General features: G+C 42.2%; 43 protein-coding genes. 28 read left to right on the forward strand and 15 right to left on the reverse strand.

The features are described 5' to 3' along the window. Positions 1-206 precede the first annotated feature (206 nt). Positions 207-1,208, forward strand: a complete 1,002-nt coding sequence (locus tag BVI01S_RS14240; RefSeq protein WP_061810700.1) for a C40 family peptidase — start codon at positions 207-209, stop codon at positions 1,206-1,208. A 145-nt stretch (positions 1,209-1,353) separates the two neighbouring features. Beyond that, positions 1,354-3,282: an S-layer homology domain-containing protein gene (locus BVI01S_RS14245; protein ID WP_167562122.1), complete on the forward strand. Its 1,929-nt coding sequence runs from the start codon at positions 1,354-1,356 to the stop codon at positions 3,280-3,282. Between the two features lie 45 nt (positions 3,283-3,327). Here the strand turns inward: BVI01S_RS14245 and murJ are convergent, their stop codons facing one another. The 3 genes from murJ to csaB all read right to left on the reverse strand — a co-directional run bounded on the left by murJ (position 3,328) and on the right by csaB (position 7,247). After that, positions 3,328-4,842 carry a murein biosynthesis integral membrane protein MurJ gene (gene murJ / locus BVI01S_RS14250; RefSeq protein WP_061810702.1) on the reverse strand — a complete coding sequence of 505 codons (1,515 nt, stop codon included), beginning with the start codon at positions 4,840-4,842 and terminating at the stop codon, positions 3,328-3,330. Positions 4,843-4,946: 104 nt separating this feature from the next. After that, positions 4,947-6,116, reverse strand: coding sequence for a glycosyltransferase family 4 protein (locus BVI01S_RS14255; protein ID WP_061810703.1), 1,170 nt, complete (start codon positions 6,114-6,116; stop codon positions 4,947-4,949). A gap of 21 nt (positions 6,117-6,137) precedes the next feature. After that, on the reverse strand, positions 6,138-7,247 hold the full coding sequence (gene csaB, locus BVI01S_RS14260) for a polysaccharide pyruvyl transferase CsaB (RefSeq protein ID WP_061810704.1): 1,110 nt from the start codon (positions 7,245-7,247) through the stop codon (positions 6,138-6,140). A 253-nt stretch (positions 7,248-7,500) separates the two neighbouring features. Between csaB and BVI01S_RS14265 the strand changes: the two genes are divergently transcribed. The 6 genes from BVI01S_RS14265 (at position 7,501) to BVI01S_RS14290 (ending at position 18,171) form a co-directional block, all read left to right on the forward strand. After that, the gene (locus tag BVI01S_RS14265; protein WP_061810705.1) at positions 7,501-8,775 is read left to right on the forward strand and encodes a nucleotide sugar dehydrogenase; all 1,275 of its coding nucleotides are present in this window, start codon (positions 7,501-7,503) and stop codon (positions 8,773-8,775) included. A 10-nt stretch (positions 8,776-8,785) separates the two neighbouring features. Next, positions 8,786-9,505 carry a WecB/TagA/CpsF family glycosyltransferase gene (locus BVI01S_RS14270; protein WP_061810706.1) on the forward strand — a complete coding sequence of 240 codons (720 nt, stop codon included), beginning with the start codon at positions 8,786-8,788 and terminating at the stop codon, positions 9,503-9,505. A gap of 14 nt (positions 9,506-9,519) precedes the next feature. Beyond that, positions 9,520-10,995, forward strand: a complete 1,476-nt coding sequence (locus BVI01S_RS14275) for an O-antigen ligase family protein (RefSeq protein ID WP_061810707.1) — start codon at positions 9,520-9,522, stop codon at positions 10,993-10,995. Continuing rightward, a complete protein-coding gene (locus BVI01S_RS14280; RefSeq protein WP_061810708.1) occupies positions 10,973-12,085 on the forward strand; it encodes a glycosyltransferase in 1,113 nt (370 codons plus the stop codon). Before BVI01S_RS14275 ends, BVI01S_RS14280 begins: the two co-directional genes overlap by 23 nt. Before the next feature lie 397 nt (positions 12,086-12,482). Beyond that, positions 12,483-15,194, forward strand: coding sequence for an S-layer homology domain-containing protein (locus tag BVI01S_RS14285; RefSeq protein WP_061810709.1), 2,712 nt, complete (start codon positions 12,483-12,485; stop codon positions 15,192-15,194). Positions 15,195-15,429: 235 nt separating this feature from the next. Further along, positions 15,430-18,171, forward strand: a complete 2,742-nt coding sequence (locus BVI01S_RS14290) for a phosphodiester glycosidase family protein (protein WP_061810710.1) — start codon at positions 15,430-15,432, stop codon at positions 18,169-18,171. Between the two features lie 50 nt (positions 18,172-18,221). Here BVI01S_RS14290 and BVI01S_RS14295 read toward each other — a convergent pair whose 3' ends face one another. The 3 genes from BVI01S_RS14295 to secA2 all read right to left on the reverse strand — a co-directional run bounded on the left by BVI01S_RS14295 (position 18,222) and on the right by secA2 (position 23,845). Then, positions 18,222-20,360, reverse strand: coding sequence for a 5'-nucleotidase C-terminal domain-containing protein (locus BVI01S_RS14295; RefSeq protein ID WP_061810711.1), 2,139 nt, complete (start codon positions 20,358-20,360; stop codon positions 18,222-18,224). A 216-nt stretch (positions 20,361-20,576) separates the two neighbouring features. Next, the gene (locus tag BVI01S_RS14300) at positions 20,577-21,476 is read right to left on the reverse strand and encodes an accessory Sec system S-layer assembly protein (RefSeq protein ID WP_061810712.1); all 900 of its coding nucleotides are present in this window, start codon (positions 21,474-21,476) and stop codon (positions 20,577-20,579) included. A 5-nt stretch (positions 21,477-21,481) separates the two neighbouring features. Further along, on the reverse strand, positions 21,482-23,845 hold the full coding sequence (gene secA2, locus BVI01S_RS14305; RefSeq protein WP_061810713.1) for an accessory Sec system translocase SecA2: 2,364 nt from the start codon (positions 23,843-23,845) through the stop codon (positions 21,482-21,484). A gap of 357 nt (positions 23,846-24,202) precedes the next feature. On the opposite strand from secA2, the gene BVI01S_RS14310 reads away from it, so the two are divergent. Then, positions 24,203-25,252, forward strand: a complete 1,050-nt coding sequence (locus BVI01S_RS14310; RefSeq protein ID WP_061810714.1) for a glycosyltransferase family 4 protein — start codon at positions 24,203-24,205, stop codon at positions 25,250-25,252. Between the two features lie 99 nt (positions 25,253-25,351). Here the strand turns inward: BVI01S_RS14310 and BVI01S_RS14315 are convergent, their stop codons facing one another. Together BVI01S_RS14315 and BVI01S_RS14320 are read right to left on the reverse strand one after the other, a co-directional pair. Beyond that, a complete protein-coding gene (locus BVI01S_RS14315) occupies positions 25,352-26,383 on the reverse strand; it encodes an LCP family protein (protein WP_061810715.1) in 1,032 nt (343 codons plus the stop codon). A 236-nt stretch (positions 26,384-26,619) separates the two neighbouring features. Then, positions 26,620-27,255 carry a YigZ family protein gene (locus BVI01S_RS14320; RefSeq protein ID WP_061810716.1) on the reverse strand — a complete coding sequence of 212 codons (636 nt, stop codon included), beginning with the start codon at positions 27,253-27,255 and terminating at the stop codon, positions 26,620-26,622. Between the two features lie 508 nt (positions 27,256-27,763). On the opposite strand from BVI01S_RS14320, the gene BVI01S_RS14325 reads away from it, so the two are divergent. Both BVI01S_RS14325 and BVI01S_RS14330 read left to right on the forward strand, forming a co-directional pair. Next, positions 27,764-28,906 (forward strand): sensor histidine kinase, encoded by a 1,143-nt coding sequence (locus BVI01S_RS14325; protein WP_061810717.1) that lies wholly within the window; start codon positions 27,764-27,766, stop codon positions 28,904-28,906. A gap of 29 nt (positions 28,907-28,935) precedes the next feature. After that, positions 28,936-29,613 carry a response regulator gene (locus BVI01S_RS14330; RefSeq protein WP_061810718.1) on the forward strand — a complete coding sequence of 226 codons (678 nt, stop codon included), beginning with the start codon at positions 28,936-28,938 and terminating at the stop codon, positions 29,611-29,613. Positions 29,614-29,834: 221 nt separating this feature from the next. On the opposite strand, the gene treR is transcribed toward BVI01S_RS14330, so the two are convergent. Continuing rightward, positions 29,835-30,557, reverse strand: coding sequence for a trehalose operon repressor (gene treR / locus BVI01S_RS14335; protein WP_061810719.1), 723 nt, complete (start codon positions 30,555-30,557; stop codon positions 29,835-29,837). A gap of 119 nt (positions 30,558-30,676) precedes the next feature. Here treR and BVI01S_RS14340 point away from each other — a divergent pair, with 119 nt between their 5' ends. Continuing rightward, the gene (locus tag BVI01S_RS14340) at positions 30,677-31,285 is read left to right on the forward strand and encodes a Cif family virulence factor (RefSeq protein ID WP_061810720.1); all 609 of its coding nucleotides are present in this window, start codon (positions 30,677-30,679) and stop codon (positions 31,283-31,285) included. Positions 31,286-31,318: 33 nt separating this feature from the next. Here the strand turns inward: BVI01S_RS14340 and BVI01S_RS22210 are convergent, their stop codons facing one another. From BVI01S_RS22210 to treP, 5 genes are all read right to left on the reverse strand, one after another. Further along, positions 31,319-31,450 (reverse strand): aspartyl-phosphate phosphatase Spo0E family protein, encoded by a 132-nt coding sequence (locus BVI01S_RS22210; protein ID WP_244886944.1) that lies wholly within the window; start codon positions 31,448-31,450, stop codon positions 31,319-31,321. A 102-nt stretch (positions 31,451-31,552) separates the two neighbouring features. Continuing rightward, positions 31,553-32,026 (reverse strand): hypothetical protein, encoded by a 474-nt coding sequence (locus tag BVI01S_RS14345; RefSeq protein WP_061810721.1) that lies wholly within the window; start codon positions 32,024-32,026, stop codon positions 31,553-31,555. After that, positions 32,023-32,250 carry a hypothetical protein gene (locus tag BVI01S_RS22580; protein WP_156477338.1) on the reverse strand — a complete coding sequence of 76 codons (228 nt, stop codon included), beginning with the start codon at positions 32,248-32,250 and terminating at the stop codon, positions 32,023-32,025. Before BVI01S_RS22580 ends, BVI01S_RS14345 begins: the two co-directional genes overlap by 4 nt. A 104-nt stretch (positions 32,251-32,354) precedes the next feature. Then, a complete protein-coding gene (gene treC / locus BVI01S_RS14350; protein WP_061810722.1) occupies positions 32,355-34,040 on the reverse strand; it encodes an alpha,alpha-phosphotrehalase in 1,686 nt (561 codons plus the stop codon). A 334-nt stretch (positions 34,041-34,374) separates the two neighbouring features. Then, the gene (gene treP, locus BVI01S_RS14355) at positions 34,375-35,790 is read right to left on the reverse strand and encodes a PTS system trehalose-specific EIIBC component (RefSeq protein WP_061810723.1); all 1,416 of its coding nucleotides are present in this window, start codon (positions 35,788-35,790) and stop codon (positions 34,375-34,377) included. A 706-nt stretch (positions 35,791-36,496) separates the two neighbouring features. Between treP and BVI01S_RS14360 the strand changes: the two genes are divergently transcribed. After that, positions 36,497-37,405, forward strand: a complete 909-nt coding sequence (locus BVI01S_RS14360; protein ID WP_061810724.1) for a C40 family peptidase — start codon at positions 36,497-36,499, stop codon at positions 37,403-37,405. A 95-nt stretch (positions 37,406-37,500) separates the two neighbouring features. On the opposite strand, the gene BVI01S_RS14365 is transcribed toward BVI01S_RS14360, so the two are convergent. Then, positions 37,501-38,667 (reverse strand): MFS transporter, encoded by a 1,167-nt coding sequence (locus tag BVI01S_RS14365; RefSeq protein WP_061810725.1) that lies wholly within the window; start codon positions 38,665-38,667, stop codon positions 37,501-37,503. Between the two features lie 188 nt (positions 38,668-38,855). Between BVI01S_RS14365 and BVI01S_RS14370 the strand changes: the two genes are divergently transcribed. From BVI01S_RS14370 to BVI01S_RS23180, 15 genes are all read left to right on the forward strand, one after another. Next, positions 38,856-39,380 carry a DUF6241 domain-containing protein gene (locus BVI01S_RS14370; RefSeq protein ID WP_061810726.1) on the forward strand — a complete coding sequence of 175 codons (525 nt, stop codon included), beginning with the start codon at positions 38,856-38,858 and terminating at the stop codon, positions 39,378-39,380. Positions 39,381-39,455: 75 nt separating this feature from the next. Then, positions 39,456-39,581: a hypothetical protein gene (locus BVI01S_RS23175; protein ID WP_256503928.1), complete on the forward strand. Its 126-nt coding sequence runs from the start codon at positions 39,456-39,458 to the stop codon at positions 39,579-39,581. A 179-nt stretch (positions 39,582-39,760) separates the two neighbouring features. Continuing rightward, entirely contained in the window at positions 39,761-40,663 is a 903-nt protein-coding gene (locus BVI01S_RS14375; protein ID WP_082804749.1) for a DMT family transporter, read from the forward strand. A 157-nt stretch (positions 40,664-40,820) separates the two neighbouring features. Next, complete coding sequence (locus BVI01S_RS14380) at positions 40,821-41,672, forward strand: DegV family protein (RefSeq protein ID WP_061810727.1); 852 nt, start codon at positions 40,821-40,823, stop codon at positions 41,670-41,672. A 190-nt stretch (positions 41,673-41,862) separates the two neighbouring features. Further along, positions 41,863-43,353 (forward strand): ATP-dependent helicase ComFA, encoded by a 1,491-nt coding sequence (locus BVI01S_RS14385; RefSeq protein WP_174523038.1) that lies wholly within the window; start codon positions 41,863-41,865, stop codon positions 43,351-43,353. Then, positions 43,343-44,044, forward strand: a complete 702-nt coding sequence (locus tag BVI01S_RS14390) for a ComFC family protein (protein WP_061810729.1) — start codon at positions 43,343-43,345, stop codon at positions 44,042-44,044. Before BVI01S_RS14385 ends, BVI01S_RS14390 begins: the two co-directional genes overlap by 11 nt. Positions 44,045-44,104: 60 nt before the next feature. Further along, entirely contained in the window at positions 44,105-44,521 is a 417-nt protein-coding gene (locus tag BVI01S_RS14395) for a TIGR03826 family flagellar region protein (protein ID WP_061810730.1), read from the forward strand. 110 nt (positions 44,522-44,631) lie between these two features. Then, entirely contained in the window at positions 44,632-44,901 is a 270-nt protein-coding gene (flgM, locus tag BVI01S_RS14400) for a flagellar biosynthesis anti-sigma factor FlgM (RefSeq protein ID WP_369690890.1), read from the forward strand. Between the two features lie 16 nt (positions 44,902-44,917). Then, positions 44,918-45,412: a flagellar protein FlgN gene (locus BVI01S_RS14405; protein WP_061810732.1), complete on the forward strand. Its 495-nt coding sequence runs from the start codon at positions 44,918-44,920 to the stop codon at positions 45,410-45,412. A gap of 29 nt (positions 45,413-45,441) precedes the next feature. Next, a complete protein-coding gene (gene flgK / locus BVI01S_RS14410) occupies positions 45,442-47,019 on the forward strand; it encodes a flagellar hook-associated protein FlgK (protein ID WP_061810733.1) in 1,578 nt (525 codons plus the stop codon). 14 nt (positions 47,020-47,033) lie between these two features. Continuing rightward, positions 47,034-47,939 carry a flagellar hook-associated protein FlgL gene (flgL, locus tag BVI01S_RS14415; RefSeq protein ID WP_061810734.1) on the forward strand — a complete coding sequence of 302 codons (906 nt, stop codon included), beginning with the start codon at positions 47,034-47,036 and terminating at the stop codon, positions 47,937-47,939. A gap of 75 nt (positions 47,940-48,014) precedes the next feature. After that, positions 48,015-48,605: a DUF6470 family protein gene (locus BVI01S_RS14420; protein WP_061810735.1), complete on the forward strand. Its 591-nt coding sequence runs from the start codon at positions 48,015-48,017 to the stop codon at positions 48,603-48,605. An 18-nt stretch (positions 48,606-48,623) separates the two neighbouring features. Continuing rightward, the gene (fliW, locus tag BVI01S_RS14425; protein ID WP_061810736.1) at positions 48,624-49,067 is read left to right on the forward strand and encodes a flagellar assembly protein FliW; all 444 of its coding nucleotides are present in this window, start codon (positions 48,624-48,626) and stop codon (positions 49,065-49,067) included. A gap of 4 nt (positions 49,068-49,071) precedes the next feature. After that, positions 49,072-49,293, forward strand: a complete 222-nt coding sequence (gene csrA / locus BVI01S_RS14430) for a carbon storage regulator CsrA (protein WP_061810737.1) — start codon at positions 49,072-49,074, stop codon at positions 49,291-49,293. Positions 49,294-49,449: 156 nt separating this feature from the next. Then, the gene (locus BVI01S_RS23180) at positions 49,450-50,964 is read left to right on the forward strand and encodes a flagellin N-terminal helical domain-containing protein (RefSeq protein WP_082804750.1); all 1,515 of its coding nucleotides are present in this window, start codon (positions 49,450-49,452) and stop codon (positions 50,962-50,964) included. Positions 50,965-51,343 lie beyond the last annotated feature (379 nt).

Genomic DNA, 51,343 nt, shown 5'->3' on the forward strand with positions numbered 1-51,343 from the left:
TTGTTCTATAATACCCAAATAAGGCTTCAACATCTATGACAAATTTTGCACTCACATTCCAATTGTTTACCCCTTTCAACAAAAAATATTCTAATGTTACAACATTGTAATGAAACCGTAACGAAAATTGGCAGAAAAATCTGCTAAACTACAAATTAGTTAGAATTTACCTACAAAATTCCTACAAAAAAGATTTCGGGGTGTATATGTTGAAACAACTTAGGTTAATTAGTCGCATATTAATAGTATTTGTTCTTTCCCTGACCCTCGCGCCACATTGGAATGCATCAGCTGCTTCAAAAGGTGAAGAAATTGTCGCTCTTGCCAAGAAGTATACCGGAGTCCCTTACGTATTTGGCGGAACATCTCCAAGCGGTTTTGATTGCTCGGGATTCTTATATTACATATACGGGAAGTTTGGAATCGATTTACCAAGAACATCCGCAGAACAGTATAAAGTAGGAAATGCTGTTTCAAAATCAGATTTATTACCAGGCGATATCGTTCTATTTGAAAATACATATAAACCAGGAATATCTCATTCCGGTATATACATAGGAAATAATTCATTCATCAGTGCCGAAAACAGTGGCATTAAAGTATCCTCACTTAGCAGTTCTTACTGGGGACCAAAGTTTGTAAAAGGTAAAAGGATTGTAGAACAGCCGATTGAGGGCAGTCTGTTTAAAGATTTACCTGATAATCATCCTGCATTCGAAGCAATCAAATTATTAAATCAGCAGGACGTAATAAAGGGATACAATGACCAATCATACCGCCCGGATGATCAAGTCACGCGTGGACAGGCTGCTGCCATAATCAATCGCGTACTTAACTATAATTCTACCGGATCCAACTCTTTTAATGATGTAGGGAATAGCAATGCTTTTTCCGAAGATATTTCAGCTATTGAACACGCTGGAATCATCAAAGGATATACAGATGGAACATTTAGACCGTATGAACCTATGACTCGTGCACAGATGGCAGTCATTCTGGATAGAGCCTTTGATTTAAGCAGCAAGACTCAAGTATCTACGGCAAGCATCAAGGTATATAATGATGTTCCCGTTTCTTATTGGGCTAGTGAAGCCATCAATTCTCTTTATCATTTAGATAAAACAACGTTATATCAAACTTCTAAATTTAGAGCGATTGATGAATCAACTAGAGCAGAATTTGCGGCAGCGATCTATAATGTGAAATAGTGATATGTATGAAAAGACCCCCAATCAGTTGATTGGGGGTCTTTTGGTATATATTTCTTATAAAAGAAGTATTTAGTTTTATAGTATAAGTTTGGTAGAATAAGAGGAGGGATGTCGAATTTAGGAAGAAATGGAGGAAAAAAGAATGAAAAGGAAGATTGCTATAATCGTAACTTTGTTTACGCTTGCTTTCTCATACTCAATCCCGGTATTTGCAAATGATGATATTACCGGTATTACATTAGAGAAAGAAATGCGGGCTATGGTGGATAAGGGCGTCATAAAAGGTTATGGTGAGGGGGTTTATGAACCTGGTGACAATGTGACCCGAGGTGAGTTTGCGACTTTTATTTCAAGAGCTTTAGAGCTTCCGGTTGTAACGGGAAATACATTTAAAGACGTAGTACCCTCTTCCGCGCTTGCGGATGGAATTAATAGTGCAAGTGGAGTGGGGATTGTTTCAGGTTATCTGGATGGGAAATTTAAGCCAGAGGAAAATGTGACTCGTGAACAGATGGCTGCAATGATTTATAGAGCATTGCTTTATAAGGGATATGAAGATTTATCCATGGATTTAACCTTTGAAGACAATGACAGAATCAATCAAAGCTTTAAACAGGCTGTGTCAATGAACGTATACTACAAAGTGATAAACGGATATGTCACGGATGGTAAAAGTTACTTTAGACCAAAAGAAAAGGCCAAGAGAGATCAAGCAGCGGCATTTATTTATCGAATGCTCGAATTGAATCCACCGGAAAAACCTGAAGAACCAAGTGATCCAGATACGAATACATACTTTAAGGTAGCTTCAATCAGTAATGGAGAAATCATTCCTATCAACAGAAATTACGATACATTTGAAAAAGCGGAGAGTTCTATCACCAATCCGAATAATCAAGTAGTATTACTTGGGGACAAAGTAGTGAAAATGTCAAGCGGTGTAGTAGTAGGCAGTTATCCTGCTTCCAGTTACACGGTCGTATACAATGAATCCATGAACAAACAGTTAACGTATGTATCAAATGCTTTCCAGTCAGAAATGAAATACCTTGGGTCGGACTCGGAAAAAATTAAAGTGCAGGTAGCAGATACCGTCGGCTATGTGAAACATGAAAATGTCACTTTAATTCCAGAAGCTTTAACAACAGGGAGGAGTTATTACTACGTGGAGGATGGAAATTTAATTCATACAATCTATTATCCTACCACTAAAATATATAAATCTCCCTATGCAGTAGGAAAAGCTCCAGCCTTTATGAGCACTGGACAGAAGTATTATTCTTGGAATGGTCATACGTATACCAATGAAAGTGGAAAAGTGGTAGGTGAATCGTATCCCTATTTCAACAGGATTTCAGTGAGAACCAAAACATCTTATACAGCTGAAGAGCTAAACCAATATATCCTTAAAAAAGCACCTAATGGCGTATTAGTCGGACTCGGGAAGGCTTTCAAGGATGCTGAGGAACAATATGGTGTTAATGCTCTTTTAATGCTCTCTCATGCTATGCTCGAAACGGGCAAGGGGGATTCAAGGATTGCCAGGGAAAAGAAAAACTTGTTTGGGATTAATGCAACGGATACGAATACTTTTGAGAATGCCATGACTTTTGATAGTTTTGAGGATTCGATTAATTACTACGCTAAAGAAGTTATTCTGAAGAAATATGTTGACCCATTCGGGCCATATGGAAATGGCGGAGTATTCGGAAATAAATCGGCTGGGATGAACATCAACTATGCCTCGGATATTAACTGGGGTCAAAAAGTAGGTGGCGGCTTCTACACCATGGATAAAGAACTTGGTGGTAAAGATATGTTGAATAAAGCGTATCGCATCGGGGAAACCATCAATCCTGAAATTGAAAGAGTAGGATTGAATGTTCGTTCACAACCCTCCATAACATCAGACGTTCAGTTCGAAATCTTTAAGGTCGGGTACCCACTTACAATCATAGGTGAGGTACAGAAATCGGATGGACTATGGTATAAAGTCATCTCTGATTCATTAGATCATAAAGAGGCGTATATACATGGAGCATATGTAAAGTTACTAAATGTTGCAAAGTAATTGAAACTGAGCCCCTCGTCTTAAATAGATGAGGGGCTCATTTCTTTATTTTCTTCTTTTCAGCATTTGCAAGAGACGGTTAAAGCCTTCTCTATAAAATACGCGTAAACTTACCGCGTATATGATCATTCCCAGCGGCACTAATATTAGCAATTTCCACAACGAGTATAAATCCTCGAACCAACCAATCTTTTGTATAAAATAAAGCGGCACGCTCATGATCAGCGTAGGTGGGATGGAGCGAACGATCAGTCTGGTTAATTTCGTTACTTCACTTTTCTCGAAATCTTTATACACAACCATTGAAGAAACGACTAAGTAATAGACAGCCACAATCGAACTTGATAAGGCCAAGCCGGCGTAGCCCATCCTGTCGACGAGTAAATAGTTCAGTATCACGTTCACAAGGATGGTAGTCACACTGATTCGAAAGATGATAGCGGTCTTTCCACGTGCATACATGGATTTGGAAACGATAAATTGTAAACCTTGAGTGACAATCAAAGGTAAATAAAATAATAGAGCAAGATACGTATTTTGTGTATCCTCATTTGTAAAAGCTCCACGTTCATAAATAAAGGATAGTGCAGAGTCACCTACCACGAATAATCCGGCTGCAATCGGGAGTAAGGTTAACAAGGAAATCTCAAGCCCCATAAAGAACGTGTTTTGGAACTTAGAGGGGTTATCGACCTGTTCCGATAGTAAAGTAAAGATGATTGCCGCGATCGTGGTGGCATAGATTGCATTTGGAATACTTACGAGAAGGGATGCGTTATTTAAATAAGTGACGGCACCTTCAATGGTTCCTGATGCAAAGGTTTTGTCGATGAACATATTCACTTGACCGACGATCGAATTTAATAAAGACGGTATAATCAGGGCAATAAATGCTTTTCTAAAATCGTGATTAACATGTAATGTCGGTTGCCATTGAAATCCTTTTTTCAACAAGAAAGAAAATTGGATGATCGCACCCAAAACGGTCCCGAAAATAAACCCATAGGCCAAGCTGTGAATTCCCCAAATGTTTGAAAATAGCAGGGCGAATATGGCCCCCATCAATGTTGCAAGAAGTTTGGAGATTTGAGAAGGGACGAAAACCCTTCTTGCTTGTAAATAGGATTCTAAAATGCCGTTTAACGCGATTGCACTCATGAACAAAAAGAAAAACTGGGTGATTTCTACAGCAATCTCTTCTGTTGTAGGGTGCATATGGCCAAAGATGAGGGGCACGAAGTAAGGGACCAGGAAGTATCCGATTGCTGTAACCCCAAGGAAGATGAGTACAGTACTATTTAATATCCCATTCGCATTTCTTTCGGTCTCAGCTGGATTCTCTTTTCTTTCCTTCACATACATAGGTAAGAATACGTTATTAAAACCACTGGCGATCATGGCAACAATCAGGGTAATAAACGTAAATGCTAACAAGTAACCATCGGTGTACTCATTCGCACCAAATTCATTTGCAATGATACTTTCCCGTAGAAATCCGGATAATTTAAGCACTAACGCCAATAGAGTAATCCATATGGCGGTTTTTTTTAATGTGGACACCTTTGTCACCTGCTTTAGAATTCCATAATTATCTAAAAAAGATGCTGACCAATGGGATCCAGTGTCTTCATGGTCAGCAGTATTTTTTCATTGGTTAAAATAAATTAAGCTAGCGCGCTTTTATATATGGCTTCATACTTTTTAGCAGCAGCGATATGAGAGTATTGTTCTTCTATTTTCGTTCGTGCTTTAGCTGCCATTCTTTGTCCTTCTTCAGGGTGATCCAAGAAGTAGATAATCGCATCAGAAAGCTCTTCTACATTTTGTTCTTCTACAAGTAAGCCGTCCACTTCAGGATCAACGATTTCTTTTAGTCCTCCGACTGCACAAGCGACTAGAGGTGATCCAGAACCCATAGCTTCGAGTGCAGAGATTGAAGTGGCTTCTTCCACACCGGCAGAATGGACGCTCGGTACCAGCACGACATCACTCAATGCATAGTACTCTTTGATTTGATCGTGAGGGATGGCTCCAAGAAGAGTGACGTTATTTTGTAAAGAGTGCTTCTCAACGATTTTCTTGATTTCTGAAAGGGCTTCTCCGCTTCCAGCATAGATCAATTTTGTATTAGGGTGTTTCTCAAGAACTTTAGGTAATGACAATGCCGGATAAATGACACCGTTTTTCTTCGTTAATCTTCTAGGAACGAATAATACATGGTCATCCTTTGATATCCCGTATTTATCCCGGAATTGATTCCTAAATTCTTGATCCGGTTTAAAGCTGTGGATATCAATGAAGTTCCGGATGGCATGTCCGTCCACACCTGAGATTTCCTTCACATACTCTTTTAAGCGTTGGTCGACCGTGATGATTTTTCTTGTTCCTTTATACGCCTTGATTTCAACTTCTTTCATATAAGCAGCTTCTTCGCTTCCTTCATCCATGGACCCTTTACTGATGGATTCAAAGGTCATGTAACCATGGACAGTTGAAACAGTAGGGATTCCGGTTTCAAGGGCAGCAAGGGTGGTAAATGGATCCTGAGCATTAATCAGGTCATATTGCTTGTCCTTGTTCTTTTCGATTAAGGCTTGAATTAAATTTTTCCTGGCATTATGAGACCAAACAATGCCTTTGCCCTTTTTGACTTTGTTAAGGATGAAGCTTGGTCCTTTGGCATAAACGTTTTGCTTTGATGCAGGGACATCAGAGAAGGATAATACATCCACCTCATGTCCCAGGGTTTCAAGACCGGATTTTAAAGTCGTGACATGGGTCGATAATCCTCCGGCATGGGGGTAATCATAAACGGTTGCGATTAATATTTTCATTTGTATGCCCTCCTATAATATTTAGGCAAAGAATTTATCTTTCATTAAATGTAGATTTCTCTTCGCTTCATTTCTCATTCCTTCAGCATTCTGTTTAACTGTGAGAGATTCTGCTTCCCGGTTATGAAGAATGGTTTTTGCGTTTTCTGTCACTTGGTTTACATCAATATTATCAAGGTCGGCAGAATACTTCCACATTCCACTTCGCTTTAATAAACTTTCAACCTTTTTATCATAACTGAATCCGATATGAGGAATTCCCTTTAGTGTAGAGAAAATCAGAGCGTGCAGGCGCATTCCAATTGTCATCTCACATTCACCTATGAAATTCAAGTATTGGTTAGGTGTAAAGTCTTTGCCTAACATGATGGTTTTCTCAGGCTGTGTCATATAGCTCATGACCTTTTCACTTGCGTCCACATCATGATGACCTTCCATTGGTACGAAGACGGGAGTGACTCCTTCTTCTTGAATCAGTCTGTCCAGAACCTGGGCCATTTGTTCGAATTGTTGAATTCGGTCAAACCAAGGTCTAACTGAGACGGCCACCATCTTCTCGTCTCCCTTTAATGGAAGGGACTTGATACAGATATCATCATCTTTTGCTTTGAATGCAAAGACAATGTCAGATGTAACGACTGTTTCAGGCTTCTTAACTCCAAGCTTGTGTAGAAGCTCTTTAGAGTATTGATCTCTCACTGTAATGAAGTCAGCGAAGTTGGCAAGCTTCATTAAGAACTTCCCCCAACCAGAGGTGACAGGTCCAATTCCCTGTGAGAAAAACATGACTTTTGTATTGCAGAGCTTTGCCAATAGGACGATTAACAGATAATAAGGAAGGGGACCAAATAAAAATTTTGTCGGATAAGCATCTTGTAGCAGGCCACCGCCTCCACTGATCAGAAGATCTGCTTCTTTCAAAGCCTTCACTTTTTCTTTATTCTCTCTTCTCCATGCACGATAGACGCTTTTTACATTATGCTCTTCTGCTGTCTTCTGAGGTGATAGTGAAAAAACGGTGATATCCGGATTTTCAAATTCCTCACGTAAATTGTCAATAATTGCTTCCAGGATTGCTTCGTCTCCTGTGTTTCCTAAACCATAAAATCCAGAAATTACAAACTTCTTCAAAGAAGTTTTCCTCCTTTTTATGTCGTGTAAATCATATAAGAATGCTTCAGGGAAGCCACTTACACTTCATTTTTTATAAAAATAAAATAATTCACAGTGTATGATACTCACACTTGAAAATCAAACTATATTCTATCACTCCGATCTATTACTAGCAATTACTATCAATGTAAATGATGCAAGCTTCGACTTCATTTGATATACTAACTAGGAAATTGTCGAACTTAATTATTCGAAAAGAGGTTTCTTAACGATGGAAAAAATTTGTGTTATAGGATTAGGATATATAGGTTTACCTACATCAGCCATCTTCGCTAAGTCAGGAATTGAGGTCGTCGGTGTAGATGTAAGTGAGAGAGTTGTGGAAAAACTCAATAATGGAGAAGTTCATATTGAAGAAGTCGGCCTTCCTGAACTGGTCAAAGAAGTGGTGGCAAGTGGAAAACTTCGTGGCTCTGTTACACCAGAAGAAGCAGATGCCTTTATTATTGCCGTTCCCACACCAATTCATGAGGACCAAACTGCAAATGTTGATTATGTCGTCAGTGCAACGAAAGCGATTCTGCCATATTTGAAAAAAGGGAACGTCATCATTGTGGAATCGACGATCCCTCCAAGAACCATTAACGACGTTGTTGCTCCTATTATAGAAGAAAGTGGATTGAATCCACTTGAAGATGTCTATTTGGCTCACTGTCCGGAACGGGTCCTTCCTGGGCGAATTCTGATCGAATTGATTGAGAATACCCGTATAGTCGGAGGAATTACGCCGGAAGCTTCCAAACAAGCCGGAGACGTGTATCGTCAAGTTGTAACAGGTGATGTGATTGAAACGGAAGCTGTTACAGCAGAAATGTCTAAGTTGATGGAAAACACATTCCGTGATGTGAATATTGCTTTAGCGAATGAACTTGTGAAAATTTCGGCAAAGTTAAATGTAAATGCTCACGATGTGATTGAACTTGCCAACAAACATCCACGGGTGAACCTGCACCAGCCTGGACCAGGGGTTGGGGGACACTGCTTAGCTGTAGATCCATACTTTATCGTTGAAAAGGCTTTGGATGAATCCCCGCTTATTCAGACTGCAAGAGGGATTAATAACTCCATGCCTGAGTTTGTTGTCTCACAGGTGGAAAGACTGACAGCAGAAATTGAGAATCCTGTCATCGCAGTGTTTGGTCTGACCTACAAAGGAAATATCGATGATGTTCGTGAAAGTCCGGCACTTGATATTACGAAAATGCTTGTCAACCATCCTAAATTCGATGTAAGAGCACATGATCCTCATGTTCGTGATGAGCAGGTTTCATTCCCGTTATATTCGTTTGAAGAATCCATCAAGGATGCTCACCTGGTACTTGTTCTTGCAGATCATAACGAGTTTAAAGTAATGGACGAGCAGGTTCTGGTAAAAGGCTTAAAAGCACCTGTCGTATTCGATACTAAAAATTGTGTGCCTGAATTTAAGGATCTAGTTGTTTATCGAATCGGTGATTTGACCAATTTACGTTCAATTCAGGAATAAGGTGGATAACATGAAGAAAGAGTCTTACTTTGGAATTAATGTATCGCCATACACGTATGAAGAAATTATTGGGGATATTAAAAAGCGTATCAGTTCGAATCAAACCTCCACGATCATTGCTGTCAACCCTGAGAAAGTAATGAAGGGTGAAAAGAATACGGAATTGAGAGAACTGATCAACTCTGCCACTTACCAAATACCTGATGGTGTCGGAATTCTGTTGGCCTCCAAATTAAAAGGAGGCCAGATCCGTTCCCGGGTAACAGGTGTGGATATGATGGAGAGGCTTCTTCGATTTGCTCAGGAAGAAAACCATGGTGTGTTTCTATATGGGGCAAAAGAGGAGGTTGTATCCAAGGCTGGAGAAAACATAGAAAAGAAATATCCCGGAATCACCATCTCAGGCTACCAAAATGGTTATATTAAGGACAATGAAGCCTTAGTCCAGCAGATAAATGCATCCGGGGCAAAGTTACTGTTCGTTGCGATGGGCAGCCCTCGCCAGGAGCTTTGGATAAGAGAAAATATGCCGAGATTGAATACGTTGGTTTATCAAGGTGTCGGCGGGAGCTTTGACGTATTTGCCGGGCACGTGAAGCGTGCGCCAAAGCTATATCGTAAGTTCGGAATTGAGTGGCTGTATCGACTAATGAAGGAACCGAAACGCCTGAAGCGGCAAATGGCGCTTCCGCAATTCTTAGCAAAGGTTCTATTCAGTAAAAACAAATAGAGAGGGTTTCTATCATGAAAGAGTTGAAGGAGAGGTACCTGTACATCCTTGCAGCCGCAGTTCTTTACATTGCTGCGTTGGTTATTCCTAACTCGAAAATCGGGTTGGGTGTATCCCTGGTATTGGCTGTACTTGCTTTTATTAAGCCAAAAGACGGCTTACTGTCATTATTAATATATTTTCCTATGAGATCATTCTTAACAGAAATCAACCCGGGCCTTAAGCTTGCCGGTGATATCATCATCATTGCCGTATTCTTACGAGTCCTTTGGAATCATAAGAAGAATATAAAATCATTATTTCACTTTACACATTTTGAGTGGGGCTTCTTTGCCTTTATGCTGATTGGTACGGTAGCGGCGTTTCTAACGGGTGTACAGGTTGCAGCTATCGTGTTCCAAATCCGTGCATTCTTTATCACTTATCTGGTTTACTACTCCGTCAAACGCTTAGGCATTACAAAGGAAGATGTAGCAAGATTCCTTTGGGTGACGTTCACGGTTGCCATGATTTTGACCGTACAAGGTTTAGTAGAGAAATTATCTATTCGTAGTATGTTTATGCCTGAAACATGGGTAAACCGTCAGTTATCACCTAATAATGCAACACGTATTTATGGATTGATTAATAACCCGAATGTTTTGGCGGTGTATTTATCGATTGCATTGATGACTTCACTATACCTTTACCAAAACGTTAGTAAACGTGGAACAAAAATCTTTTTGATGATCTCCATGGTCCTAATGACTGGAGTATGGACTCTTACCTACTCACGAGGAACATGGATTGGATTTGCCATTGGACTGGTGATTTATATCCTTCTGACACGTAATTGGAAGAGCATGAGCAGGATTGCTCTCATACTGATTGCGAGCGTGATCTTAATCAATATCCCGGTTGCGAAAGCTTCAAATTGGATAAAGAACACCGACTTTGGACAAATTGAACGTAATGGTCCTCCTGAGGAAGATCCGAATAGCGGCGGTGGCTCTACTGAAGGCAAACGATTAAAAGATACTTTTGAAAAGAGCACCTTAGAATTGAGTAAACAAACCGGCCGATTATTTATTGTTTTCAAGGGTTTTGAAATATTCAAGGACCACCCAGTTATCGGTACAGGATTTGCAACCTATGGTGATTCAGCCACTAAAAGTTATTCATCCCCTATTTATTCTGACTACGGGATAGATTATGACATTTATTCAGATAATCAATACATTCAGGTTATTGTCCAAACAGGAGCGTTAGGTGTTATTGCTTTTGCCGTATTCCTACTAGGTATGTTATTTACTTTATGGAAGATGAGAAAAAGCTCATTATTCGCTATCCCTTTGATTGGACTTTTAATCGGGATCTATTGGTGCGGATTCATTTATAACATTTGGGAAGATAAAACATTCACTCTATATTTCTTTATGATGCTCGGATTCATTTTAAATGAAAAAGAATATAAGGAGAGAAATCGCAATGAAAGTATTACATCTCATTAGCGGTGGGGAAACAGGTGGTTCAAAAAACCACCTGATTTCTTTATTGCAGCAATTTAATAAAGAAGAAGTCATTCTTGGTGTCTTTCAAGAAGGGAAATTATCGCGGGAAGCAAGGGAGTTTGGATTACCGGTAGTGCTATTTGGTCAAACCTCGCGCTATGACTTCTCCGTTCTAAAAAAAATCAAAACCCTCATTAAAGAACAACAGGTTAACATCGTTCATACCCACGGGCCCCGCGCTAACTTATTTACATATTTTCTAAAAAAACAAGTCGATTTCAAATGGATCACCACTGTACATAGTGATCCCTCTAAGGATTTCATTAAAGGCGGAGTGAAAGGGAAGGTATTCACCTGGCTGAATATGAAGGTTCTAAAAGAAATTGACTATTTTTTTGCCGTTTCAAACCGATTCAAGGAAATGCTCGTTCAATTCGGATTAGATTCAAACAAAATCTTTGTCATTTACAATAGCATTCCTTTCGATGGGGAATACATACAAAAGGTAACAAGAGATGAGATTGGATTAAATGAAACAGATTTCGTGATTATCATGGTCGCCAGGCTACATCCTATTAAAGGACATGAACTTGCGTTTGAATCCATAAAGGAACTATCCCACCAAGGATACGATCAAGTGAAGTTATTACTGATTGGGGACGGACCTATCGAAACCGAATTAATGCAGAAGGTTGAACAGCTTCAATTATCTGAAGAAATTACATTTTTAGGGTATCAAAAAGATGTACATTCCTACTTGGCACTATCCGATGTGAAACTGTTAGCGTCCTACAGTGAGAGTTTTCCGTTAGTCATTCTTGAATCTGCCAGGGCAGACACCCCTGTCATCTCTACGGATGTTGGAGGTGTGAAGGATCTGATCAGTGATGAACGTTTAGGCTGGGTTGTTCCCATTGGAGAGGCGAATGGAATGACAATGGCGATTAAGGAAGCAATGGAAGATAAGAAAAACGGTGAACTTAAGGAGAAAGCCTTTCAATTAAAGCAAAAGAGTATAGAGGAGTATTCATTACAGAGACTTTACGATGATACATATGGCACCTATTTAAAAATAAAAGATGAAATTTGAAGTATATATTTTCAATTAATATGGAATATAAGGTAAATTTAGGTATATAATAAATATTGTTGATTATCCTAAAGACCTACTTCCTCGTAAATTCAACCTTTTAATACATATTTATCCTCATAAACCATTCCTAGCGAATAGGGAAAAAATATGTAAATAAAGGTTGAATTTTTCCATGTTTCTGCTAGAATAAGGATATGAGTTTGCTAATCTATTAGTTTTTCGACGTTTTCTTTTCAAATAATACAATATTATTAAAAAGTATGTCGAAACATCTCTAGTAGTTTAGTAGTAGCTATCTGGTGTTTTAAAACTTCTAGTCTAATGGACTGGTGTTTTTACCTAGATTACCCAATTACCCAAAAACAACTACATACCCATAGGAGGAATATTTTAAATGGCTTACAAATCAAAGTCTTATCGTAAGTTTTTAGCAACTGGAACTACAGCAGCTTTAGTTGCTTCAGCAATCGCACCTGCAGCATCTGCAGCAGATCACCCATTCACGGACGTTAACACTAATTATGATGAGGCAGTTAGCTACCTATACAGCAACAATATCACTAAAGGTTACACTGAAACTACTTTCGGTACTTACATGAGCCTGACTCGTGGAAATGCTGCAGTAATCATTGCTAACGCTTTAGAACTTGACACTACTTCTGCTACTGACGCTGGTTTCGAAGACGTAAACAGCCGTGTTGCAGGTGCAGTAAACGCTCTTGTTGAAGCAGGAATCATGGACGGTTTCTCTGATACAGAATTCCGCCCTGATGTTGAACTTTCCCGTGGAGCGATGGCTAAAATCCTAGTTAACGCTTACGACTTACAAGATCAATCAATGGATACTCCATTCACTGACTTGACTTCAACTTTCGGTTCTTACATCGAAGCTCTTTACGGCGCTGGAATCACAACTGGTAAAACTGAAACTACTTTCGGTACAAACCAAGAGATCCTTCGTGGTGAGTTCGCAGTACTTCTTTACAAATCAATCAACTTTGAAGATGTGACTCCGGACGTTTCAACTGTAAAGTCTTCAAGCAGCACTGAGTTCACTGTGAACTTCGAAGAAGCAGTTGAAGAAGGCGTTAAAGTTGAAGACTTAAAACTAGACGTAACAGTTGTACTAGATAACGGTACAGAAGTTACTCCAGAAGTAACTGGTGCTGAACTTTCTGAAGATCGCAAGTCAGTAACGATCATGCACAAAAACAATGACCTTAACGGACTTAAAGGTCAAATCATTGTTAATGGAGTTGACGCTGAGTTTGATTACAGCCAACCTAAAGTTGCTTCTGTAATGGCTGTTAGCGGTAAAGAATTAGTTGTTAAGTTCAATCAAGCTGTTGATAAGACAGATGCTGAAGATTTGACTAATTACTCATTAACGGGTGTGGATTTCACCGGTACTACCCCAGTTGTTTCTAAAGACGGTAAAACTGTAACGCTTACAGCTGAAAATGTAATTGATGTTACAAACGCTACTTTACAAATCGACTCTATCAAAACTAAAGCAGATACAAAAGTTTTAACTGAGAAATATGTAACTTTATTCAGTTATAAAGATACTGCAGCCCCAACTGTTGCGACTGTAGAAGCTAAAGGTACTCAAGCAGTTGTTACTTTCTCTGAAGCATTAGTAACTGCTGGAACTGTTAGTTTAGATGGATCCGTATTATCTGAAGGTACCGACTATGTTGTAAATGGAAAAACATTAACTATTAAGAATCTTAAAGCAGAAAAATCTTACAAACTTGATGTTGTAGGAGCAAAAGATGCTGCTGACAATATGGCTGGTCAAACTACTGTAAACTTCACAGTAGCTAAGGCAGATGTAGACAATTCAAAACCAACTGTTTCATCAGCTGTTACTGGTAATAAATTAACTCTTACTTTCTCTGAAGAAGTTACTCCTGGTAAAGTTACAATTGGTGGTACTGATGTTGCTTCTGACAAGCTAGTTGCTTCAGAAGATAAAATGACTTATACAGTTGATGTTCAAGATGCTGATTTCTTCTCCTCAGGTGTAACATTCTTTACAAAAGAAGTTGTTGTAAGTGGATTTACTGATGGTTCTAATACTATGGATGCAGCAAAATTCAATGCAACTTTCACAGCTGATAAGACTGCTCCTGGATTCGTTTCAGCATCAATCAAGACTGTTGGTAAAGATGCTCCAAACGACGTTTTATTGCTAACTTTTGATGACGTAGTGAAAAAAGGCGATCTTTCATCTGCAAAACTTGCAATCAAGTCAATTGATGGAATTTATCAGTCTAATAATACTGTTAACCTTTCTACAGCTAATGTAGCTTATGGTTATGATCTAGACGGTAAAGATGGTATCAAAGGAAGTGAACTTAACGTTTTAGCGATTACTGTTGATACTAAAGAAAAATCTTCATACTCATTTGAATTAGCTGGTAAAGTTGTAGCAGATGTTTATGGAAATACAGTAGCTGATACAGTATCTTTCTCAGCAGTTGCTCCTGAGTACACTACAACACCATCTACAGATGCTAAGGACGTTACATTTACTGCAACTCCACAAGCGGATAACATGGCAATTACTTTAAATTTCAACAAATCAATGAGTGATTCAGCAGTAAATGCTTCTAACTACATGTTAGGTGGAAAATCATTACCAGCAGGAACTACTGTTAAGTTTGTTGATAACAGATCTAAAGTAGTTATCACTTTACCACAAGGATCTGTTACTGCTAATGGTGCCTACGCACTTGTAGGAACAAACCTGACTGATCAAAACGGAAATACCCTTGTAGGTGGAAAAGTTAATGTAAGCCTTACTCTTAAGGAAAACATCGTCCCAACTGCATCTAAAATTACTTTAGCAGACAGCAAAACATTCATGGTTGACTTCTCTGAATCAGTAAAAGCTGATACAGCTGTAACTGGTGTTACCGTAAAAGTTAATAATGTAGCTTTAGCTTCTGGTAAATATACAGTATCTGTTGAGAATGGTGACCTCAAAGTTGTAACAACTGACAACCTTAAGACAACTGATTCTTTAACAGTAGAATTCAAGAACACTAACTTAGTTGATGCTAACGGAAATGCTGTAGCTAACAGCTCTATTTCTAAGTAAGCTGTAATCTAATTATTATAAAAAACCTTGTAGAGAGTTTCTCTACAAGGTTTTTTATGTGAAATTCTAAAATTAATAAGGTTAGATAAATTTTGCACGAGAAAATTTGGTGGAAACAAGCCTTATTTTGCTCTTTCTTGGAATATTATGTCGAAAGCATCATTGTATTTTACTAGTCTAAAAGTTTATACTTTAGTAGGGAAAACTTACTATAAATGTAAAGGGAGGAAATCTGTTGTTTTCCAAGCGTAGGATTTTTGCATCTTTTGTCATTTTGTTGTTGTTGCTTCAGAGTGTTTCGACATCTTCTGCTTTAGCTGCTACGAATATTGTAGATCAGTTTAAGGCATCATCCGGGGTTATATATAAGGATACTCGTATTACGTCAACGAGTGCCCAAGCCATTAAGTCTTTAGAAATGGATTTATCGGACCCCAATACAAAAGTGGAAGTGGGGGTACCCAATCCGCTGAATAAACTGGCACGAACCACATCGCAGGCAATTGCATTGACTACTGATCAACACCAGGTGATCGGAGCAATCAATGGTTCATTCTTTAATCAGGATCTGCTTCCAATGTACCTGATTTCATATCGAAATAAATTGGTGAATGCGGGAATTATCGCAACTGGCGAGGATCAATATGTAAATGAGCCAATTGCCTTTGGCATTGATGGCCAGGGTAAAGGAAAGATTGAACATTATAATCTTGATTTATCGTTTGTACATAATGGAAATTCGTATTCAATCACTAGTACAAATAAAGAAAGATCATATGATAATTTGATATTGTATACACCGGATTTTCCTGGAGGTTATACCAATACCAACCCATATGGGATGGAAGTCGTAGTGAGTGGACTTGACTCCAAGCTGGATTTGGAATTCGGGTCCAAAGTAACGGGGAAAGTTCAGGCGATCCGTCGCCATGGGGATGGGACGAATACGAAGATACCATCTGATGGATTTGTGTTATCTGCTCATGGTGAAAGTTTAGAAGCTTTGAAGACCATGCAGATTGGAGATTCTATCAATCTATCCGTGGATATCGATTCACAATGGAAGAATTCAGATTTCATGTTAGCCGGTGGTCCACTTTTAGTTGAAAATGGACAAGTGGCCCTAAGCATGGATCCTAATAGCCCACGGGCGAGGGAACGTGCTCCGCGAACGGCTGTAGCGATTGACCGTTCAGGTGGAAAAGTATATTTTGTCACCGTGGATGGACGACAATCAGGATATAGTACAGGTATGAGTTTGACTGAATTCGCTCAGCATCTAAAGAGTATGGGTGTAGACACGGCCCTAAATTTAGATGGTGGCGGTTCGACAACGATGGCTGCGCGCTTTCCGGGAGATACTCAGGTGAAGCTCGCGAACAAACCATCGGACGGTTTTGAAAGGTCGATATCTACTACACTGATGGCTGTCTCTACTGCTCCTAAGGGGATTCCTACTCAAATATATGCTGGTAAATCAGCTGAAGGAGCTTTATTAAAGGGAGCAAGCATCAAGGTGAACATGGACTATGTATTGGACCAATACTATAACCCGGTAACCGTTAGCAGTTCAAATACAAAGCTGATTGATTCTCAGAACCTGGGTAGTGTAAACGGATTAACCTTTACTGCTGATAAAGCAGGGCACGGGAATTTGACTGTGCAGTACGGAACGGCAACCAAATCCCTTCCGATTAAGATAGTGGATGAGATTGGTAAATTAACCGTTGCACCAAGTACTGTTAAGCTAATGAGCGGACAACAAATTCAATTAAATGCAAGCGGATTGGATACAAACCAGTCACCGGTTATTATGAACAATGCTTCAGTTCAGTGGAAAGTATCAGGTGATATCGGGACAGTTTCTCCTAATGGTTTATTCACTGCAAAGAATGGAGAGGGAAGTGGATCTATCGTAGCTACTTACGGATCGACGAAAGTAACCGTTCCGGTGACCATTGGTGGGAATGTGGTTAAGGTCGATTCTCTGGATACGATTACTAACTGGTCGACTAGTAATGCAAGGGCAGCTTCAAGTATCTCTTCCACCACAATGCCTAAATATGAGGGATCTCAGGCATTAAAATGGGATTATCAATTCTCTAAATCCCAAACTGGAACATCAGCGGTTTATCTGGATGCTAAGAATCCAGTGGATCTTGGGGGAGTGCCTGTAAAGCTTGGAATGCGTTTATTCGGAGATGGTAACCTTCAATGGGTAAGAGGAAAAGTAGTAGATGGAAATGGTACAGAACATACCGTCAATTTTACTGAGGAGAAGGGTCTTACATGGAACGGGTGGAAATATGTCTCAGCAGACATCAACTCTTCTTGGAAGGCTCCAATCAAGATAAAGCAGATTTATCTTGCTCAGCCATATGAGGAATTAAAGACCAGTGGAACGGTTTATGTTGATGAATTACAAGCTGTTTATAGCAGTAGCCATAAAGAGCCGCTGTTCAAAGATACAGGCTTGAACTACTGGGCGGAAACAGAAGTTAGCAGTCTAGTAGATAAAGGGATCATTAGTGGTTACCCTGATGGAAAATTCCAGCCAGCAACCACACTGAATCGTGTTCAAGCAGCGATTCTATTGGCGAGAGCGTTGGATTTAAATACAAGTTCACAAGTTGATCCTGGATTTACAGATGTTCCTTCTTCTTACCGTTTTTATAATGAAATTGCGGCTGTGGCGAATGCAGGCATTATGAAAGGGAAAAAGGATGGAGAAATTTTTGATCCCTATACCAAGCTGACAAGAGCTGAAATGGCTGTAGTCCTGCAACGGGCATATAAACTTCCTCTTGGGGTTGATAACCCATTCAGTGATAATTATACTTCAAGCTTTGCGTACGACGCTGTAAAGGCATTAGCGGCAAGCGGAGTAACAGAAGGGTTTACGGACGGCACATTCAGACCTGCCAACCCAATATCAAGAACAGACTTTAGCGTATTCTTATATCGGGCATTAAAATAATAGAAAAAAAGCGATGGGGCATTTGCTCCATCGCTTTTTTTATGTGATGATTATTCGTTTGTTGTGTTCACGTCTACAATACGGTCTTCCACTTTTGGATCTACAGTTGGAAGTGTTTTTAAGTAGTCTCTGAACATTTCAAAGTCAATGAATCCTGGTTCGCTTACTCGGCCGTCTTCATACGCTTTTTTGAATACTTCGTAGCCGTCTCCACCTTTGGCAGTGAATGTATTTGTCGCTACAAAGTAAGATTTTTTCTCATCTAGTGGAGTGTAAGTAGAGCCGTCTTTCACTTCTACTGAAACAATTCTTTCACCAGCCGGTTTGCTGCTGTCATATTGGAATTTCAGTCCGGATACTTGGAGGAATCCGCCGCTTGCTGTAGGAGCTGCGCTTACACTGTGCTCTAATGCTTCGGTGATTTCAGCACCCGTTAAGTTCATGATTCCAAGTGAATTTCCAAATGGCATAACAGTAAGGATTTCACCCATTGTGATGTCACCTGCGTCAATGGATTCGCGGATTCCACCTCCGTTTTGCAGGGCAATAACCGTTTCAGGGTTGATGGATTTTGCTTTTGCAAGCATACCATCCGTGATTAAGTTCCCTAGGTTCGTTTCCTTAGTACGGACATTTTCACGAACTCCGTCTAATACCGCTTTAGCTTCAACACCGATTGATTGTGTTTTAAGGTCTTCAATCTGTTTAGCATAAGGCTTGAGCATTTCAGTTACTTCAGGATCTGCTTCAAAGTCAGCTACATTTAGAAGTTCACCTGCATAACCGGTAATCATTCCATCCTCATCAAAAGCAACGTCCAAAGTGCCTAACGCTTTCCCATATTCACCAGTTTGAACGATGATTGTCGGCTCGACACCAGCTTCATTTAGGAATGGCTCATCCAACTTAGAGTGGCTGTGTCCGCCAACGATGACATCAATTCCTTCAACTTCCTTCGCTAATTCTAAGTCGTTATCATATTGAAGACTGTCATCATATCCAAGATGAGTAACGGCGATGATTTTGTTAATACCTTGCTCTTCAAATGATTCCACCATTGCTGTGGCGCGTTCGATATAGTCCTGGAATTCAACACTGCCCGTGCTTGAAATGTCAGGAGTTTCTTCAGTTGTAAGACCGAAAATACCGATCTTTTCACCGTTCACTTCCTTCACGATGCCGTTATAAATTTCCCCATCAGTAGGGTCGTCTGATAGATCGAAATTCTGTAATCCATCAAACTTGGAGTCTTTAGAGAAATCAACGTTAGCACTCACAAATGGGAATTCAGCACCCTTGATGAACTCTGTAAGAGCTTTATGACCGTCTGCACTTGCACCTAAATCAAATTCATGGTTACCGAACGTCATGGCATCATATCCTAAATAGTTCATGAACTCTAAATCCGCCTGACCAAGGAATTCATTGAAATAAAGAGTACCAGAGAATACGTCCCCGGCATCCAGAAGTAGGGCATCTGGATTTTCTTCTCGTACAGATTGTATAGCTGTAGCGCGTTTCGCAATATCGTCTAAATGGGCGTGTGTATCGTTTGTATGCATTAAGGTTAATGAATAATCAGCTTGATCTTCCATGGCCTGATATGCCTTATGTAAGAAGATAGCAAAATCTCCGCGTTTTGCTAGAGAGTCTACACCAAACAAGGTTTCCGTTAAACCTTGCGTTATATCATTGGCTACCATCATACCGACAGCGTCCTTATATCTGGAGTTAACATCTTTAAATGGTACGTCAGCCATTCCATCCAGTTGGAATGCTCTATCTAACCAAAGGGCGATTTCACCACGGGTAACATGGCTGTGAGAGTCAAAGGTTGTACTATTCTTACCTGTCGTAATTCCGGCTTCTTTCAGTGCATTGACCGCCCCTTTTGCACGTGAAGGTACGTCAAGGAATCCCGAATCAGGAGCAGACTCTGTATCAAGCTCCAATACTTTTGCTATAAGAACGGCGGCATCTACGCGTTTGATAGACATATGAGTTCCGAACTGGTCTTCCGTTAAACCATTAGCCCCTTTGGACACAAGAAAGTTTACAGCATCTATATATCTGCTGGAAACGTCTTTGAATTCCTTTTCGTCAGCTGAAACCATTGGTGCAAAAGCACTTGCTACTAATGTAGCGGTTGTAGCAGACGCTAATAACTTGTTATACGATTGTTTTTTCATGATTCTTTGCTCTCCCCTTTGTAAAGTATTAAGTAATAAATAGACAGATTGACAGAGTAAAGCTGTCGAAATCTATCAATCTATGTCCATTATATCAGAATCTCTCCCTCAATTATTTGAAAAGTTTATTTTTTACAAATAATTATCTTGTATTTTACAATATGTATTTTTACCTAAAAAAAATGAGGCTCGATTTCGAGCCTCCATAAAAGATTATCATGATTGAATAGGTCGAACCGCCCATTTTGAAAGGTCCGGTTCTGTTTTAATAACCATATCCACCGGGAAGATAAATGTCCAGGGCTTCGAAGTGTTTGCTTTCACTTCGAACTGATCCAATATAAAGGAGCCTCTTGCAACTACTTCTTGATTGGCATCGATGACTTCCAATGGAAGCTGTTGTACCTGAACAGATTTAGGATTCCCGTTTCTGAATAGGATGGTTGTAGCTAACTCGCCATTGTCCAAGAATTTTGCTTGGATACCCATAAGATTGAATTCCCTTGGCTTTAATTCAGGTAGACTCTCAACTACTTTCTCAAGTTTATCCTTTTCTTCTTGAGGGAGTGAATCGTCCCACTTTTGATCAAGTTCAAGTCGATGTGGTTGCAATGAACTGACATTGAAAGCAAGTGACCAGCCCTCAGTGGGGATCTCAGTCTTCACTACTGCGTCATTTTCAAAAATAAACATCCAGGGACGGCTGCTTTCACCTGGAATTTCACCTAATTCCGCCAGGTTAAATTCTTTTCTCGCAAGAAGGGTTTGATCGCGATCTAAAAGGAGTAGTTCGACTTTTTCGAGCTTGATCCCTTTAGAAAGGCTATTGCGTAAAAAGGCTGTAACCTGAATCCCGTTTTCATCTTGTCCCAATTCCACTCCAGATAATGAAATTTGGTTAGGTTTTAATGGTTGCAAGTCATTATTCAGGAATCGAAATACATACTCTTTCTCCTTTGGAAGATTCCAATTAGGATGTATGGAAAGGGATGTGGTGATTTCTTCTTCCAGGGGAGCTGTATGTGTACCGTCAACAAGCTCGTTGGATGATATTGAGCTGTCTCCGCCTGTTTTCACTACCTCATCTGCACTTTTCTTTTTGAAAAAGGTAAACATATCCTTCACTCCTTTTCTGATGATTCAACTTGTTTCATATGTTTCAGTAAGGCTATACCTTCAGTGGCAATATTTTTCTCAAGAGAATAGAACATGTCAGTAAATAACTCCAAGCCTTCTCTTGCATAAATACGCATAGGGTCTTCCTGTTGATAAGAGCGCAGTCCGATACCTTCTTTCAGGCGGGTCATACTTTCGAGATGACTGATCCAATGTTTGTCGATGTAGCTCAAAATAATCTGGGAGAACGTGTTATTCAGTTGATTACTTTCTTCAAACGTTTCAATGAACTGACTTGTAAGAGTATAGGAAGGTAAGAGTTGTTTTTCAATCTCTTTACGTTCTTCAATCTCGGTAGGTACACTTACTTTTTCAATGAAAAGTTGATTTACTACCAGACACAGCTGGTCAATTCTCCATTCTTCCGGAAGCTGTTCCGCAGGACAGGTATTTTCAAGGGTATTCGTGTATGTACTTTCAACCATCCCTTTGAAAATCGGAAGGAGGGGCTCTCCATTCAATGCTTTTTCACGGAGAGAATACATGACATTTCTTTGCTCATTAATGACATCGTCGAGCTTCAGATTGTATTCGCGCATTGAATAGTTAGCACCTTCCACTATTCTTTGTGTCCGTTCGACTAATTCATGAATTCCTTTGTTCTCGATAAGGCCGTCAGCATTCACTTTCATCTTTTTAGAGAATTTCTCGAGATCCTCGCTAGCAAACCTGCGGAACATATCATCTTCAATGGAAAGAAAGAACTGGCTGGAACCCGGATCACCTTGTCTGCCGGAACGCCCGCGTAATTGATTATCAATCCGGCGGCTCTCATGTTTTTCCGTCCCAAGCACATGCAGGCCGCCCAAATCAGCAACCCCGTTGCCTAAAATGATGTCCGTTCCCCGGCCGGCCATGTTCGTCGCAATGGTTATTTGACCTCTTTGTCCAGCAAGAGAGATTAAGCGGACCTCCTGTTCAACGCTTTTAGCATTTAAAAGCTCGTAAGATAGATGGGCCTGATCCAAATACTTCGCAACACGCTCAGACTGAAGAATGGATGTCGTTCCTATTAGAACGGGCTGCCCTGTCTTATGACGTTCTTTTACTTCTTTAAGCATTGCTGCGTATTTTTGCTCAGTTGTTTCGTACACACGATCCTGCATATCGACCCTGATCTTTGGTTTATTTGTAGGAATGGTGAAGACATACATATTGTAGACTTCCCTGAATTCTTTTTCTTCTGTTTTAGCAGTACCTGTCATTCCTGAAAGGATAGGATACATACGATAGTAGTTCTGAATGGTGATCTGAGCTTGGGATTTATTTTCCTCCGTAATCTCAAGACCTTCCTTCGCCTCAATTGCCTGGTGAAGGCCATCACTTAAGGTCCGTCCCTCCATTGTGCGACCTGTGAACATATCGACAAGGAGGACTTTCCCTTCGTGGATGATATAATCTACATCACGCTCGAACATGACATGGGCACGGACAGCCTGGATGACGTAATGGTAGAGGGTTTGATGTTCGAGTTCATAAAGGTTATCGACACCAAAGGCTTTTTCTACTTTTTCGATTCCTGTATCGGTTAAGCTGGTTGCTTTTGTTTCTTCGTCAAATTCATAGTCGGTTTCGCTTTTGAATCTCTTGGCGAGTTTGGCGGCTATATAATGTAGCTCTGCACTTGATTGCATCTTTCCTGCGATGATCAGGGGGGTCTTGGCTTCATCGATCAACACGCTATCAATTTCATCTATGATGGCATAATGATAAGGCCTTTGAACCTTATCACGGTTATCACGTGCCATATTATCCCTTAAGAAATCAAAGCCGAATTCTACGCCGACTCCGTATGTAATATCTGCCTGATAGGCTTGTTTTTTTGCATCGGGTTCCATTAGTGGAAGGTTTAATCCGACGGTTAATCCGAGAAATTCATGAATTCTCCCGATTTGTTCGCGGTCACGCTTGGCCAAATACTCATTTACTGTAATGACATGGACCCCTTTACCTTCCAGCGCACGCAAATAAGAGGAGAGGGAAGCGACTAACGTTTTACCTTCTCCAGTGGCCATTTCGGAAATGTTTCCTTCCGAAAGAACCAATCCTCCGATCAATTGAACGTCGTAGTGTCTCATCCCGAGAACACGTTTCGCTGCCTCACGAACCACTGCAAACGCATCAATTGTAATGTCCGCAATGGATTTACCTGATTTGAGGTCTTGTTTAAATGACTCGGTCATGCTTCTTAATTGGTCATCAGAATAATCAGCGAATGTGCTTTCCATTGCATTTATCTTTTCTACTTGTTTATAGTATTTTTTTAATTGGCGTTCAGAAGTTGCTGCTTTTTTTAATATGTTTATCATCAATTTTTCTCTCCTTAACCAGTCCTTAGAAATGTACGCCATCATTAGTTAATCTTATCAAAACTGAGAAAAAAAGACTACTAGCTTGAAAAATTAGCAAAATTATGCAACTTTTACGAAATGTTTGTCGTCTTATAATAGAGGGGTATAAAAAGGATAGGAGTCATACTTTTGTCTCTTTTACAAGAATTGTAGAATTTTAGTATAGGAAACAATGAAACTAAATGTTATAATCATTTTTGGATTTGCTTTACTGAATACTGAAAATGACCAGAACTGAGCGATTGGTTCAATTAGATATAAATAGCAATATGAAATGATCCGTTTTTGGATATGATATCATTAAGGAGGTACTACATGGTTTACTTAACCTTGTTTATATGCTTTATTGCCTCGATTATACTAACACCGCTGGTGAAAATGCTTGCGTTTAAAATCGGAGCTACAGATCGGCCAAACCAACGAAAAGTACATCAAAAAATCATGCCTCGTCTTGGAGGATTAGCGATATTTATAAGCTTTGTCATTGGGGTTATTATCCTACAACCTGAGAATGTTTATTCAACGGCCATTTTAGCTGGTGCTGCCATCATCGTCATGACGGGAATGCTGGATGATATGATCGAGCTTTCTGCGAAGTATAAGCTTCTGGGCCAGATTGTTGCAGCCGTGCTTGTGGTTGTTTGGGGCGGTGCTCAGGTCGAATTCATTAACCTGCCATTCGGGGGTCAGATTGAATTCGGGTTTATGAGTATTCCACTAACCATCATCTGGATTGTGGGGGTAACGAACGCCATTAACCTGATTGACGGACTGGATGGATTGGCTGCGGGAGTTTCTTCCATCGCACTCATCACCATCGCCGGAATGGCCGTTATCATGGGAGATACATTTGTAGCTGTCATGGCTTCCATTCTCCTTGTCAGCACATTAGGATTTTTATTTTATAATTTCCATCCTGCGAAAATTTTCATGGGTGACACAGGGGCATTGTTTTTAGGATATATGATCTCTGTTCTTGCTTTACTTGGATTCAAGAATATTACCGTCGTATCCTTAATCATCCCTGTCATCATTCTTGGTGTTCCAATATCGGATACGTTCTACGCCATCATCAGACGTTTTGTGAATAAGCAGCCTTTATCAGCTCCAGACAAGTCTCATTTGCATCATTGTCTGTTACGGATGGGATATTCACATAAACAAACCGTGTTAATCATATATGCGATTGCAGCACTGTTTGGCCTTGCTGCACTGATCTTTTCCCAGTCCACCGTTTGGGGATCGCTCATATTCATAGCGGTCTTGCTTTTCGCTATTCAAATCTTCGTTGAAAGCATCGGGCTAATCGGGAATGACCACCAACCATTATTGAAATTCATGAAAACGAAACGAAATAACAGTTAAAAAAATCGGGTTCAGTCACTGAACCCGATTTTTTTATTGGTTTATTCTTTGTACATTTTAAAAACATTATACATTTAAGCAAATAAAAAAAGCCTGGATTCACTCCAGGCCATTATCATTATCCCCTTGACTTTGATCCATTGAGAAGTCTTCTTTAAGATCTAGATGATCCTTCAGTGTTTCACTCACTTCATCCAGGTTTTCGTCATCCAACGACCAATAATAAGTACCATCGATATAGTCATCTTCACCTGCAAGGGATAAGGTTTCTAAGTCCAACTTTCCATTTAATCCATAACTCGTTAATGCTTTCATCTCATCAAACGTCATGTTTGTCTCCATATTGCTTCCAATGGCTTCAATAATATCGTCATATTTGGAAACGGAGTTGGCGGATACCGCCTTTTTCATGATGGCTTTAATGATCTCCTGCTGTCTCTTTCCACGTTCAATATCGTTATCCTGCTTCCGGGTCCTTGCAAGAGCTAACGCTTCCTCACCATTTAGCTTTTGTTTTCCAGGCTGCAGGTGAATCGCATCATGGTTGTCTTCAGCGTCTTTTTCAGAAAGCTCATAAGGTACATCTACATTAATGCCATTTAAAGCATCAATTACATCCATAAAGGCATAAAAGTTCATTTTCACATAATAATCAACGGGGATATCCAACGTTTGTTCCACGGTTTCAATCGTTGCTTTAGGTCCTCCAAAGAAATGGGCGTGGTTGATTTTCGTCTTATACCCGACTTCTGGAATATATACGTAAGAATCGCGGGGGATACTTACAAGCTTGACGGTCTTTTCTTTTTCATTCAGTGTTGCCAGCATAAGGGCGTCAGATCGGGTCTTTTCTCCAAAATCCCTACTGTCACTTCCGTCGACTCCAATGAAGAGAACAGAAACATTATCAACTTCAGGATCTACAACGTCCGTACGTTTATCAGATTTCTCCCGGCCATCCAAATCTTTATAGGAATTTGAGAACACAGTCTCTGCCTTTTTATACAAATAAGCACCGTACCCTGCGGCAGAAAAGGCAATGAGTAATATGGGGATGATTAAAAAGAAAAGAACACGTCTCCTGCGTTTTCTCTTTTTGACGATTCTCTGATACTGTCGGTCAACAGGCATAAATAGTAAACTCCTTTATGGGGTGATGTAGTCATTTTTTTATTTTGGGAAACACATGCATTTCATTCCTTTTATTTCCGAATAAAAGGAATAATTAATTATTTTCAAATCCAACAATGTTCGACGAATTACTCCAAAATATATTTTACTATGTATCCGAGCTACCGTAAAATGAAATTTTCATTACAACTTCCTGAGGGACGGACCTTTAGTGTAGAGGTCCGTCCCTCAGCCAATTACGATACATCTGTCTCCAAGTACTCCACATCCCCCGCAGAAATCTCACCCTGCCCATTGGTAAGCTCCGTCATCCAATCAACAAACTGATCCTTAGACGCTTCCTCTACATACACTTCAACTTCCACAGCATCCAAATAATGAATGTCCTTCAATTGATAGTGAGACGACCGCACTTCATTTTCCACCTTGCCTAACCACGTATAATCGATTTTCGTCTTCATCACACGCATGAGACGTCTTTCGACAATACCGGTGGCGTTGAGTCCTTCTGAGGTAGCCCGTCCATACGCGCGGATCAGCCCGCCTGCCCCGAGCTTGATCCCGCCGAAATAACGTGTCACGACGACGACGGTGTCTTTCAAATCCCGCTTCTTCAACACTTCGAGCATGGGAACGCCGGCTGTCCCACTCGGTTCTCCGTCATCGTTCGCTTTCTGGATCATATTCTGTTCACCGATCATATAGGCAGAGCAGTTATGATTGGCAGCGTGGTGCTTCTTTTTGATCGTTGCAATGAATTCCTGGGCTTCTTCCTCGTTTTCCACCCGATTTACATATGTGATGAATCTTGAGCGTTCGATATTGATTTCATTTTCTCCAAAACCCTTGACGGTATTATACTGATGTAGCAAAATCATTTCTCCTTTCATGATTGCCGCAGCGTACGACAAAGTCCGCGCTTTTTATCCTAATTCTACTATATAGAAAAATGGTGAAGAATGCACAATTCTGGACAATTTCCGCGGTAAAAACTGGTTCTACATGAAATAATGGTAATACAATGTAATCAAACTTTAATCTCCGACAATATGTGACATGGTATAATGGACGCTGATAGTAATACTTCAGTTGTTCCAACGCTTCTTTAGGGAAGCCGAATGGTCTAGATAATTGCCATAGTTTCTCTATTATTCCTGGAGCGAATAATCCCTTGGTAGAAGTATTACATAGGAATATGCCTAGATGAATAAAGGAGTTTCATGACTTTCCATTGAATTGATAATAGGTACGTTCTAGTATAAATGAACAGTAGGTCTATGGGCATGTTGCCCTGAGCGAATAAAACCGATTATTACTATGCAAGGATAGTTTTCTTGAAGCTAGGCGGACGACTATTGTGGAACAAAAGAGGGGTGTACCGTGTCACTTAAAAAAATAGACACCAAGATGTTGGATAGCATCCTGAAAAAGATGGTCGATACGGTTGACGAAAGTAAGGATGAGATCTTCCAGATTGGCGAGCAATGTCGAACTGATTATGAAGAATTGATGAGAGAATTATTGGAAGTGAAAGAAATGGTCCTGAAGGTGATTGATGAAGGAGATGACCTCCAACAGAAATCGAAGTTTGCCCGGCTCAGACTTTCTGAAGTCAGCAAGCATTTCCAAACCTATTCAGAAGACCAGGTAAGAGAAGCGTACGAGAAGGCTCATGACCTGCAGATGAAGTTATCCATGAACCGACAGCAGGAAAAGCAGCTTCGGAACCGCAGGGATGAACTGGAAAGACGCTTGCAAGCACTCGGGGACACGATTGAAAAGGCAGAGAATCTCTGCTCACAGATATCCGTCGTTCTCAATTATTTGAACAGTGACTTACGGCAAGTGGGTGAGGCGTTAGAAGACGCGAAGCAGCGCCAGGATTTCGGGCTACGTATCATCGAGGCCCAGGAGGACGAGCGAAAACGCTTATCCCGCGAAATCCATGACGGACCTGCACAAATGATGGCCAATGTAATGATTCGCTCAGATCTGATTGAACGAGTATTCAGGGAAAAGAGTACAGAGCATGCCATCACGGAAATCCGCGATCTTAAACGGATGGTCCGCTCAGCCCTTTATGAGGTCCGCCGCATCATCTATGACCTCAGACCAATGGCGCTTGATGACCTTGGGTTGATACCGACCCTCAAAAAATACTTGAGTACAATCGAAGAGTATAACCAGGAGACCTCCATACAGTTTGTGAATATGGGGCTCGATATCAGACTTCCTTCCAAATTCGAAGTCGCTCTGTTCCGATTAGTACAAGAAAGTGTCCAGAATGCCCTTAAGCACGCAGAAGCCACGCATATCCAAGTTAAAGTAGAAGTAAAGAAAGACCAAATAACAGTTGTCATCAAAGACAACGGCAAAGGATTCGATAAAGATAAACAAAAAACAGGATCCTTTGGAATCATGGGGATGAAAGAACGTGTCGACCTTCTCGAAGGGGACATCACGATTGACTCAAAAGTAGGGGCAGGGACAGTCATTCTGATCCAGGTTCCGCTTAATACGTAAATTTTCGAAGGTTTAGGGAGGCGAAAGACATGGCAACAAATATTGTTATCATTGACGATCATCAGCTTTTTAGGGAAGGGGTTAAACGAATCCTCGAATTCGAACCTTCTTTCAATGTAGTAGCAGAAGGTGATGACGGTTCAGAAGCAATGAACCTCGTAGAAACACATGAACCCGACGTAGTCCTCATGGATATCAACATGCCTGAGACGAACGGCGTGGAAGCGACTCGTGAACTAATGGACAAGTATCCTGATACGAAAGTCATCATCCTGTCCATCCACGATGACGAGAACTATGTAAACCATGCGCTGAAAACGGGTGCACTTGGTTATCTGTTAAAAGAAATGGACTCAGACGCACTGGTTGACGCTGTGAAAATCGTCGCTGAAGGCGGTTCATACGTACATCCAAAAGTGACGCATAATCTGGTTGCAGAATACAAGCGCCTGGCAAACGCCCAGAACTCAGGCGGGTTCCAGCAATCCGAAGTTCGCCGCCCGCTTCACCTGTTAACACGCCGCGAATGTGAAGTCCTGCAAATGCTTGCAGACGGTAAAAGCAACCGTGGCATCGGTGAAGGCTTATACATCAGTGAAAAGACTGTTAAAAATCATGTAAGTAATATACTGCAAAAAATGAACGTGAACGACCGTACCCAGGCAGTAGTGACTGCGATCAAGAACGGTTGGGTGGAAGTACGATAAGTACCGGTTGTTAGATAGAGTATTGTTAATTTGTTGTTAAGAGAGCGACCCTTCATGGTGGAGGGTCGTTTTTGATATGTTTGAATGGGTATGGGGGGTGTTGGTGGTTCATCTGGTGAAGAAAGGGTTAAATTCACCTGCTGAATATAGGCTGGAATTCAGCAGGTGAAATCAACAGACAGTCAAAAAAATCCACTCCCCAAACAGGAAGTGGGCCCAACTCAATGCTTTCTCCGTGCAAAATCCACAAACCGGAACATGTCCAGCCGGTGCCGCGATTCTGTGTACTCAAATAACGTCGCATCTTTTAGATGGACATAGTTCTTCACAACCACTACATGGTCATATTCATTCAGATCAAGGTACTTCCGGTCCTCACCTGTACACTCTTCCACCACAATTTCTTTTTTGGCAAAATCGATGGGTAGCTGGAGCTCTCCTTCGAGATATTCATAGATGGAGTTCTCGCATATTTCCTTTGTCAGTAAAGGGACTTGTTCTTTCAGGAAATAGGACTTGTCCAAAATGATCCTCTCGCCTCCGATTCTGCGGGAGCGGACGACTTTCCAGATTTCAGCGTCGCGACACGTCTCGAGTTGAGTAGCGACCTCATCATCGGCGGAGATTAATCCAAATTCGTGGACGAACGTTTCAATCTGATCACGCCCCATGGAGGTCTGAAGCTCTTTGAAGCTTACAAGGCCTGAGATGGGAAAGCTCATACGTGACACGTCGAGTACGAGGGAGCCTTTTCCACGCAGCTTTTGTATGAGCCCTTTTTGAGCCAGTAATGTAAGCGCTTTACGAATAGTCTCACGTGAAGTGGCATAGATCACCGTGAGCTCGTTTTCAGATGGCAGGATTGAGTTCGCTGTGTACGTGCCGTTCTGTATTTTTTCAGAGAGATCCTCGAAGATTTGTTGGTATTTATTGCTTTTCGTCATAATATCACCTGCTATTATTTTACCATAATTAATAGGAAGAAATGAGATTGAACTTGAGTGTTGTGAATATTTTCAATAGAATGGAGATAGTGCAAATTTTAGAAAAAGGGTGAAGAGCATTGTCGAAACAGCATTGGAAGAAAATCATGTTGGGAATTGGCATGAGCACGCTATTGTTGGGTGCTTGTGGGGCAGACGAAGAGAAGAAGGAAGACAAAGAGACGGCAAAGAAGACGGAAGAGGTCAGCCCGAAAGATGATCCTGCGACTGATGAAGCGGCATCCCTGACCCAAATGACGCAGATCGTGGAGGACGCAAGTGAGCTGAAGGAAGCGGAAGGGATACCGGCAGAGGAAAAATCGGCGATCGACGTTGCCTTTAATCAATATATCAATGCCTTTAACGAAGAAGATTTCGATTCATACATGAGTGTCATCTCGAAGACACCGGTGAACTTCAAGTACGAAGATGAAGAGCGCTATGTGAAGCAGATCTTTGATAGTGTCGATTCGAAGCGTACCGTGGAGAATGTAAAGATCATCAATTATGCCGGCAAGAAAGCGGATGTCTATGCAGAAATCAAAGCAACGACGAAGGACCCGAACAGTGATAAGGAAGTGACCCGTTCCGGGAAGCAGGTAACCGTCTTCCATAAGAAAGACGATGGATGGAAGGTTGCGGCGATTTTCTTCTTGGCCAGTGAGGGAGAAGAGGAAGCGACGGAATAAGATAAAAGGCTGCGTTGGTGCGCAGCCTTTTATTTATTTCAACCGTTGATAACGGTTGAATAGTTCATCAAGTTCCTGACTGAGTTTTACGGTTTCAGGATGTGAGAAACCATGGTAAAGCGCAAAATATTTAAGTTCGACACGCTTTGTTTCTATTTCTTGCAAGAGAGTTTGAACTTTGGTTGTTGCGTTCGTTGCAGGAACTCCTTTTAGCTTTATTATCCCATAATAGAGAATAAATGTTAACTTTGAAATTCAACTAGTTTACTAATTTGTGTGTTTCTTGAAAAACTTTGTACGCACCACTAAGAATATGGTGGCAAAGCTATAGTTGAGGATACTTGAAGCAACTAATGCCATAAACGGCTGGTCGGGTAAGTCTTCTTGTGTGAAAAAGTTCAAAACTATGATGAATAGAGAGAACGTCCCGCTGAGCATCGTAAGGATGGCAAAAAGCATCAGCACAGTACGGAAAATCTGTTTCATCGGTCGTTTTTCCTGAATAAACGACTCAATTTTACTGCTGACCTTATTTCGTAAAAAATGTCGAATGATAAGAGGCACTGCACAAACCCCATACACCACCCCGGCAAAAAGGAGAATTGCAGGTAGCTGTGAACGGAGGTCCTCCTTCGGTATCCCCCAAAATAGTAAAACGAGCAATGAGATTGTTCCCATCAAACCGATGAAAATAGAAAAAAATAATAATGAGAATCGAATGGTTTTTACAGATATATTCACTGGATTTCTCCTTTAAAGAATTTCTCTCTTACAATTAATGAGATTGCACAAGTTCCGTATATGTAGATCCCCAGCATGGAAAGAGGGAGGGCGACGCTTGGGATTTCGTCTTTAGGGATAACCCATAATAAAAGTACACCCAGCATAATCGTCCCACCTGTACCCATTAATATGGGGTACAATAATAACGCGGTTTTTACCGCTTTTTTCTTTTGATTGTTCATAAGCATCCTTTCAATAGAGATTTGTAGTACACAATACCCATAATTTTACTAATGTAACCATAAAAAATAACGTTCAGGGCCAAAACCCCAAACGTTATTTTACCTTATTTCGTCAATCGAAACACAGCAGATTCATAAGGACGAAGGGAGATTTGAGAATACACATTTTTCACATCCTCATAATTCGAAATCAGAACCTCACTCGACCATCCGCCCACAGCCACCTCATCCGGAAGCGTGAACTCTGTCTCACGACCGTAGAAGTTATTCACCACAAGCAGTTTTTCGCCGTCTCCATTCCGCACATAGGCAAAAATGTCCGGGTGATCTTCCAGGATCAGCTGGTAATCACCGTCGACGATTATGTCATATTCCTTACGAAGACGGTTCAGCTTCTGGTAGTGGTAGAACACTGAGTTTTCGTCATCCAGCGCCTGTTCTGCATTGATTTCCTGATAGTTTTTCGCTACAGGAATCCAAGGGGTACCGCTTGTAAACCCGGCATTCTCGTCACTGTTCCACTGTACCGGTGTCCGTGAGTTGTCGCGGGACTTGTGGCGCAGGATCTCGAGGATCTCTTCTTCCGATTTTCCTTGTTCCTTCAATATATTGTACGTATTGAGGGACTCCACATCACGGTACTCATCGATGCTCGTGAACTTCGGATTCGTCATCCCGAACTCTTCCCCCTGATAAATATAAGGGGTACCCTGCATCATATGGATCGTCGTCGCGAGCATCTTCGCCGATTCGGTCCGGTACTCACCGTCGTCACCGTAGCGGGACACGATCCGCGGCTGATCATGGTTGCACCAGAAGAGGGCGTTCCAGCCGCCGCCTTTGTTCATTTCACGCTGCCAGGTAGACAGGATGTCCTTCAATTTCAGAAAGTCGAAGTCCGCGACCGACCATTTCTCCCCGTTCGGGTAATCCACCTTCAAGTGATGGAAATTGAACGTCATGCTGAGCTCATTGCGCTCCGGGTTCGAATACTTGATACAGTTGTCGATCGTCGTCGACGACATTTCCCCGACGGTCATGATGTCGTATTGAGAGAAGACTTCCTTGTTCATTTCCTGCATATATTCATGGACCTTTGGCCCGTCCGTGTAAAACTTGCGTCCGTCCCCGGGAGCGACCGAGCCGTCATCGTCAGGGAAAGCCTGATCTTTGGAAATGAGGTTGATCACGTCCAGGCGGAAGCCATCGACACCTTTCTTCAGCCAGAAGTGCATCATGTCATAAAGCTTCTCGCGGACCTTATCGTTCTCCCAATTCAAATCTGCCTGGGTGACGTCAAAGAGGTGAAGGTAATACTGACCCGTTTCCTCGTCATACTGCCACGCATTGCCCCCGAACTTCGACTGCCAGTTGGTTGGCTCGGAGCCATCCTCCTTGCCGTCCTTCCAAATATAGAAGTCACGGTACTCATTGTCCTTCGACTTCCTAGACTCGATGAACCATTGATTCTCCGTCGACGTATGATTGATCACGATGTCCATAATGATCTTGATGCCGCGGGAGTGTGCTTCCTCCAGAAGCTCATCGAAATCTTCCATCGTTCCGTATTCTTCATGAATATTGAAATAGTCGCTAATATCATAGCCGTTATCATTCTGAGGAGACTTATAAATCGGCGTGATCCACACCACATCAATCCCAAGCTCCTTCAAATAATCCAGCTTCGCCGTAATCCCCTTAATGTCCCCAACGCCATTCCCCGACGTATCATAAAAACTCTTCGGATAAATCTGATACACAACCGACCTCTTCCACCAAGCCTGCTTCATACCACATGCACCATTCTTCTTATATTTTTGAGGGACGGACCTCAACTTTTTAGCTCATCCGCCTCATTTATTTCATATCATCGTTGAATTAATGCGATTTGTTCTTGAAAGGTCTGCCTGTTTAGAGGGACGGACCTTCCATTCTTCGTCACAAACCCTTATCTAATTGGAAAAGACGCTCCAAACCAAGCAGATTTGAAGGTCCGTCCCTCCAATTGAAAAGGGAGACAAACATCCCCATCACTATCCTTTACAGATAAGTGCTAAGAATTCATTTGTCCCCCTTAGTTTAACTTGTATATACAAGTTGTTGCAACTGTTTTCTCTCTATTGTTTAGGCTGCTTCATTTTTGCTGAATTTGGACCAGACGATTGTCAGTACGAACGGTACGACAATACAGATGGCCATTCCGATGAAGAACGGAAGCCAGTATTCAGGAATGATCGATAGGAATCCTGGCAATCCACCTACACCGATGGAGAATGCTTTCGTTCCTGTCATCGCAAGCAACACACCACCGATAGCAGAGCCGATCAAGGCACTGATGAATGGGTAGCGGTAGCGCAGGTTGACCCCGAACATCGCCGGTTCTGTAATTCCAAGATAAGCCGAGATGGCTGACGTACCAGCCAGGCCGCGAAGCTTTTCGTTTTCTTTCTTCGCTACCACCATCATGGCAAGCGCTGCTGAACCTTGTGCAATATTTGATAGTGCAAGGATCGGCCATAGGAATGTTCCACCCTCACTACCCACGAGCTGTAAGTCTACTGCAAGGAACGTATGGTGCATCCCTGTGATAACCATGACGGCGTATAAACCACCATACAGGAGACCACCTAACCATGATACGTGATCGAACACCCACACGACGCTGTCCGTCAACATGTTACCAATGAAGAAGGTCACAGGTCCGATCAGGATGAAAGCGGCAAATCCGGTAATCAGAAGGGCTACAGGAGCCACGACCAATAGCTTGATGGAATCATGAACTCTCTTATCCAGGAACATTTCAATCTTCGCTAATAGATAGGAAGCGAATAGGATCGGAAGAACTTGTCCCTGATACCCGATCTTGTCGACCTCAAATCCAAATAGGTTCCATGTAGGAATCTTTTCTGCACTTGCATAGGACCAAGCGTTCAGTAAGTCCGGATGAACAAGCATAAGACCTAATACGATACCGAGTAATGGACTTCCGCCGAATCGCTTGACCGCTGACCAACCAATCAACCCTGGCAGGAACACAAAGGCCGTGTTGGCAATCAAGTTAATGATCGAGGCAAAATCAGCCCACTGCTTATGAACATCGATGACCGATTTCTCATCATAGAAAATCCCCGGTCCGGTCAGAATATTATTCAGACCCATCAACAAACCGGCCGTTACGATCGCCGGCAGGATCGGAATGAAGATATCCGCCAGTACCTTGATCGCGCGCTGCAGGGGATTCAGATTCTGAGTCGCCGCATCTTTTACATCCTGTTTCGATGCCTGCTCGATTCCTGTTTCCTCCGCCAGGATTTGATACGCTTTATTCACAAGACCTTGTCCAATGACAACCTGGAACTGACCGTTGGATGAGAAGGAACCCTTCACCAGATCAATTGCCTCTAATCTTTCTTTATCCACTTTCTTCTCATCATTCAGCACAAGCCGTAGACGAGTCACACAGTGCGTGGCCGTGCGGATATTATCCTTGCCGCCAATCGCTTCAATGATTTCGAGAACGTCTTCACGTTTCACGCTCATGAAATTCCCTCCCTTGGAATGGTGAAAGCTGCCGGGCGCCTAACTTGTACCCGCTTTCATTTCTATTAATGGAATTCCCCTAAATAGTATGTGAAAAACGCTTTACATCATGCTTTTATCAAAACGCTTTCATTTTGGGGGAGTGTTGTATATACAAGATATACTCTTATTGTATTCATGTATATACAAGTTGTCAACGAAAAAGTGTAGCCGTTTTCATTTTGGACGGCCGGAGTACATGAAAGGGTTGGTGTGTGTGGCAGGGAGGTATGACTTTTTACATGAATTTGTCTTACTATAAACTCAAAGCACACATTGAACCATTACAAATGAATCAAAACCTGATGGTCAATGCTTGGAATCCAACTTATAACATGGAGAATGACATTTTCTCATAAACGGGATAGCGGAAGCGGAATTTCAGAAGGTGTAGAAGTGTGTTTTCCCACGGTTTTGTAGGGAAGAGCGGTAGTACAGTGAATCTGAGTTTTATGCTGGAATACACTTAGGACCAACTTTATATATAGAAAGCTCTCGACTATTAGAAGAGTTGGAAATAGCACCATAAAGTACCAAGTGTGATTATACTGGGGTTTCTTCCTTAATTTTCTTCAGATAAGAATTTCAGCCTATTAAAATATCAATCTCCTTCAGCCATAATGAACAAGCAACAAAATTCGACAATATGAATGAAGGAGACATTTTTTTGAAAAAAACAATCATCGCCTTTACTACTGCTGCTCTAATCTCGACAATGGCTGCCAATTCAACGGAAGCGGCTTCTTACCGCGTACAATCAGGTGATTCCCTTTCCGTGATTGCATATAAATATGATACTTCCGTTTCAAACCTTAAAAACTGGAATAACCTGAGCTCTGATATGATCTATGTGAATCAAGTACTTGAAGTGTCAGCGCCATCTACCGGGAAAACGTACACCGTCCAATCTGGTGACTATCTTTCAAAAATTGGTGCTAAGTTTGATGTTTATGTTTCTGAATTGAAATCATGGAACAACCTGACGAGTGATGTGATTTATCCGGGGCAGACGTTGATCGTTTCGGGAAGTGGAATTAGTACGCCTCCTGCGGGATCAAGTACATACACCGTTCAATCAGGGGATACCCTATCTCACATTAGCGTGCGCTATGATGTCAGTGTGTCAGACATCATGTCCTGGAACAACCTAAGCTCAAGCACCATTTACGTCGGTCAAAAGCTTTCAATTAACGGTACATCAGGTGGAGTAACTCAAACTTCATCATTAAACGTCGTCGACATCGCCAAGAAATACGTAGGAACTCCGTACGCATGGGGAGGCACATCACCATCCGGCTTCGACTGCAGCGGCTTCATCTACTACGTCTTCAACCAAGCAGGACAATCGATTGCACGTACGAACACAGAAGGCTACTACAGCAAATCAACCTTCGTATCCAGCCCGAAACCAGGCGACCTCGTATTTTTCGAGAACACCTACAAAGCCGGTATCAGCCACATGGGGATCTACGTTGGGAACGGGGAATTCATCCACGCATCTGACAGTGGGGTAGTGGTTTCGAAGTTGAGCAATACGTATTGGAATCCTAAGTTTGTTGGGTATAAAAGATTTTAAGTTTGATTGGAACGTCCTGCCTGTTGAGGGTGGGGCGTTTTTTAGTTCACATCAAAAAAAACCGCCCGGAATCAAACATCCCGAACGGCCCTTCCTTATTTATAACTAAACACACCTTCAACTCCACGATCATACTTCCAATACATCCAACCACCAAGCACCACGCATGGAGCCACAACAACGGCCATTCCCATAAATGCCGCACCAGGTGAGATATCATACAAGAAGCCACCGATAAACGTCAGCACCGCCGTACTCAATCCCATTCCAAGGGAAGTGTACACACCTTGGGCAGCCGGGATATCCTTGCTCTCCAATTCTTCATAAATCAACCGCATAAATGCATAATGGGTCAATCCGAAGGTTAGGGAGTGAAAAAGTTGGGTAAAGATGAAGACAGGGGTGCTGGGGAAGAGGAACAACAAAGTCCAACGCGTCACAGCAGCCCCTGCTGCTATTATGAACATGACGGAAATGCTCTTTCCTTTTAACAGTCGGTCGGAAAACGCAAAGAACAGGATTTCCGACAATACGGCAACATTTAAGATTACGCCGATATAAACGGCACTCACATCTAATTCCTTCAAATAAAGAACGCCATAATTATAATAAGAAGCATGTGCTCCCTGAATCAAGACAACGATCACCATCGCCCAGACAAACTTACGGGATTTCAGAAGACTCCTGTAAGAAAGCTTCTCCTGACCACGTGTTCCGCTCATGGACTGTGGTAATTTCGCGAGGGAAGAAAGCAAGATCACGACGATTCCGCCAAACAGAAGATAAATCACGGCCCCCTCTGTAAAAATCGACGTCAGAAATCCAACCGCAAGCAGTGCGGTCGTATACCCGATCGATCCCCAGGAACGGCTCCGCCCATAATCAATTCCATCTTCCTTCATCATCACAGCCGCCATGCTCTCTACCATAGGAAGCAGCATTGGATACACAAGGCTGAATAACACCATACACCCGATTACCATCCCGAATGAATCCATCGGCAGGAACAACAGCAATGCTGCCCCTGAAATCAATACAATCCATCTTGATAACCGTCCCAAAGAAACCGTCTGGCTCAACTTCGGAAATACGAAAAAGCTCGAAAACGAACGGGAAATCATCCCGACGGCAATCACTGTACTTGCAGCCGAAATAGAGAAATCCTTACTTTCCACTAACCACGCTGTCCAGTAAGGTATGAAAATCCCCCAAGTAAAAAATATCGCAAAGAACTGAAGTGACAACCACGACTGATTCTTCAAATCTATCAGATCTCCCTTTATGTAGAGTTGGAAATGAATTTACAAACATTGAGTATTATATAGCAGTCATGCATGATATACAACCACAGTAAAGACTGTGTCTTTCGAAATATATCTATCTAAGCAGGACAATTCTCATACCAACTAGAAGAAGTAACAACATAATAGAATGGAACAGGGGGCTTTCCGTGAAAAAGAAACATGTCGGAATCATATTATTAAGTGTATTACTTGTAACGGGTCTCGGAGTATATATTGCACTCGGAACGTTAGAAACCAATCCTTTTACAAAAGGAGAAGGGAGCAATGTTTCGACTGAAGGTGTAGAAACAAGTTCAACCGGAAATGTAAGCAGGGAGGAAAATCCATTCGGTGAGAAAGTTAAAACGCCATTGAGTGAAAAGCTCATCCTGCAGTATATCCATGCGATGAGTCACCAGAAAGTGAAAGCAGAAGAAAAGTGGTCCTTTTTCGAGATTTCGGATGAACGAATCGACTACTTATTAGCCCAATTAGAGGTGAACAAATACAATCATGAATCGACCTACAACGAAATTCTATCCAGATGGAAAGATGGGAACTTTTCAGAAGCTGTCAGTGACCACAATACCATCTGGAGGATCCAGGACGGAAATGTCGGAATTGCAACAGACTTACTCTCATCCAAAGAAGAAAAGGCCTATCTGGAAAGCAGAAAAAAAGAATCCAGATAATTTTAAGAAATTTGGTTTTAAACACATAAAATGGGGAAAAGTCTACTACATTTTACAAAAAGGAGGGTGAGCACCATGTCCATGATTTATTCAAAAGCGCGTGAGTTGTTTGAAAGAGATGCCAAGGAAAATAATGAACTGGAAGCTGCAAGAGTAAGAAAGTATCGGAGATTGAAGCCTGTCCCAAGCGCCAAAAAATAAATAATATGAAATTCAAATAATATATTTAAACCAGACTATGGGACAAAGTAGGCTGGTTTTTTTGTGTTGAGAAAACATTTCCTTTTGTCTGGGTTTAAGTTAGAATAACGGAATATGCTATAACATCTATTCATCTACTAAAATATACATTTCGAAAACAAAAGAGAGGGGGGAGCCAGTTGGCACGATTATACACCGCTCTAATCGGCTTAAGCCTGATATGGGGAATGTCTTTCGTCTTTATAAAATGGTTAGTAGAACCGGCAGGAGTGTGGGGGACGGTGTTTTTACGGTGTCTTGCAGGGGCACTCGTTCTTCTTCCGATCTTTTTCATACAGAGGAAACGAGAAGGGAAGAAATCACTTCCTTTATGGAAACTCCTGGTTGTGGGGATCGGCAATGCGGCTCTACCGTGGACCCTGATCGCCTTAAGTGAAACGCAAATCAACAGCAATACGGCTTCCATCCTGAATGCAACCACGCCGATTTGGACGGGATTGGTTGGGTTTTTATTCTTCTCGGTTGTATTGACGGGGTTTCAATGGATCGGGATCCTGGTCGGTTTCATCGGCATCCTCGTGCTGATGAACTTTGAAGTGAGCGGTATCTTCTCGTCTGATTTTGTCGGGGTGGGAACGATGATTTTGGCTACGATGAGCTACGCGTTTGCTTCTCAGTTCACGAAGAAATATCTGGCAGGAACGAGTGTAGTCGTCATCTCGACCTTTCAGCTGTTGATCGGGGCCGCGTTCGGGTTTGTCGGCATGATGATAACGGATCCCATCTCTGTCAGTGATTTAGCGTCAGGTGAGGTCATCCTCGGTATTCTTGGCCTGGGCTGTCTCGGGTCTGGTGTGGCGACGCTTCTGTATTTCTACATCATGACCAACGGAAGCCCCGAATTTGCCTCGACTGTGACATACCTGATTCCGGGTACGGCGATGATCTGGGGATTCGTGCTTCTAAGGGAACCCGTGACCCACAATCTCATCTTAGGCCTGCTCATCATATTCGCAGGGGTTTTCCTATCGTCCAGAAAATCAAAAAAAATCATCACATCCCTGCCGGCAGGGACGAGGTAAGACCTTTAATCAAACGTTTGTTTAGTTTCCGGGCATCGAAACTCCCTAGAAATTAATGCAAACCAACTTATTTTCATATAAAATGAGTAAGATACATAAGGTAGACTAACGCATAGCTCATGCGATTAAAAATAAAACATAAGGATGGTAATTCTATATGAAAACGGCAATTGTAACGGATAGTACCGCCTACATCCCGAAAGAATTGCGTGATCGACTCAACATACATATGATCCCTCTAAGCGTCATTTTCGGAGGAGAAACCTATCAAGAAGAAGTTGACATTACGGCAAGTGAATTTTACGAAGAAGTCAGCATCCAGGAAAAGCTTCCCACCACTTCACAGCCCCCGGTCGGAAAATTCGTCGAGCTGTTCGAGAAACTTTCCAAGGACTACGATGCCGTCATCTCCATTCACCTATCCAGCGGAATCAGCGGGACATACCAAGGTGCCGTGCAGGCAGGTGAAATGGTCCAGAGCATTAAAGTATACCCATACGACTCAGAGATCAGCTGCATGATCCAAGGCTTTTACGCCATCGAAGGGGCCAAGCTTGCCCGTGATGGAAAAACGGCAGAAGAAATCGTTGGATTATTGGACGAAATGAAAGAATCTGTACAAGCCTACTTCATGGTGGACGATCTTGCCCATCTGCAGCGCGGAGGACGGTTATCCCAAGCACAGGCCATCATCGGAAGCCTGTTACAGGTAAAACCACTGCTGCACTTCGTGGACAAAGTCATTGTCCCATTTGAAAAAATCCGCACAAAAAAGAAAGCATTAAAGCGGGTGGAAGGCATCCTTGAAGAAGCGGTGAAGTCCGGTGAAACCTATCAAGCTTCCATTATCCATGCCAATCGGGAAGACGAAGCGATTGAATGGAAAAACGAGCTCCAGGAGAAGTATCCGAACGTGGAATTCAATGTGAGTTACTTCGGTCCGGTTATCGGGACTCATTTAGGTGAGGGTTCGATGGGGATGGGCTGGGCTCGGAAGATGAGTAGGTAGGGGATTGGCTACTGATTTTTGATTTGTACCAGGTACAAATGACGTTTGATGTACCAGGTACAAACTTTGCTTAATGTACCTGGTACAAATTGGTCATCATGTACCAGGTACACACACTCCCGCACTCTCTAACGGTGGCAGGATTTTCAACCTCAAATGTAGAATACAACACTATCCAACATAAGGAGTGATGCAGTTGCGTTTTGCTTTAATGGATCACAGCTTAATCCCTGAACCTCTTTTAAAAGAACCTCACCCCCTTCTCCAAAAAATCTCGGAATTCACTTCCATTCCGCCTCAACCACTCAATCCAGCCTTTCAATTTTCAGCAGAACTGCAATCCTATCTAAGTGGACGGTCTTTATTAGTGGACGAGATCCCATTTTCAATCAATACTTTGCAAGAACACTATATGAATGGCTATGTCTCCTATGAAAAAGGTGTGGACGAAAGTCAATGTCATCGCTGTGGAATTAACAAACCTCATCTATTTTCCACCTTCAATTGTTCCAGATGCCACACCGAATGCACCTATTGCCGGAACTGCATCATGATGGGAAGGGTGTCTGAATGTACACCTCTCATAAGGTGGATTGGTCCAGAACCGGATTCTCCCCCGGGAACGTTCGACTGGACCGGTACCCTTTCACAGGCGCAAAAAGCTGCCTCGGAACAAATGAAAACTGCCATTCAAGCCAATAACGACCTTCTCGTATGGGCCGTATGCGGAGCCGGTAAGACGGAGGTGCTTTTCGAAGGAATAGATGAAGCCCTTCAGAAAAACAAGCGAGTTTGCATTGCCGCACCCCGTACAGATGTCATCCTGGAACTGTCTCCCCGCCTCCAAAAAGTCTTTCCTCAAACGGGAGTCACCACCCTGTACGGAGGCTCAGAGGAACGACATAGCTATGGTCAACTTGTTCTCTCCACTACCCATCAACTCTACAGGTACAAAGAAGCCTTCGATGTCATGATCATAGACGAAGTCGACGCGTTTCCCTATTCCTACGATTCCTCCCTGCAAGGGGCAGTAGAAAAAGCCAGGAAGCCCCAATCTTCCATCATTCACCTGACAGCAACCCCGGATCAGAAAACGCAACAGGAATGTGCCCGGGGAAAAAGAAACTTCATTGGAATCCCGGCCCGTTTCCACCGGCATCCGATTCCCCTTCCCAAGTTCGTCTGGTGCGGACTCTGGAAAAAACCCCTGAAGAAAAACCGTATTCCACCTGCACTGAAAAAATGGACTTCATTAAGGCTCCAGGGATCCAAACAAGCCCTGATTTTCTTTCCCACTGTCGAACTTATGCAAAAGGCCCTGCCTCTATTTCAAGACATGCATCCCCTCATTGAATCGGTTCACGCCGAAGATCCCAAACGAAAAGAAAAAGTAATGAAGATGAGACAGGGAGAAATTCCGATTCTACTCACGACGACCATTCTAGAACGGGGAGTGACGATTTCGAACATCGATGTGGCCGTCCTTGGGGCAGAAGAAAAGATTTTCACAGAAAGTGCCCTCGTTCAGATCGCCGGAAGGGTGGGGAGGAGCGCTGATTATCCAACAGGAGATATTGTGTATTTCCATTACGGCCGCACAAGGGAAATGATCAAGGCACTCCTTCATATTGACCAAATGAATAAAGAAGCGGAAAAAAGGGGGTTGCTTCATGGTCACTAACTGTTTGAATTGTAGTAGCGAAGTCAAAGAGGTGTGGTCGTGGAGGGGGTTATTCTACAGGGAACCCCAATTTCTGTGTCAGGAATGTAAGAGTCAGTTGGAAAAGATAGAAGGGGAGCGCTGCAGGGGCTGCTCCCGTTCGCTGGAGACACTGCCTTCCAATCTTGTAAAAGAAGAGATCTGCCTGGACTGCCATCGGTGGGAACTGGATCCCGAGTGGCGGGGAATCCTCCATAAAAACGTTTCACTGTATCACTATAATGATTTTCTAAAAGAATACTTGGCCAGATACAAATACCGGGGGGATTATGCACTGGTCAAAGCTTTCTCGCATAGTATTAAATCCTATCTTACAAAAATAGAATTTGACCACATCATCCCCATCCCCCTCAGCGATGAACGACTCTATGAAAGAGGGTTCAATCAATCTACCGCTCTACTGGAAGAAGCAGAGGTCCGTCCCTCACATATCCTCACCCGTTTGCATTCTGAGAAGCAGTCGAAGAAGACGCGTGCGGAGCGTCTTCGGCAGGTGCAGGTTTTTCGGTTGGGAGAGTGTGATGTGAGGGGCAAGTCGATTCTGCTGTTTGATGATATTTATACGACGGGGACGACATTGAGGCAGGCGGCAAAGTTACTGAAGGAAGCGGGGGCTGATGAGGTTTCTTCACTGACTCTCGCGAGGGGTTAAAGCAATCTCCACTTCTGCCGATATAAAGTGTAAGAGAAGCTTCACCGGGAGGAAACAGATATGTCAGAAATCATCAACTGTCCACGCTGCAACGCGATTTTTATGCAAAATAAGTTCCGTGATGTGTGTGACAAGTGTTATAGAGAAGAAGAAAGTATGTATGAGACCGTCTACCAATTTTTGAAGAAGCGGGAGAACCGCGCTGCAACCATGAATCGAGTTATTGAAATCACCGGGGTAGATGAGGAACTTCTATATAAATGGGTGAAAAAAGGCCGCATCCAGACGAGGCAATTTCCGAATATGGGTTATCCTTGTGATAAATGTGGGAAGATTATTGGGACGGGACGAATCTGCGGTGACTGTTCATCAGAGCTTGCCAGTGATCTGAAAAAGTTCGAAACCGAACAGGAATGGAAGAAAAAATCCCAGGAATCAGGTCAGAGAACATATTACACCATGAGAGAAAAGAACTAGTATCGAGTAAAATAAATGAGGAAGAACTAACCAGGCTCTATTACTAAACAAATCTCCTATGTATCCGATATACTAGGTAGAAACAATGGACGTGATGAAAGCGAGGGAACATGATGAAGATTAACTCTATTGGAAATCAGAACATCAATCCTTACAAGCGCAACCTGAATAAAATGGATGAGGTCGGGAAAGCTGGCAAACCGGCATCCGACAAAATCGAAATTTCTTCTGCTGCTAAAGAGATGCAGGAGGTTTCCAAACTCAGCAAAGAGCGTCAGGCGAGAGTAGAGTCTCTAAAAGATCAAGTTCAAACTGGTAACTACACTATCGATCCGAAAGCCATTGCTAAAGGATTAAAGAATTTCTATAACGGACAATAAAGGAGTGCGAACAAACATGTCAGCCACAAACCTTACAACAACACTTGAAAAACTCTATAAGCTGCACAAAAGTTTGTTCGACCTTTCTGTGAATAAAACGGATGTCATCAAAAAAGGTGATATGAGTGAACTTGATCGTGTATTGAAAGATGAACAGAAGCATTTGGCCGCCATTAATACGGTGGAGGCAGAACGACAAAGAGAATCCAGTCACTATCTTCAATCAAGGGGACTGGCTTTTAACGAAGCTCCTACGATCTCTCTGTGCATCGAGCACAGTTCACCCCAGGAACAAGAAGCGCTTGCCCATTGGCAGCAAAAACTGGTCGGTATCATCGGAGAATTGAAAGATCAGAATGAGCTGAATCAAAAGCTTGTCTATCAATCTCTTCAATTTGTGAATATGAATCTATCCATGACGCAACCACTGCCGGATCAATCCACCTATTCACGACCGAATGGTGAAAAGAAAGCGCCGGCAAGTCGATCCATCTTTGATTCGAAAGCATAGCACTTACTAATTGAAACGGAGGCAACACCATGCGATCCACTTTTATGGGCCTGGAAACGGCAAAACGAGGCATGTACACCCAGCAGGGCGCCCTTTATACAACCGGCCACAACATCTCCAATGCGAATACCCCTGGATATACCCGTCAACGTGTAAACTTTGAACAAACGACACCTTATCCTTCCCCAGCCATGAACCGTCCGCAAATCCCAGGCCAAATCGGAACGGGAGTCGAAGCCGGTTCGATTCAACGCGTGCGTGATTCATTCCTGGACATGCAGTACAGAGGCGAAAACCAAAAGCTTGGCTACTGGGAAACAAAAATGGAAGCGATGAAGAAGATGGAAGAGGTCATGAACGAACCATCCGATTCAGGCTTATCGAAAACGGTGGATATGTTCTGGCAGTCCCTTCAGGATTTAGCGGTTAACCCGTCCAATTCAGGTGCACGGTCTGTAGTCGTCGAAAGAGGGAAGGCTGTTGCTGAAACATTCAACTACTTATCCTCCTCTTTAACAAGTGTCCGTGGGGATTTGAAAAATGAACTGTCTGTCAGTGAAAAGCAAATTAACTCCCTGTCCAGACAAATCGATAACATCAATAAACAAATAGCCGATGTTGAACCACATGGCTATCTTCCAAATGATCTATACGATGAGCGTGACCGATTAATCGATGAACTTTCACAGCATGTTTCCATCCAAACGAGCTACCAATCTAATGGAGGAGCGTCGTCACCCATCGCAGAAGGTGCCGTCACAGTCACCTTGGTCGGGAAAGACGGAAACCTGGCCGTCAACCTCGTCGGCAAAAATGGCGTAAATGAAGTTAAGCTTACCTATGATGGACCTCAAAATTCGGTGGATTCAGTCGCAATAGGTCAACAAACACTCGATATCAAAGATTTCCTATCACAAGGTGAAGGGAAACTCAGAGCCCTGATTGATACATACGGCTTCATAAATAAAGACGGTGAAGCAGAGGGCTCCTACATGAGTATGCTGGATGAACTGGACAGCATGGCGTACGAATTCGCCAAAGCATTCAATGACCAGCATCAACAAGGGTTCACACCTGAACAGATGAATGATCCAAACTTTGATCCTGACACCGATACTCCGGATACACCGAAGTTCTTCCAGGATGCAATGAATGCCGCATCAGCTCTGGGTGGTGTGCCGAAAGCAGGGTTCGCGCAAAGAATCCAGGTAGCCGATGAAATGAGCAACCTCGATAACATCGCAACAGCCGGTGCAGATAATCCGACTCTCGGAGATGCATCCAATGTCCTGGCACTAGCCGACATCATCACAACCACTAAACTGCCTTACGGTGAAAAAGAAGCCTCATTCCAAGGGCACTTTGAATCCGTGATCGGAAAAATGGCCGTTGAATCACAAGAATCTGTAAGACTCGCAAGCAACTCTGGCGTACTAAGAGGAGCAGTGGACGAACGCCGAATGTCCGTCAGCGGTGTGTCCCTGGACGAAGAAATGACCGACATGATCAAATTCCAGCATGCCTACAACGCCTCTGCTAGAATGATCACACTACAGGACGAAATGCTCGACAAAATCATCAACGGCATGGGTACCGTTGGAAGATAGGCAGGTGAAATGATATGCGTGTTACTCAAAGTATGCTAACTGCAAACTCGATGAGGAATTTAAGTTCTTCTTATGGACGAATGGGTCAGCTGCAGGACCAGCTGGCGACAGGGAAGAAGATTACGAAGCCTTCGGATGATCCGGTTGTTGCGATGAAAGGGATGTTTTATCGTTCGAACCTGACAGGGATTGAGCAGTATAAGCGGAATTTATCGGAACTTTATTTGTGGATGGAGAACTCGGAGTCTGGTATTGAACAGGCGAATCAGGGATTGCAGCGTGTGCGGGAATTGACTTTGCAGGGGAAAAATGGAACATTGAGTCCGGAAGACCGGAAAGCTGTTGCGACAGAAATTGAACAGATCAAACAGGATCTTGTCAGTGTAGCTGAAACGAAAGTAGCGGGAAGATATATTTTTCATGGAACAGATGTTGGGAATTCTCCGATTAAGGATGGCAATCCTGCAGATGGAAGTGCTCCACAGGTCGCTGACAATTTAGGCAACAGTGCCATCGATTCTTATCCCGTAGAGGTTTCACAGGGCGTTTCTTTAAAAGCCAATGTTAATCCCAATAAGGTCTTTAACCAGAAACTGTTCGACACCGTCCATAACATTCAAAAAGCATTGGAGTCAGGAGATGATTCAGCCCTTGATACAGAGCTTGAGAATTTGGATAATGTCATGAACACGTTATCAGCAGAACGTTCAGAACTTGGTGCCCGTTATAATCGTCTAGAAATGGTAGACGACCGACTGGGTCAACAGGAAGTAACGGCGAATCGGATTCTATCTGATAATGAGGATGCAGACATCGAACGCGTCATCACAGACTTGAAAACCCAGGAAAGTGTCCATCGGGCTGCACTCAGCGTCGGTGCCAGAATCATTCAGCCGACACTGATGGATTTTCTACGATAAAAGCAAGGGGGCTGACCCTTTAAGGTGTTTTGTCACCTTAGGGTCTAGTCCCTTTTTATATGGAGGTGAGTATGTGTGAACGTTCCACAAATAAGATTGCAGTCCACGTCAGCAGCCATTAGCATCCGGACGACTCCAGGCCGTATGGACATTGAACAGCCACCGGCAGAATTGGATATCCAGCAGCCACAGGCAAAGATGGAAATTGAGCGTACGTCTTCCAAGCTAACCATTGATCAAACCGAGGCACGGGCCGATATGGATTTGAAGTCGGTGCGCCGCAGGATAGAAGAATATTCCCAACAAGGATATGAAGACTGGGTGGCGGGACTTGCCCGTGTCGCCCAGGACGGGGATGAACTGATGATGATTGAGAATGGCGGAGGTGCGATTGCCGCCCAGGCTAAACGAAACAGTGAAGATTCGATGTATGAGTTTAACATAGGATGGATTCCATCTGCAGGAAGCGTTAAAATCAGCTATCACCCCGGAAGTGTCAAAGTGAACGTTGAACCGCAAAAAGTGGTGAATAACTCTCGTCCTCAAAAGCCCAATATACAGTATACTCCAGCCCAGGTGGATGTTAGCTTGAAACGATACGCAGACTTACAAATTGATTTTGCAAACTTAAAACACGTCGGTATTAACTACGAACAAGAAATATAGAATGAAGGAATGAAGCGGATGAAAATCAATACGAAATATCATGGAGAAATAGAAGTGGAGTCGGAAGACATTTTGACATTCGAACACGGGATCCCTGGGTTTGGAGAGGAGAAGCAGTTTGTATTATTGCCACTTCCGGAGAATGAGTGGTTTCATATCTTGCAATCTGTGAAGACTTCTCAGCTTGGGTTTGTGGTGACAGATCCGTTTGTGTTTTTTAAGGATTATGATTTTGAGTTGGATCAGTCTAGTGTGGAGTCTCTTGGGGAGCCTTCCGAAAAAGAAGTGCAGGTGCTTTCTATTCTTACTGTACGAGAGACGCTTAATGAATCTACAGCTAATTTACAGGCACCTATCATTCTTAACCTAGCACATCGCAAAGGAAAACAAGTCATCTTAACCAACTCAGACTACCAAACCAAGCACCTGATCTTTGCTCAGACTGCAGGAAAGAAGGGGTGAGGGGATGTTAGTACTGACAAGGAAAACGGGAGAAAGCATTCAAATTGGGGATGACATTGAGCTAACGGTCATTTCTGTAAAAGGAGATCAAGTGAAACTCGGGATCAATGCCCCAAAGAACGTAGATATCCATCGGAAAGAAGTCTATCTCTCTATTCAGGATGAAAACACCGAAGCTTCCAAAGGAATCGACAATCTGTTTAATCTTTTGCCAAAAAATGATTAATTATTTTTCTGAAACTATTAAACACTAGTCGAAACGACCGATAATAGTATTGTAAGCAATGAGGAGAAGGGCGGCCGACCTTTGTGACTTGTTGCAAACTAAAAACTAGATAGTTCACATGGATGTGGGCTTATTTTCAAGGAGGAAATTTAAGTTATGAGAATTAATCATAATATTGCGGCTTTGAATACGTACCGTCAATTAAATAGTGCTTCTACAGCACAAGGTAAATCTATGGAGAAGTTGTCTTCAGGACTTCGCATTAACCGTGCTGGAGATGATGCTGCTGGTCTTGCAATTTCAGAAAAAATGCGTGGTCAAATTAGAGGCTTAGACCAAGCATCTCGAAATTCACAAGATGGTATCTCAATGATTCAAACTGCTGAAGGAGCTCTTAATGAAACGCATGATATATTACAACGCATGCGTGAGTTAGCAGTTCAAGCTGGGAATAGTACAAATACAGCAGATGATAGAAAAGAAATTCAAAATGAGGTTAATCAACTAACTTCAGAGATTAATAGAGTAGGCAATACTACAGAATTTAATACTCAAAAATTATTAAATGGTGGAGAAACCACTGGGAAACTTAATAACTTTACAATTGGGACTCAAAGTATTCAGAGTGCAACAGCTGAGGGTTCAGCAGATTTTGGTGGAACAACAGGATCTGTAACAGCTTCTGCTGTAACTGATGGAGATACAACTTTAAATGGTTATAAAATTAAGTTTGCTAAATCTGGTACTGCTGCAGATCCTTTAGCCGCTACAATAAATACTGGCACAAAAGAGATTACAGTTGCATGGGGAGACACAAATAAACCTGCTAGTTGGGCTGACGTAAATACTGCAATTAAAGCCGCTACTGATTTAGAACCAACAATCACTACAGATGTAACTTTAACAGCGGGAACATTTGCAGAAGGAGATTTGGACACTAAACAAATTTCTTTGAGTGGTGGTGTAACTGAACAACTTGGTAGTTCATCATTTACTATTTCAAATAATTTAGTAGCTGGAGAAACTATCACAATTTCAGGTCAACAGTTTACTGCTGTTAAAGGAACAGCGGATGCTAGTAGAGGTCAATTCAGTATAGATACTAGTACCGATGCTGCAGCGACTAGTCTTGCGGCAGCCATTGATGCAAATTCAACCTTAGCTGGAAGATTTGACGCTGCAGGTGCCGTGGGATCAACCATTACCCTTACTGAAAGCTCTGGTCAAGCAACTGGGGTTGATTTAGCCAAACCATCGGTTGGATCGAATTTAGGGTTTAAATCAGACTTGCAAATTGGTGCAAATACTGAGCAGAGCTTCACTGTACAAGTTGACGATATGCGTGCATTAGCATTAGGTATAACAGGAGGCGCTGCTGGAACTGTAACAGTGGATGGGAAAACTGCTTCATATACATCATCCTTGAAAGTTACAGATGGTACAAATAGCACTGGTTCTGAAGCTGCTCTAGATGTTTCAACACATGAAAATGCAACTGCTGCTATTACAGTCATCGATAGTGCAATTAAGACTGTTTCTTCTGAGAGATCGAAATTAGGATCATATCAAAACCGTTTAGAACACACGATCAATAACCTAAACACTTCTTCTGAAAACCTAACTGCAGCGGAATCACGTATCCGTGACGTAGATTATGCTTTAGCTGCCTAAACAGTGACAAGCACAGTCGTCCTGGCTGGTAACGGCCAGTGATTATTATTGGGTGAATTGCTGGAAACCCCTTAGAGCTTTTCTTGCCACAACGTAGTTGGAAACGACAAGCGTAAAGGCTTTAACAAAAGAAAAGATTGGGCAATCAGCAGCCAAGCTCCTGTCTTGAAAGAGTGGAGAAGGTTCAACGACTAGGATAAACCATCTAAGGCGAAAGCTATGGTGATGAAATCCGTAGGTGAAACAATGGTCATCAGCATTGTGAATCCGAAGTGCCCAACCCCTACTTTTTATAGAGGGTGAAGATATAGTCTGGTCATTTATGAAAGTAAATGTTCGCACGATGGCGAAAGAAATGATGAACCAAACGAAGAATTCT

Origin of the sequence: Rossellomorea vietnamensis NBRC 101237, from assembly GCF_001591825.1 — a bacterium.
GTDB classification, from domain to species: Bacteria; Bacillota; Bacilli; order Bacillales; family Bacillaceae_B; genus Rossellomorea; species Rossellomorea vietnamensis.

Excerpts from the sequence above, each read along its gene's own strand:
- csrA (WP_061810737.1), top strand. The coding sequence starts at position 49,072 with ATGTTAGTACTGACAAGGAAAACGGGAGAAAGCATTCAAATTGGGGAT.
- BVI01S_RS14315 (WP_061810715.1), bottom strand. The coding sequence starts at position 26,383 with ATGCCTGTTGACCGACAGTATCAGAGAATCGTCAAAAAGAGAAAACGC.
- BVI01S_RS14390 (WP_061810729.1), top strand. The coding sequence starts at position 43,343 with ATGGTCACTAACTGTTTGAATTGTAGTAGCGAAGTCAAAGAGGTGTGG.
- BVI01S_RS14310 (WP_061810714.1), top strand. The coding sequence starts at position 24,203 with ATGGTTTACTTAACCTTGTTTATATGCTTTATTGCCTCGATTATACTA.
- BVI01S_RS14265 (WP_061810705.1), top strand. The coding sequence starts at position 7,501 with ATGGAAAAAATTTGTGTTATAGGATTAGGATATATAGGTTTACCTACA.
- BVI01S_RS14330 (WP_061810718.1), top strand. The coding sequence starts at position 28,936 with ATGGCAACAAATATTGTTATCATTGACGATCATCAGCTTTTTAGGGAA.
- flgK (WP_061810733.1), top strand. The coding sequence starts at position 45,442 with ATGCGATCCACTTTTATGGGCCTGGAAACGGCAAAACGAGGCATGTAC.
- BVI01S_RS14240 (WP_061810700.1), top strand. The coding sequence starts at position 207 with ATGTTGAAACAACTTAGGTTAATTAGTCGCATATTAATAGTATTTGTT.
- BVI01S_RS14385 (WP_174523038.1), top strand. The coding sequence starts at position 41,863 with ATGCAGTTGCGTTTTGCTTTAATGGATCACAGCTTAATCCCTGAACCT.
- BVI01S_RS14405 (WP_061810732.1), top strand. The coding sequence starts at position 44,918 with ATGTCAGCCACAAACCTTACAACAACACTTGAAAAACTCTATAAGCTG.
- BVI01S_RS23180 (WP_082804750.1), top strand. The coding sequence starts at position 49,450 with ATGAGAATTAATCATAATATTGCGGCTTTGAATACGTACCGTCAATTA.
- treP (WP_061810723.1), bottom strand. The coding sequence starts at position 35,790 with ATGAGCGTGAAACGTGAAGACGTTCTCGAAATCATTGAAGCGATTGGC.
- BVI01S_RS14380 (WP_061810727.1), top strand. The coding sequence starts at position 40,821 with ATGAAAACGGCAATTGTAACGGATAGTACCGCCTACATCCCGAAAGAA.
- BVI01S_RS23175 (WP_256503928.1), top strand. The coding sequence starts at position 39,456 with ATGTCCATGATTTATTCAAAAGCGCGTGAGTTGTTTGAAAGAGATGCC.
- flgM (WP_369690890.1), top strand. The coding sequence starts at position 44,632 with ATGATGAAGATTAACTCTATTGGAAATCAGAACATCAATCCTTACAAG.
- BVI01S_RS14395 (WP_061810730.1), top strand. The coding sequence starts at position 44,105 with ATGTCAGAAATCATCAACTGTCCACGCTGCAACGCGATTTTTATGCAA.
- BVI01S_RS14245 (WP_167562122.1), top strand. The coding sequence starts at position 1,354 with ATGAAAAGGAAGATTGCTATAATCGTAACTTTGTTTACGCTTGCTTTC.
- secA2 (WP_061810713.1), bottom strand. The coding sequence starts at position 23,845 with ATGATAAACATATTAAAAAAAGCAGCAACTTCTGAACGCCAATTAAAA.
- treC (WP_061810722.1), bottom strand. The coding sequence starts at position 34,040 with ATGAAGCAGGCTTGGTGGAAGAGGTCGGTTGTGTATCAGATTTATCCG.
- fliW (WP_061810736.1), top strand. The coding sequence starts at position 48,624 with ATGAAAATCAATACGAAATATCATGGAGAAATAGAAGTGGAGTCGGAA.
- BVI01S_RS14295 (WP_061810711.1), bottom strand. The coding sequence starts at position 20,360 with ATGAAAAAACAATCGTATAACAAGTTATTAGCGTCTGCTACAACCGCT.
- BVI01S_RS14280 (WP_061810708.1), top strand. The coding sequence starts at position 10,973 with ATGAAAGTATTACATCTCATTAGCGGTGGGGAAACAGGTGGTTCAAAA.
- BVI01S_RS14275 (WP_061810707.1), top strand. The coding sequence starts at position 9,520 with ATGAAAGAGTTGAAGGAGAGGTACCTGTACATCCTTGCAGCCGCAGTT.
- treR (WP_061810719.1), bottom strand. The coding sequence starts at position 30,557 with ATGACGAAAAGCAATAAATACCAACAAATCTTCGAGGATCTCTCTGAA.
- BVI01S_RS22580 (WP_156477338.1), bottom strand. The coding sequence starts at position 32,250 with ATGAACAATCAAAAGAAAAAAGCGGTAAAAACCGCGTTATTATTGTAC.
- BVI01S_RS14270 (WP_061810706.1), top strand. The coding sequence starts at position 8,786 with ATGAAGAAAGAGTCTTACTTTGGAATTAATGTATCGCCATACACGTAT.
- BVI01S_RS14285 (WP_061810709.1), top strand. The coding sequence starts at position 12,483 with ATGGCTTACAAATCAAAGTCTTATCGTAAGTTTTTAGCAACTGGAACT.
- BVI01S_RS14300 (WP_061810712.1), bottom strand. The coding sequence starts at position 21,476 with ATGTTTACCTTTTTCAAAAAGAAAAGTGCAGATGAGGTAGTGAAAACA.
- flgL (WP_061810734.1), top strand. The coding sequence starts at position 47,034 with ATGCGTGTTACTCAAAGTATGCTAACTGCAAACTCGATGAGGAATTTA.
- BVI01S_RS14255 (WP_061810703.1), bottom strand. The coding sequence starts at position 6,116 with ATGAAAATATTAATCGCAACCGTTTATGATTACCCCCATGCCGGAGGA.